This window comes from Delftia sp. DT-2 (genome assembly GCF_028401915.1).
Classification (GTDB): Bacteria; Pseudomonadota; Gammaproteobacteria; order Burkholderiales; family Burkholderiaceae_C; genus Comamonas; species Comamonas tsuruhatensis.
On sequence record NZ_JAQOTI010000007.1, the window covers coordinates 1 to 56,771 of the forward strand.

Annotated in this window: 52 protein-coding genes (1 of these 52 running past the window's edge); 33 read left to right on the top strand and 19 right to left on the bottom strand. The window is 63.9% G+C overall.

Going from position 1 to position 56,771, the window contains the following annotated elements:
• A partial coding sequence (locus PO605_RS13400; protein ID WP_272206544.1) for a helix-turn-helix domain-containing protein occupies positions 1–204 on the bottom strand: 204 nt, incomplete at its 3' end.
• Between the two features lie 131 nt (positions 205–335).
• Here PO605_RS13400 and PO605_RS13405 point away from each other — a divergent pair.
• The gene (locus PO605_RS13405; protein WP_012207434.1) at positions 336–749 is read left to right on the top strand and encodes a VOC family protein; all 414 of its coding nucleotides are present in this window, start codon (positions 336–338) and stop codon (positions 747–749) included.
• Entirely contained in the window at positions 746–1,717 is a 972-nt protein-coding gene (locus PO605_RS13410; protein ID WP_272206545.1) for a 2-hydroxyacid dehydrogenase, read from the top strand. The genes PO605_RS13405 and PO605_RS13410 overlap by 4 nt, the downstream gene beginning before the upstream one ends.
• 17 nt (positions 1,718–1,734) lie before the next feature.
• Here the strand turns inward: PO605_RS13410 and PO605_RS13415 are convergent, their stop codons facing one another.
• Positions 1,735–2,625 (bottom strand): LysR substrate-binding domain-containing protein, encoded by an 891-nt coding sequence (locus PO605_RS13415; RefSeq protein WP_272206546.1) that lies wholly within the window; start codon positions 2,623–2,625, stop codon positions 1,735–1,737.
• A gap of 156 nt (positions 2,626–2,781) precedes the next feature.
• Between PO605_RS13415 and PO605_RS13420 the strand changes: the two genes are divergently transcribed.
• On the top strand, positions 2,782–3,177 hold the full coding sequence (locus PO605_RS13420) for a RidA family protein (RefSeq protein ID WP_047473364.1): 396 nt from the start codon (positions 2,782–2,784) through the stop codon (positions 3,175–3,177).
• Between the two features lie 86 nt (positions 3,178–3,263).
• On the opposite strand, the gene PO605_RS13425 is transcribed toward PO605_RS13420, so the two are convergent.
• Positions 3,264–4,208 (bottom strand): LysR family transcriptional regulator, encoded by a 945-nt coding sequence (locus PO605_RS13425; RefSeq protein WP_209799794.1) that lies wholly within the window; start codon positions 4,206–4,208, stop codon positions 3,264–3,266.
• 155 nt (positions 4,209–4,363) lie between these two features.
• Between PO605_RS13425 and PO605_RS13430 the strand changes: the two genes are divergently transcribed.
• From PO605_RS13430 to PO605_RS13480, 11 genes are all read left to right on the top strand, one after another.
• A complete protein-coding gene (locus tag PO605_RS13430; protein ID WP_047474119.1) occupies positions 4,364–5,224 on the top strand; it encodes a fumarylacetoacetate hydrolase family protein in 861 nt (286 codons plus the stop codon).
• Between the two features lie 14 nt (positions 5,225–5,238).
• Entirely contained in the window at positions 5,239–7,335 is a 2,097-nt protein-coding gene (locus PO605_RS13435; RefSeq protein ID WP_047474118.1) for a hydantoinase/oxoprolinase family protein, read from the top strand.
• Entirely contained in the window at positions 7,332–9,122 is a 1,791-nt protein-coding gene (locus PO605_RS13440) for a hydantoinase B/oxoprolinase family protein (RefSeq protein ID WP_047474117.1), read from the top strand. Before PO605_RS13435 ends, PO605_RS13440 begins: the two co-directional genes overlap by 4 nt.
• Positions 9,123–9,130: 8 nt before the next feature.
• Complete coding sequence (locus tag PO605_RS13445; protein ID WP_272206547.1) at positions 9,131–9,496, top strand: hypothetical protein; 366 nt, start codon at positions 9,131–9,133, stop codon at positions 9,494–9,496.
• Entirely contained in the window at positions 9,493–10,578 is a 1,086-nt protein-coding gene (locus PO605_RS13450; RefSeq protein ID WP_047468442.1) for a CobW family GTP-binding protein, read from the top strand. The genes PO605_RS13445 and PO605_RS13450 overlap by 4 nt, the downstream gene beginning before the upstream one ends.
• Positions 10,579–10,624: 46 nt before the next feature.
• Positions 10,625–11,623 carry a Bug family tripartite tricarboxylate transporter substrate binding protein gene (locus tag PO605_RS13455; RefSeq protein ID WP_047468439.1) on the top strand — a complete coding sequence of 333 codons (999 nt, stop codon included), beginning with the start codon at positions 10,625–10,627 and terminating at the stop codon, positions 11,621–11,623.
• A 71-nt stretch (positions 11,624–11,694) separates the two neighbouring features.
• A complete protein-coding gene (locus PO605_RS13460; RefSeq protein WP_047468437.1) occupies positions 11,695–12,813 on the top strand; it encodes a porin in 1,119 nt (372 codons plus the stop codon).
• A 131-nt stretch (positions 12,814–12,944) separates the two neighbouring features.
• Positions 12,945–13,925: a quinone oxidoreductase family protein gene (locus PO605_RS13465; protein ID WP_047468435.1), complete on the top strand. Its 981-nt coding sequence runs from the start codon at positions 12,945–12,947 to the stop codon at positions 13,923–13,925.
• Complete coding sequence (locus tag PO605_RS13470) at positions 13,922–14,917, top strand: LysR family transcriptional regulator (protein WP_043822138.1); 996 nt, start codon at positions 13,922–13,924, stop codon at positions 14,915–14,917. The genes PO605_RS13465 and PO605_RS13470 overlap by 4 nt, the downstream gene beginning before the upstream one ends.
• Positions 14,914–15,804, top strand: coding sequence for a DMT family transporter (locus PO605_RS13475; protein WP_047217154.1), 891 nt, complete (start codon positions 14,914–14,916; stop codon positions 15,802–15,804). Before PO605_RS13470 ends, PO605_RS13475 begins: the two co-directional genes overlap by 4 nt.
• Positions 15,805–15,888: 84 nt before the next feature.
• Positions 15,889–16,860 (top strand): LysR family transcriptional regulator, encoded by a 972-nt coding sequence (locus PO605_RS13480; RefSeq protein WP_016445491.1) that lies wholly within the window; start codon positions 15,889–15,891, stop codon positions 16,858–16,860.
• Positions 16,861–16,908: 48 nt separating this feature from the next.
• Here the strand turns inward: PO605_RS13480 and PO605_RS13485 are convergent, their stop codons facing one another.
• Positions 16,909–19,176: a xanthine dehydrogenase family protein molybdopterin-binding subunit gene (locus PO605_RS13485; RefSeq protein ID WP_047474783.1), complete on the bottom strand. Its 2,268-nt coding sequence runs from the start codon at positions 19,174–19,176 to the stop codon at positions 16,909–16,911.
• Between the two features lie 14 nt (positions 19,177–19,190).
• Complete coding sequence (locus PO605_RS13490) at positions 19,191–19,664, bottom strand: (2Fe-2S)-binding protein (RefSeq protein ID WP_012207419.1); 474 nt, start codon at positions 19,662–19,664, stop codon at positions 19,191–19,193.
• A 252-nt stretch (positions 19,665–19,916) separates the two neighbouring features.
• Between PO605_RS13490 and PO605_RS13495 the strand changes: the two genes are divergently transcribed.
• Together PO605_RS13495 and PO605_RS13500 are read left to right on the top strand one after the other, a co-directional pair.
• Positions 19,917–20,198 (top strand): hypothetical protein, encoded by a 282-nt coding sequence (locus tag PO605_RS13495; protein WP_016445493.1) that lies wholly within the window; start codon positions 19,917–19,919, stop codon positions 20,196–20,198.
• Entirely contained in the window at positions 20,195–20,476 is a 282-nt protein-coding gene (locus PO605_RS13500; protein ID WP_034364513.1) for a type II toxin-antitoxin system RelE/ParE family toxin, read from the top strand. The genes PO605_RS13495 and PO605_RS13500 overlap by 4 nt, the downstream gene beginning before the upstream one ends.
• 45 nt (positions 20,477–20,521) lie before the next feature.
• Here the strand turns inward: PO605_RS13500 and PO605_RS13505 are convergent, their stop codons facing one another.
• Genes PO605_RS13505 through PO605_RS13520 form a run of 4 tightly spaced genes read right to left on the bottom strand, consistent with a single transcriptional unit; the run spans position 20,522 to position 24,698 of the window.
• Positions 20,522–21,712 (bottom strand): c-type cytochrome, encoded by a 1,191-nt coding sequence (locus PO605_RS13505; protein ID WP_016450922.1) that lies wholly within the window; start codon positions 21,710–21,712, stop codon positions 20,522–20,524.
• A 12-nt stretch (positions 21,713–21,724) separates the two neighbouring features.
• The gene (locus PO605_RS13510) at positions 21,725–22,546 is read right to left on the bottom strand and encodes an ABC transporter ATP-binding protein (protein ID WP_272206548.1); all 822 of its coding nucleotides are present in this window, start codon (positions 22,544–22,546) and stop codon (positions 21,725–21,727) included.
• The gene (locus tag PO605_RS13515) at positions 22,540–23,595 is read right to left on the bottom strand and encodes an ABC transporter permease (protein WP_047474781.1); all 1,056 of its coding nucleotides are present in this window, start codon (positions 23,593–23,595) and stop codon (positions 22,540–22,542) included. The genes PO605_RS13510 and PO605_RS13515 overlap by 7 nt, the downstream gene beginning before the upstream one ends.
• A complete protein-coding gene (locus PO605_RS13520; RefSeq protein WP_013800720.1) occupies positions 23,592–24,698 on the bottom strand; it encodes an ABC transporter substrate-binding protein in 1,107 nt (368 codons plus the stop codon). The genes PO605_RS13515 and PO605_RS13520 overlap by 4 nt, the downstream gene beginning before the upstream one ends.
• A gap of 218 nt (positions 24,699–24,916) precedes the next feature.
• Here PO605_RS13520 and PO605_RS13525 point away from each other — a divergent pair, with 218 nt between their 5' ends.
• The 7 genes from PO605_RS13525 (at position 24,917) to PO605_RS13555 (ending at position 31,734) form a co-directional block, all read left to right on the top strand.
• On the top strand, positions 24,917–26,332 hold the full coding sequence (locus PO605_RS13525; protein ID WP_151019266.1) for an O-acetylhomoserine aminocarboxypropyltransferase/cysteine synthase family protein: 1,416 nt from the start codon (positions 24,917–24,919) through the stop codon (positions 26,330–26,332).
• A 35-nt stretch (positions 26,333–26,367) separates the two neighbouring features.
• Positions 26,368–27,471 carry an isopenicillin N synthase family dioxygenase gene (locus tag PO605_RS13530; protein WP_043790067.1) on the top strand — a complete coding sequence of 368 codons (1,104 nt, stop codon included), beginning with the start codon at positions 26,368–26,370 and terminating at the stop codon, positions 27,469–27,471.
• A gap of 19 nt (positions 27,472–27,490) precedes the next feature.
• Positions 27,491–28,303 carry a MetQ/NlpA family ABC transporter substrate-binding protein gene (locus tag PO605_RS13535; RefSeq protein ID WP_012207412.1) on the top strand — a complete coding sequence of 271 codons (813 nt, stop codon included), beginning with the start codon at positions 27,491–27,493 and terminating at the stop codon, positions 28,301–28,303.
• A 13-nt stretch (positions 28,304–28,316) separates the two neighbouring features.
• Positions 28,317–29,465 carry a methionine ABC transporter ATP-binding protein gene (locus PO605_RS13540; protein ID WP_047473524.1) on the top strand — a complete coding sequence of 383 codons (1,149 nt, stop codon included), beginning with the start codon at positions 28,317–28,319 and terminating at the stop codon, positions 29,463–29,465.
• On the top strand, positions 29,443–30,108 hold the full coding sequence (locus tag PO605_RS13545) for a methionine ABC transporter permease (protein WP_013800725.1): 666 nt from the start codon (positions 29,443–29,445) through the stop codon (positions 30,106–30,108). The genes PO605_RS13540 and PO605_RS13545 overlap by 23 nt, the downstream gene beginning before the upstream one ends.
• A 111-nt stretch (positions 30,109–30,219) precedes the next feature.
• Positions 30,220–30,708 (top strand): VOC family protein, encoded by a 489-nt coding sequence (locus PO605_RS13550; protein ID WP_012207409.1) that lies wholly within the window; start codon positions 30,220–30,222, stop codon positions 30,706–30,708.
• 87 nt (positions 30,709–30,795) lie between these two features.
• Positions 30,796–31,734 carry a CysB family HTH-type transcriptional regulator gene (locus tag PO605_RS13555; protein WP_013800726.1) on the top strand — a complete coding sequence of 313 codons (939 nt, stop codon included), beginning with the start codon at positions 30,796–30,798 and terminating at the stop codon, positions 31,732–31,734.
• A gap of 20 nt (positions 31,735–31,754) precedes the next feature.
• Here PO605_RS13555 and PO605_RS13560 read toward each other — a convergent pair whose 3' ends face one another.
• The 5 genes from PO605_RS13560 to PO605_RS13580 all read right to left on the bottom strand — a co-directional run bounded on the left by PO605_RS13560 (position 31,755) and on the right by PO605_RS13580 (position 37,312).
• A complete protein-coding gene (locus tag PO605_RS13560) occupies positions 31,755–32,246 on the bottom strand; it encodes a GNAT family N-acetyltransferase (protein WP_034397032.1) in 492 nt (163 codons plus the stop codon).
• Positions 32,247–32,318: 72 nt separating this feature from the next.
• Positions 32,319–33,437, bottom strand: coding sequence for a bifunctional nicotinamide-nucleotide adenylyltransferase/Nudix hydroxylase (locus PO605_RS13565; RefSeq protein WP_034399635.1), 1,119 nt, complete (start codon positions 33,435–33,437; stop codon positions 32,319–32,321).
• A gap of 46 nt (positions 33,438–33,483) precedes the next feature.
• Positions 33,484–35,184, bottom strand: coding sequence for an NAD+ synthase (locus tag PO605_RS13570; RefSeq protein WP_047473527.1), 1,701 nt, complete (start codon positions 35,182–35,184; stop codon positions 33,484–33,486).
• A 39-nt stretch (positions 35,185–35,223) separates the two neighbouring features.
• On the bottom strand, positions 35,224–36,423 hold the full coding sequence (gene pncB, locus PO605_RS13575) for a nicotinate phosphoribosyltransferase (protein ID WP_047473529.1): 1,200 nt from the start codon (positions 36,421–36,423) through the stop codon (positions 35,224–35,226).
• Between the two features lie 55 nt (positions 36,424–36,478).
• Positions 36,479–37,312, bottom strand: a complete 834-nt coding sequence (locus PO605_RS13580) for a cysteine hydrolase (protein WP_047473530.1) — start codon at positions 37,310–37,312, stop codon at positions 36,479–36,481.
• A gap of 319 nt (positions 37,313–37,631) precedes the next feature.
• On the opposite strand from PO605_RS13580, the gene PO605_RS13585 reads away from it, so the two are divergent.
• The 8 genes from PO605_RS13585 to PO605_RS13620 all read left to right on the top strand — a co-directional run bounded on the left by PO605_RS13585 (position 37,632) and on the right by PO605_RS13620 (position 48,407).
• Entirely contained in the window at positions 37,632–38,000 is a 369-nt protein-coding gene (locus tag PO605_RS13585) for a DUF2304 domain-containing protein (RefSeq protein ID WP_047473532.1), read from the top strand.
• Positions 37,997–39,430 carry a mannose-1-phosphate guanylyltransferase/mannose-6-phosphate isomerase gene (locus PO605_RS13590; protein WP_047473533.1) on the top strand — a complete coding sequence of 478 codons (1,434 nt, stop codon included), beginning with the start codon at positions 37,997–37,999 and terminating at the stop codon, positions 39,428–39,430. The genes PO605_RS13585 and PO605_RS13590 overlap by 4 nt, the downstream gene beginning before the upstream one ends.
• Positions 39,431–39,459: 29 nt before the next feature.
• Positions 39,460–40,278, top strand: a complete 819-nt coding sequence (locus PO605_RS13595; protein ID WP_082001595.1) for an ABC transporter permease — start codon at positions 39,460–39,462, stop codon at positions 40,276–40,278.
• A complete protein-coding gene (locus PO605_RS13600; RefSeq protein WP_272206549.1) occupies positions 40,268–41,599 on the top strand; it encodes an ABC transporter ATP-binding protein in 1,332 nt (443 codons plus the stop codon). The genes PO605_RS13595 and PO605_RS13600 overlap by 11 nt, the downstream gene beginning before the upstream one ends.
• Positions 41,596–44,790, top strand: a complete 3,195-nt coding sequence (locus tag PO605_RS13605) for a glycosyltransferase (protein WP_156136109.1) — start codon at positions 41,596–41,598, stop codon at positions 44,788–44,790. The genes PO605_RS13600 and PO605_RS13605 overlap by 4 nt, the downstream gene beginning before the upstream one ends.
• Before the next feature lie 2 nt (positions 44,791–44,792).
• Positions 44,793–45,908: a non-hydrolyzing UDP-N-acetylglucosamine 2-epimerase gene (gene wecB / locus PO605_RS13610; RefSeq protein ID WP_047473535.1), complete on the top strand. Its 1,116-nt coding sequence runs from the start codon at positions 44,793–44,795 to the stop codon at positions 45,906–45,908.
• Positions 45,908–47,167 carry a glycosyltransferase gene (locus PO605_RS13615; protein WP_082001597.1) on the top strand — a complete coding sequence of 420 codons (1,260 nt, stop codon included), beginning with the start codon at positions 45,908–45,910 and terminating at the stop codon, positions 47,165–47,167. Before wecB ends, PO605_RS13615 begins: the two co-directional genes overlap by 1 nt.
• Before the next feature lie 61 nt (positions 47,168–47,228).
• The gene (locus tag PO605_RS13620; RefSeq protein WP_047473536.1) at positions 47,229–48,407 is read left to right on the top strand and encodes a glycosyltransferase family 4 protein; all 1,179 of its coding nucleotides are present in this window, start codon (positions 47,229–47,231) and stop codon (positions 48,405–48,407) included.
• A gap of 1 nt (position 48,408) precedes the next feature.
• On the opposite strand, the gene PO605_RS13625 is transcribed toward PO605_RS13620, so the two are convergent.
• From PO605_RS13625 to metK, 3 genes are all read right to left on the bottom strand, one after another.
• Positions 48,409–50,262 carry a glycosyltransferase gene (locus PO605_RS13625; protein ID WP_047473537.1) on the bottom strand — a complete coding sequence of 618 codons (1,854 nt, stop codon included), beginning with the start codon at positions 50,260–50,262 and terminating at the stop codon, positions 48,409–48,411.
• 12 nt (positions 50,263–50,274) lie between these two features.
• Entirely contained in the window at positions 50,275–52,281 is a 2,007-nt protein-coding gene (locus PO605_RS13630) for a tetratricopeptide repeat protein (RefSeq protein WP_047473538.1), read from the bottom strand.
• A gap of 235 nt (positions 52,282–52,516) precedes the next feature.
• The gene (gene metK, locus PO605_RS13635) at positions 52,517–53,698 is read right to left on the bottom strand and encodes a methionine adenosyltransferase (protein ID WP_017403953.1); all 1,182 of its coding nucleotides are present in this window, start codon (positions 53,696–53,698) and stop codon (positions 52,517–52,519) included.
• 135 nt (positions 53,699–53,833) lie between these two features.
• On the opposite strand from metK, the gene PO605_RS13640 reads away from it, so the two are divergent.
• Together PO605_RS13640 and PO605_RS13645 are read left to right on the top strand one after the other, a co-directional pair.
• The gene (locus PO605_RS13640; protein ID WP_047473540.1) at positions 53,834–54,685 is read left to right on the top strand and encodes a lysophospholipid acyltransferase family protein; all 852 of its coding nucleotides are present in this window, start codon (positions 53,834–53,836) and stop codon (positions 54,683–54,685) included.
• On the top strand, positions 54,682–55,548 hold the full coding sequence (locus PO605_RS13645; protein ID WP_047473546.1) for a lysophospholipid acyltransferase family protein: 867 nt from the start codon (positions 54,682–54,684) through the stop codon (positions 55,546–55,548). The genes PO605_RS13640 and PO605_RS13645 overlap by 4 nt, the downstream gene beginning before the upstream one ends.
• Here the strand turns inward: PO605_RS13645 and PO605_RS13650 are convergent.
• Complete coding sequence (locus PO605_RS13650; RefSeq protein ID WP_047473548.1) at positions 55,542–56,453, bottom strand: alpha/beta fold hydrolase; 912 nt, start codon at positions 56,451–56,453, stop codon at positions 55,542–55,544. The genes PO605_RS13645 and PO605_RS13650 overlap by 7 nt on opposite strands.
• Before the next feature lie 45 nt (positions 56,454–56,498).
• On the bottom strand, positions 56,499–56,771 hold the 3' end of the coding sequence (gene yihA / locus PO605_RS13655; RefSeq protein ID WP_047473552.1) for a ribosome biogenesis GTP-binding protein YihA/YsxC. The gene runs 498 nt beyond the window's last position; the window shows 273 of its 771 coding nt (coding positions 499–771); the start codon falls outside the window, past its right edge; it ends in the stop codon at positions 56,499–56,501.

Here is a 56,771-nt window from a genome sequence, read left to right on the forward strand (position 1 = left end):
CGCGCGCGGCAGCAGGGCCAGGCAGGCCTGGGTGGGGCGGGCCGCATGGCCGCTGCGCGAAAGCAGGGCAAAGCCCAGCTCGCGCTCCAGCGCCTGCACGCGCTGGCCCACGGCGGCGGCGGTCAGGTGCTCGGCGCGCGCCGCATCGGCGATGGAGCCGCTGTCCACCACGGCGATCAGGCTCTTGAGATAGCGGGTATCCAAAAGATTTCCTTGGGGATTGCAAAGAAATCAACGCTATCACTTTTGAAAAGCCTCTGCTAGGCTCGCGCCACCCACGGCAGGCCACGGCCTGCGAACCTGCCTGCACCACAAGCACAACCAAAGGATCAGCCATGCGCACCAGCTTCCACCTTGCCTACCATGTCCGCGATCTGGACGAAGCGCGCGCCTTCTACGGCACGCTGCTCGGCTGCCAGGAAGGCCGCAGCACCGAGACCTGGGTGGACTTCGACTTCTTCGGCCACCAGATCTCGCTGCACCTGGGCGAGCCCTTCCCGGTCACGAACACCGGCCGCGTGGGCGACCACATGGTGCCCATGCCCCACCTGGGCCTGGTGATGGCCATGGACGACTGGAAGGCCCTGGCCGCGCGGCTGTCCGGCGGCGTGGTGGACTTCGTGCTGCAGCCCGGCATCCGCTTCGAGGGCGAGCCCGGCGAGCAGGCCACCATGTTCTTCCGCGACCCCAGCGGCAATCCCATCGAGGTCAAGGGCTTCGCCGACCTGGACAAGGTCTTCGCCAAATGAGCGGCTCGCTGTCTCCTCGCGCCTCGCTCCCCCCGCTTCCTTTCGTCTGCGCACCCGGCTATCCGGCCGCCCAGGCCTGGCTGCAGGCCCTGCAGGCGGCCCTGCCCGAGGAGCGCGTGGTGGCGCTCGATACGCTGGATGCCGACCAGCGCGCGGCCTGCGAGGTCGCCATCGTCGCCAACCCCCAGCCCGCTGACCTGCGCACGCTGCCGCGCCTGCAATGGGTGCACAGCGTCTGGGCCGGCGTGGAGCGCCTGGTGGCCGACCTGGGCGATACCGACCTGCGCATCGTCCGCCTGGTGGACCCGCAACTGGCCGCCACCATGGCCGAGGCCGTGCTGGCCTGGACCCTGTACCTGCACCGCGACATGCCGCGCTATGCCCGGCAGCAGGCCGCGCGCCAATGGCTGGCGCATGACGGCGTGCGCGCGCAGGACAGGACGGTATCGCTGCTGGGCCTGGGCGCACTGGGCAAGGCCGCCGCGCAGCGGCTGCTGTCGGCCGGCTTCCAGGTGCGCGGCTGGAGCCGCACGCCCAGGCAGATGGACGGCGTGCAATGCCATGCGGGTGATGCCGAGCTGCCCGCCATGCTGGCGCAGACCGACATCCTCGTATGCCTGCTGCCGCTCACGCCGCAGACGCGCGGCATCGTCGGCGCGCAGGCGCTGGCCGCGCTGCCTGCCCATGCCTCGCTGATCAACTTTGCGCGCGGCCCCATCGTGGACGATGCCGCGCTGCGCACCGCCCTGGACGGCGGCCGTCTGGCCCATGCCGTGCTGGACGTGTTCGACCAGGAGCCCCTGCCAGAATCGTCCTGGCAATGGGCGCACCCTGCCGTGACCGTTCTGCCCCACATCTCGGCACCCACGGACCGCGCGACGGCATCGGCCATCGTGGCGGGTAACATCCGGCGCTGGCGCGCCAGCGGCGAGCTGCCGCAGGCGGTGGACGCGGCACGGGGCTACTGAGGGCGGCTGCGGTTCGGCTACGGCAAGGCCATGGACTGGCTTCTGAGCCAGTCCATGACGGCGCGCACATGGGGACCCGGCTTCCGTTGCTCGCCCACGGCCAGATGGTAGGTATGGCCGGTGATCGAGGGGCCGAAGGGCTGCAGCAGGTGGCCGGCCGCAATGTCTTCGGCCACCAGGGCCAGGCTCACCAGGGCAATGCCATGACCGGCAATGGCCGCCTGGATGGCATGGCCCTCGTCGGAAAAGCGCAGTTGCCCCGCCGGTGAATTCCAGACCAGGCCTGCCTCGTCAAACCAGCGCTCCCAGGTGGGATTGCTGACGTGCGCCGTCTTCCAGTCAAAGCGGATCAGCGGCAGGCGGGCCAGGTCGGCCGGACCCAGCACGCCCAGCCGGGGATTGGCCACGGGCGCAAAGCGGTCGCTGAACAGGGGCTCGGCCACCAGGCCCGGATAGGGGCCGCGCCCGTAGCGCACGGCGATATCGACGGCATGGGAGCGCAGGTCCACCATATCGTCCGAGGCCTGCAGTTGCAGGTCCACCTCCGGGTGCATCGCGCGGAAGCTGGCCATGCGCGGCACCAGCCATTTCACGGTGAACGCATTGGTGGCCGAGATGCTGACCTGGGCGCGCAGGCGCTTTTGCAGCAGGCGCTCCAGCGTGGCGGCAAAGGCGTCGAAACCGTCGCGCAGCACCGGATAGAGCTGGGCGCCCGCTTCGGTCAGCACCACCTTGCGTACCTGGCGATCGAACAGCGCCAGGCCCAGCTGTTCCTCCAGCGCGCGGATCTGGTGGCTGATGGCCGTGGGGGTCACGGCCAGGTCGTCGGCGGCCTGCTTGAAGCTGCCCAGGCGGGCGGCGGCCTCGAAGGCGCGCAGTGCGGAAAGCGGCAGCTGGTTGCGTTGCATGAGGGCTGGAGGACGCAAGGGGCGGGTGAGGAATGGGGTGAGGAAAACTCATCTTATGCCTGACAAATGAACCTTTGTCGCAATCATCCGGCTTGCCTATCGTCCACCCATTCCCCAAGCGCGATCCTGCCGGGGATGGATGAAGGAAATGAAACCATGCTGCACCGTGTCACCACACAACCCGACCCCTACGAGCCGTTTTTGCTGTCGCAAGGCATTCGCTTTGGCGAGCTGCTGTTCATCTCCGGCCAGGCCGGCGCCGGAGACGATGGCCGCATCGTGCCGGGCGGCTTCCTGGCCCAGGGCCGGCAGGCGTTTGCCAATCTGCGCCGCGCGCTGGAGGCGGGCGGCTCCAGCCTGAAGGACGTGATCAAGGTCACCATCTTCGTCACCGACATGGGCCACTTCGACGAGGTGGTCGCCCTGCGCCGCGAGTTCTTCGGCGCCCCCTATCCGGCCGACACGATTGCCCAGATCCAGGCGCTGTACGACCCGGCGGCCCTGATCGAGATCGAAGCCATTGCAGCCGTGCGTGATGGGCAGGCCCGCTGACATGGTTGCGGCCGTTCTGTTCCGATGGCCTGGCCACGGCGTGCATGGCCGACGACTGGAGCCGATGGGGCCGATATCTGATCCCTTCAACCGCCGAGCAGTCCCGAGGTGCTCAGCGGCCCCGGCGACAGCTGCTGTCCCCATGCCTGCGTCAATGCCTCGATGGCATCGCCCACCACGCGGCAGGCCTGGGTGAGCTTGCCGTGCCGGGGCAGGGCCAGCGTCACATGGCGCACCAGGCCGGGGTTGACCAGGCGGCTGGCCTGCAGCCGGCCCTGGCGCAGCTCGGCATCGATGGAGTACGGGCCGATCACCGAGTAGAGGCCGGCCGCATGGGCCACGAGTTCCTTTTGCACGGTCAGCGAGTCGGCCTCGGCGGCCGCGGCGAGCCGAAAGCCGTGGCTGTGCGCGGCCTCATCGAGCGCGTCGCGCCAATGGCTGGGGCGGCGCGGCAGCACCAGTTGCAGGCCGTCGAGCGCGGCGAACTCCGTGGTGGGCGCCAGGGTCAAGGGATCGCCAGGGCGCGACACCAGATAGCTGTGCGCGGTGCTCAGCAGCCGCTCGTCGCCGCCGGCCGGGCGCGCGAAGCGAAAGAGGATGGCCAGGTCCACGGCGCCGCTGTCCAGCAGCGCGTCGAGCTCCGTGCCCTGGGCCTCGGTGATGTTCAGGCGTATGCCGGGGTGCTCGCGCTGCAGCCAGTCGAACACATGCGTCATCAGCGGGTGCGCGGCCGAGGGCACGATGCCCAGCCGCACCTCGCCCCATAGCTGGCCTGCGTCCGCACGCAGCGTTTCCTGCAATTGCTCGGTTTCCTGCAGCCAGCTGCGCAGCCGCAGCGCGGCCCGCGCGCCCAGCGGCGTCAGCGTGACGCCCCGGCCCGTGCGCCGCAGCAAGGGGCCGCCCAGCGACGCTTCGAATTCGCTGATCTGCCGGCTGATGTGCGACTGCACGGTGTGCCGCCGTGCCGCGACCTTGCTGATGCTGCCGGCTTCGGAGACCTCGAGGAAGAGCTTGACGCTGGGCAGGTGCATGGTGGTTACCCGGTTGAGGTATGCCTGATGAGGCAATTCTGAAAGCCTGAAATTCTATCTATCCAGATATCAACGGGATTTCTACAGTGCAGTCATGCCTTGCCAGCGGCCTTGCCGTGGCAGGTTTTCCAGACACCGAACCTAAGGAAAATCCGTTGAAACTCGCCAGCTTCATCCATGCCGGACAGCCCCGCTACGGGCAGGTTCTGGCCGAGCGCTTCCTGCTGCCGCCCGCCGACTTTCTCGCCCGCCATCCCGACCTGCTGTCCGTGCTGCGCGCACAGGCGCTGGGCGAGCTGGAGCAGGCCCTGCAGGCCGGCGCCGTGCCCGTCGATGCGGCGCAGACCCAGGCGCTGCCCGTCATCCCCAACCCCGGCAAGCTCCTCTGCGTGGGCCTGAACTACAAGACCCATGTGGCCGAGACGCGGCGCGCCGACAGCGAGCACCCGTCGCTGTTCCTGCGCTTCAACGACAGTCTGGCCGCCGATGGCGACGAGCTGCTGCGCCCGGCCTTCTCGGAGCGTTTCGACTGGGAGGGCGAGCTGGCCTTCGTCATCGGCCGGGGCGGGCGCCACATTGCAAAGGAAGATGCCTTCGACCACATCGCCGGCTATGCCTGCTTCAACGATGTGAGCGTGCGCGACTGGCAGCGCCATACGCACCAGTTCACGCCCGGCAAGAACTTTCCCGGCACGGCGCCCTTCGGCCCCTGGCTGGTCACGCGCGACGAGGTGGCCGACGTGCGCAGCCTGGCGCTGCAGACGCGCCTGAACGGCAGCGTGATGCAGCAGGCCAGCCTGGGCGACCTGATCTTCGACATCCCCACCATCGTGGCCTATGTGTCGCGCTTCACGCCGCTGTCGCCCGGCGACGTGATCGCCACGGGCACGCCGGGCGGCGTGGGCGACCGCCGCGAGCCGCCTCTGTACATGAAGCATGGCGATGTGGTCGAGGTCGAGATCACTGGGCTAGGCGTGCTGCGCAACCGCATCGGCACGGATACCGCTGCCGTCTGACTCCGGAGAAATTCATGGATAACCAACAAGCGATTTCGCAGCGGCCCCGGCTGCGCATTGCCGTCGATATCGGCGGCACCTTCACCGACATGGCGGCGTTCGACGAGGCCAGCGGCCGGCTGCTGTTCGGCAAGGCCCTGTCCACGCATGGCGAGCTGGTCAACGGCATCCAGGCCACGATAGACAGCGCGGGCATCGACTGGCGCGACGGCCATCTGTTCCTGCACGGCTCCACCATTGCCATCAACACGCTGCTGGAGCGCAATGGCGCCCACACCGCGCTGCTGATCACCGAGGGCTTTCGCGACATCTACGAGATCGGCCGCGTGAACCGGCCCGATGCCTACAACCTGTTCTTCAACAAGCACCAGCCGCTGGTGCGGCGCTCGCTGCGCCATGAGGTGTCCGAGCGCCTGCGCGCCGACGGCAGCCTGCACAAGCCGCTGGACGAGGCGGCCGTGCGCGAGCTGGCCCGCGAGCTGGCAGGGCAGGGCGTGGAGGCCGTGGCCGTGCTGCTGCTGCACTCCTACCGCAATCCGGCGCACGAGCAGCGCGTCAAGCAGATCCTGCAGGAAGAGATGCCGGGCGCCTTCGTCTGCGCCTCGCACGAGCTGTCGCAGGAGTACCGCGAGTTCGAGCGCGTGTCCACCGCCGTGGCCAATGCCTATGTGGGGCCGCGCGTGTCGCAGTACCTGGGCCAGCTGGAGAGCCACCTGGGCGGCAAGGGCTTCGAGGGCGATTTCTACATCGTGCAGTCCACGGGCGGCCTGTTCCCGGTCGAGCATGCCAAGGTGGGCTGCGTTCGCATGCTCGAATCGGGTCCGGCGGCCGGCGTGATCGGCGCCCAGGCCATCTGTGCGCAACTGGGCATGGGCGATGCCATCGCCTTCGACATGGGCGGCACCACGGCCAAGGCCGGCGTGATCAGCGAAGGCCGGCCGCTGACCACGGGCTCGGCGCTGATCGGCGGCTACGAGCAGGCCCTGCCGATACAGATCCCGATGATGGACATCCACGAAGTAGGCACGGGCGGCGGCTCCATCGCCCGCGTGGAGACGGGCAACGCGCTGCGCGTGGGCCCGCAGAGCGCCGGCTCCATCCCCGGCCCCGTGGCCTATGGCCGTGGCGGGCTGGAGCCCACGGTGACCGACGCCAACCTGGTGCTGGGCCGGCTGGACGCGGAGCATTTCCTGGGCGGCGAGCTGCAGCTGGACATGGACGCCTGCCAGCGCCAGATGGCCGAGCGCGTGGCGACCCCGCTGGGACTGGAGCCCACCGAGGCGGCCGACGGCATCCTGCGCATCGCCGTGACGCAGATGTCGCATGCCGTCAAGGCCGTGACCACCGAGCGCGGCCTGGATGCGGGCAGCTTCACCATGGTCGTCTACGGCGGCGCGGGGCCGCTGCACGCCTCGGCCATTGCGCGCGAGATCGGCATCCGCAAGGTGCTGATTCCCTATGCGCCCGGCTATTTCTCGGCCTACGGAATGCTGTTCTCCGACCTGCGCTACGACTATGTGCGCTCGGTGTTCCGCAAGCTGGGCGAGGTGTCCTTCGAGGAGATCGAGGCCGCCTACCAGAGCATGGAGGACGAGGGCCGCGCCGCGCTGGCGCAGTCCGGCATCGCGCCGGACGGCATCGTGATCGAGCGCGCCGCCGACATGCGCTACGTGGGCCAGGAGCATGCGGTGACCGTGGACCTGCCCATGGCCTTCTTCGAGGGCCGGGACCGCTCGGCCATCAAGCGCCAGTTCGACGAGCTGCACAAGGTGCGCTACGGCACCTCGGCCCCGCAGGAGCCGGCCGACCTCGTGAGCCTGCGCGTCACCGTGCTGGGCACGATGAAGAAACCGCCCCGGCACAGCGTGGAGCGCGGCAGTGCCGAGCCCGGCCGTGCCTCCGTGCGCACGGTCAAGCCCGTCTATTTCCGCTCCAGCGGCTGGGTGGACACGCCGGTGCATCTGCGCGAGCGCCTGCTGGCGGGCAACGAGATCGCGGGGCCCGCGCTGATCGAGGAACACGCATCCACCACCGTCGTGCAGCCCGGCGACCGGCTGCGCGTGGACGAACTGGGCAATCTGCAAATCGACATCGGGAGCGACCGCACATGAACCACCCCACTGACTCCAGGCCCGTCGATCCGGTCACCGTCGAGATCATCCGCAACGGCCTGTACGCCGTCACGGAGGAGATGAAGACCAACCTGACGCGCACGGCCTACAACCTCATCATCTACGAGGCGCTGGACTTCACGGTCGGCCTGTTCACGCGCGAGGGCGACACGGTGTCCATCGGCCTGGGCCTGCCCATGTTCATCCGCGGCATGTCGGAGACGGTCAAGGCCAAGATCCGCCATTTCGGCTACGAGAACATCCTGCCCGGCGACATCCTGGTCACCAACGATGCCTACACCACCGGCAGCCACCTGAACCACTTCACGTTCACCATGCCGGTGTTCCATGAGGGCCGTCTCGAAGGCTTCACCTGCTGCATGGCCCACTGGCTGGACGTGGGCGGCACGCTGGGCAACGTCACCACGGACATCTTCAGCGAGGGCATACAGATCCCCATCATGAAGTACCAGCGCCAGGGCGAGGTCAACCAGGACCTGATCGACATCATCGCGATGAACGTGCGCCTGGCCGAGCGTGCCCTGGGCGATCTGCGCGCGCAGATCACGGCCATCACCACGGGCGAGCGCCGCTATGTGGAACTGCTGCAGCGCTATGGCGTGGATGCGGTCAACGGCGCCATCGCGCAGATCATGGATTCCAGCGAGGCCGTGGCGCGCAAGAACACGCTGTCGATTCCCGATGGTGTGTACGAGGCCGAGTCCTTCATGGACGACGACGGGCTGGACATCGGCAAGCGCATTCCCATCCGCGTCAAGGTCACGGTGCAGGGCGACGAGATGACGGTGGACCTGTCGGATGTCTCCAAGCAGGTGCGCGGCTTCTACAACTCGGGCTTCACCACGGGCATCGCCTGCGCGCAGGTGGCCTACAAATGCCTCACCACGCCGACCGACTACCCGGTCAACGACGGGAGCTTCCGGCCGCTCAAGGTGATCATGCCCATGGGCACGGTGATCAGCGCCGAGAGGCCCTATCCCATGCGCGTGTGGATGACCTTCCCCATGACGGTGATCGACACCATCTTCAAGGCGCTGGCGCCCGCGATTCCCGACCGCTCCATCGCGGGCCACCATGCGGACCTGGTGTTTCCCAACATCCATGGCATCTTGCCCGAGGACGGGCGGCTGTTCATCGTCGGCATCGGCCCGCTGGGCGGCGGCTGGGGCGCCAAGAGCCGCGAGGACGGCGTGTCCGTCACCGTCTGCATCAATGACGGCGACACCCACAACAGCCCCACCGAGCAGCTCGAGGCCAAGTACCCGGTGCTGGTGGAGAAGTACGAGATCCGCCAGGACTCGGCCGGCGCGGGCCAGTACCGGGGCGGCCTGGGCGCGGAGATGGTGGTGCAGGCGCTGTCGCCCTTCACCGTCACCACGCGCATCGACCGCGTGCACTGCAAGCCCTGGGGCCTGGAGGGCGGCGGCGACGCAATGGGCAACGGCCTGGCCGTGCGCCACAAGGGCGAGTGGAAGACCGACCATGCCAACGCCAAGATCTTCAACGTGCGGCTGGAACGCGGCGATGCCTACCGCATGCTGTCGGGCGGCGGCGGAGGCTTTGGCGACCCGCTGGCGCGCGAACTGGACAAGGTGGCCGAGGACGTGCGCGAAGGCTATGTGAGCGCCCAGGTGGCCCGCGAGGTCTACCGCGTGGCGCTGGACAGCCAGGGGCAGGTGGACCACGAGGGCACGCAGGCGCTGCGCAGCGGCAGGTCTCCGTCGGCCGCAGCGGCAACCTCGGCCGTGGCCTGGGACGGGCAGTGAGCACGGCCATGGCCTCCGACCACGCCCTGCAGGCCGAGCGGCTCTGGGACCTGTGGTGCGCCCTGGCGCTGCGCCATGTCGCGCTGGGCGGTGCCTGCGCCTGCGGGGCGGGCGGCATCAGCCTGCGGCTGGAGGACTTCGAGCTGGACATCGTGGACTACCTGCAGGACGGGGGCGAGCGCTGCGAGCAGCCCGAGGTGGCGGCCTGGTTCCGTGCCCGGCCCGCAGCCGGGCAGGGCGCGCAGCCGCTGCGCGGCCTGCTCGATGCACTGGGCTCGGACGAGGTGCCGCAGGCCGTGGCGCAGTGGGCGCTGGCGCGGCTGGAGCGCACGCTGCGCTCGTTCGCCGAGGTGCATGGTGGGGTGGCGTCATGAGCGGGCATTTCTCCAGCCTGCTGGCCCTGCCCGAAGCGGCGGGCCAGCGCATTCCGGTCACCGTGCTCACGGGCTTTCTGGGCAGCGGCAAGACCACGCTGCTCAACCGGCTGCTGGCGCTGCCGGACCTGCACGGGACGGCCGTCATCGTCAACGAGTTCGGTGCGGTCGGCATCGACCAGGACCTGACCAGCCTGGCCTGCGAGGACACGGTGCTGCTGGCCAATGGCTGCCTGTGCTGCAGCGTGCGCGGCGATCTGGTGGAGGCGCTGGAGCGCCTGGCCCTGCGCGAACAGGGCGCGCCGCTCCGCGTGCTGATCGAAACCAGCGGCCTGGCGGACCCGGGGCCGATACTGCGCTCCTTCCTGGGCGAGCCCGCCGTGCGCGCGCGCTATGCGCTGGCCGGCGTGGCCTGCACGGTCGATGCCGTGCTGGGCAGCGCCACGCTGGCAGGCTATCCCGAAGCCGTGCGGCAGCTGGCCGTGGCTGATCTGGTGCTGCTGACCAAGACAGACTTGCTGGGCGGCGCACAGCCCGCTGCGCAACTGCTGGCCCAGGTGCAGGCCATCAACGGCGAGGCGCCGCAAGGCCTGGACCCCGCCCACCATGTGGCGCTGCTGCAGCGGCTGATGTCGGAAGGCGCGACGGGGCAGGAGGACGCCGCTGCGGGCATGCTCCAGGCACCCGGCTACCGGGCCATGGCTCCGGTGACAGCTCCGGTGACTGCGCCGGCAGGCACGCACCGCGACGGCATCTCGTCCTTTGTGCTGCAGCGCGACGAGCCCCTGCCCGCGCAGGCGTTCGGCGAATGGATGGACTGGGTCACGGCCATGCGCGGCGATGACCTGCTGCGCGTCAAAGGCATCGTGCACCTGCAGGAGCACCCGGACCAGCCCCTGGTCATCCATGGCGTGCAGCACCTGTTCGCCCCGCCGCAGACGCTGCCCCGCTGGCCGGGTGCCGACCGGCGCACGCGCATCGTCTTCATCACGCGGGGGCTGGATGCCCAGGCCCTGGACGACACGCTGAGCGTGCTGGTGCGCAGGCACAGGCGGCGCGCGCCGATTCAGGACCCGGGCTGAGCCACGCAACGGCCCGCCCATTTTCAAAAGAAACAGGAGACAAAGCATGAAAACTCTGAAACGGCTGAAGGGGCCGGTGCTGGGCGCCTTACTGGGTGCGCTGGCTGCCTTGCCCATCGCCTGCATGGCCTCGTCCAGTGCGCCCGCCGCCTTTCCCGAGCCGGGCAAGATGGTCAAGGTCATCGTCCCCTTCGTGGCGGGCGGCGGCGTGGACAGCGCCGCGCGCCTGTTCGCCGAGCAGTTGCGCAAGCAGCTGGGCACGACGGTCATCGTCGAGAACCGCGTGGGCGGCAGCGGCGTGGTGGGCGGCCGTGCGGTGCTGGCGGCTGCCCCCGATGGCTACACCCTGCTGTTCTCGGCCGCCACGCATGTGCTGGCCAAGCAGGTATTGGCCCATCCGCCCTATGACCCGCAGACCGACTTTGTCCCCGTGGCGCGCGTGGGCGAGGCGCCGCTGATGCTGGTGATCTCGCCGCAGCTGCCCCACAGCAAGCTGGGCGAGGTGCTGGCCGCAGGCGCCAAGAGCACGTGGACGGCGGCCATTCCCGCCGTGGGCGCACCCAGCCACCTGGCCACGCTGCTGCTGGCCCAGCAGGGCCGCATGCGCCTCGAGTACGTGCCCTACAAGGGCACGCAACCCGCGCTGGTGGATGTGGGCGGCGGCCATGTGGACCTGCTGCTCGACTCCATGGTCTCCGTGCTGCCGCTGGCCAAGGCCGGCAAGGTGCGGCCGATTGCCATCACCTCCGGCAAGCGCAGCCCGCTGGCGCCCGAGGTGCCCACCATGCAGGAAGGCGGCCTGCCGCGGTTTGCCTACACCTCCTGGTACGGACTGTGGGCGCCCAGGGACACGCCTGCCGACCGGGTGCAGCGGCTGAACCAGGCCTCCAACGCGGCGGTGGCCGAGCTGGCCAGGTCCGGCGCCTTCGCGAGCCTGGGCATCGACACGGTTTCGGAGAGCACCGAGCAGTTCAAGCGCTTCATCGCCGCCGATGTGGCGCAGAGCGCCGCGCTGCTCAAGGGCGCGGGCTTCAAGCCCGAGTAGCCGGGCAGACACCGGCACACGCCCGAGAAAGAGCAAAAGCAAAGCAAAGCAAAAAACCACAAGGAGACAACATGCAGGTATTCATACGCCAGGCCCTGGCCGCCTCGCTGGGGCTGGCCGCCGCGCATGCGGGCGCGCAGTCCTCGGTATCGATCTCGGGCACCGTCGATGTGAGCGTCAGGCAGGTGCGCAACCAGGGCCTGGGAACGGTCACCTCGCAGGCCAGCGGCGCCAACTCCACCAGCAAGCTGGTATTGCGGGGGCAGGAGGACCTGGGCGACGGCCTGAGCGCGGGCTTCTACCTGGACGGCAGCCTGCTGGCCGACACCGGCGCCATGGGCGCCAGCGGCCCGTTCTGGGACCGGCGCTCCACGGTCAGTCTGGCCTCGCGCCAATGGGGCGAGCTGCGGCTGGGGCGGGACTGGGTGCCCACGCACCTGGTGTGGAGCGGCTTCGATCCGTTTGCCACGCTGGGCATCGGCAGCGCCAATGGCTTTCGCTCATTCACGGCTTCCCGCGCGCTGGGCCAGGCCTTCGGCACGGCGCCGGAGTCGCAGGCTGCCAATCCCACGCTGCGCGTGAGCAATGCGGTGGAGTATTTCCTGCCGGCCGGCCTGGGCGGGCTGCAGGGCGTGTCCGGCAGCCTGATCGCCACCTTGGGCGAGAAGGGCGCCACGGCGGCAGGCCAGACGCGCGGCAACGGCGTTCGGCTGGGCTGGGCGGGCGCGGGCTGGAACGTGGCGGGCGCGCAGTTCACCACGCGCAACACCCTGAGCGGCATCCATTTCAAGGACCAGAGCTACGGCGTCTCCTACGACTTCGGCTGGCTCAAGGCCAGCCTGGCCCAGCGCCGCTGGGTGCACGGCGTGGACCGCACGGTCAACACCCTGGTGGGCATGAGCGTTCCCGTGGGCAGCGGCGTGGTCAAGCTCAGCTATGTCAAGGCCGACCAGAAGGGCGCGACGGCGGCGCAAAGCGCCAGCGATGCCGACCTGTGGGCGCTGGGCTATGTGCACTCGCTGTCGCGGCGCACGGCGCTGTACGCGCATGCGGCCCGCATGTCCAACCGCAATGGGGCGGCCTTCGCCATTGCCGGGGGTGCGGCTGTCAGCGGCAATCCGGCCGCGGTCAATTACTTTGGCGGGCGCGCCTCCACGGCCTTCGAGCTGGGCATCCGGCACGACTTCTGACGGGCAGCGTGGGCGGCGTGCGCGCTGGTTCGTGGTCATTGCTGCACCCCATGCAGCAGTGAACTGCACGCCGGCCTATTGCTGCCCTCAATCGCTTCTTCTACGCTGCACCCATTTCACGGAGCAGCGAGATGAACCCATTGATCAAGGTCCGCATGGACGCCGCAGGCACCCCCGACGCCATGCGCCTGGAGCCGGTCGAGGTGCAGGCGCCCGGCCCCGGCCAGGTCTGGCTGGAGCAGACGGCCATCGGCGTGAACCCGCTGGACGTGAGCCAGCGCAAGGGCGCTGTCGCCATCGCCTTTCCCTCGGGCCTGGGGCTGGAGGGCGCGGGGCGGGTGGCCGCCGTGGGCGAGGGCGTGACGAATGTGGCCGTGGGCGAGCGCGTGGGCTACGCCACGGGGCCGCTGGGCGCCTATGCCAGCGCCCGCCTGTATCCGGCCGAGCGCCTGGTGAAGCTGCCCGATGCGCTGCCTGACGACGCGGCGGCGGCCGTGCTGTTCAAGGGCATCACGGCGCAGTACCTGCTCAAGACCACCCATGCCGTGGGCCCCGGCAGCCGCATCGTGATCTATGGCGCCGCCGGTGCGCTGGGCCAGTTGATGTGCGCCTGGGCCAGGCACCTGGGCGCCCTGGTGATCGGCGTGGTGTCCAAGGCAGCCAGCGTGGAGCGCGCGCGGGCGGCCGGCTGCGACGAGGTCTTCGTGTTCGATGTGGCCACGCTGCCGGGCCAGGTGCTGCAGGCCACCGGGGGCCTGAAGGCCGACGTGGTCTACGACCCCATCGGCCGCACGACGCTGGGCGCCTCGCTGGACTGCCTGCGCCCGCGCGGCCTGCTGGTGTCCTTCGGCGCGACCTCCGGCCTGCCCGATCCCATCTCGGTGGCCACGCTCAATGCCAAGGGCTCGCTGTTCCTCACGCGCCCCTCGCTGGCCGCGCACACTGCCACGGCGGCCGAGTACCAGGAGCGCGCACGGGACGTGCTGGCCGCCGTGGCGGCCGGCATCATCGTGCCCGGCGTCTGGCGCCGGTATGCGCTGGCGGAGGTGGCGCAGGCGCATGGCGATCTGGAGCAGGGACGCTCCCAAGGTGCGATCATCCTGACCCCATGAACCTTCTGGACAGCCAGCACGCCGATGAACTGGCGGCCCTGGTGGCGCTGCATGAACAAGGCTCCTTCGCTGCGGCGGGGCGGGCCTTGCTGCGCCATCCGTCCGTGCTGTCCAAACGCCTGAACGCGCTGGAGACCCGGCTGGGCGTGCGGCTGGTGGAGCGCAGCACACGCCATCTGCACCTGACCGACGAGGGCCTGCGCCTGGTGGACAAGGTGCGCCAGGCGGCCGGCCTGATTGCCGATGCCCAGAAGGAGGCCGCCCAGGGCGCCTCGCAGGCCCGGGGCCGGCTGCGGCTGTCGCTGCCGGCCGCCATGGGACGGCGCTGGCTCAGCCCGCTGCTGGCCGAGTTTGCGCTGGCCCATCCGCAGATCGTGCTGGAGGTGGAGTATGCGGACCGCTTCGTGGACATCGTGGGCGAGCGCTTCGACGCGGCGGTGCGCATAGGCCGGCTGGCGGACAGCCGGCTCGTGGCGCTGCGGCTGGGCGGGCACCAGCGCATCCTGGGCGCCGCGCCCGCCTACCTGCAGGCCCACGGCACGCCGGTGCACCCCGAGGACCTGGCGGCGCACCGCTGCCTGGGCTTCACGGGGCTGCAGTCGTTTCCGCAATGGGAGCTGGTGCACGGTGGCGCATCGGGCGATGTACCGCAAGGCCAGGCCCGGCACACCGTGCTGGTGCGCGGCCCCATGGTCAGCAATGACAGCGAGGCCCTGCTCACGGCCGCCGTCATGGGCGTGGGCATTCTGGCCGGCGGCGACTGGCTGATGAGCGAGCACATGGCCGCAGGCCGGCTGGTGCGGGTGCTGCCGCAATGGCGCCTGGATGGCGCCTCGGGCATCTACTTCGTGCGGCCCTCGGCGGCGTTCAGCAGCGCGGCCATGACGGCGCTGCGCGACTGCCTGGTGCGGTGGTTTGCCACGCGCAGCCCCTGGCGCACGGGGCATGACACACTGGCGCCGCCCCTATCGTCTTGCGCATCCGCTCCATGACCCAAAAAACCTCGCCGCCCGCCTTGGCGGCCGCCTTGCTTCCCTGGCTGTTCGTGCTGCTGTGGAGCACGGGCTTCATCGGCGCCAAGTTCGGCCTGCCCTATGTGGAGCCGCTGACCTTTCTGACGCTGCGCTATGCCATCGTCCTGGTGCTGATGGCGGCGGTAGCCCTGGTGCTGCGCGCGCCCTGGCCGCGGTCGGCACGGCAGTGGCTGCACATTGGCGTGTCAGGGCTGTTCGTGCATGGCGTGTACCTGGCCGGCGTGTTCACGGCCATCGCCCACGGCCTGCCTTCGGGCGTGACGGCCCTGGTGGTGGGGCTGCAGCCGCTGATCACGGCCCTGGTGGCCGGCACCTTGCTGGGCGAGTCCGTGCGGCCCCGGCAGTGGGCCGGGCTGGCGCTGGGCTTCACGGGCGTGGCCCTGGTGGTGGCGGGCAAGATCGCCTCGGTGCCGGTCCATGCCCTGCTGGCCATGCTGGTGCCGGCCGTGGTGGCGCTGGCCGGCATCACGGCCGGCACGCTGTACCAGAAGCGGTTCTGTCCCTCGTTTGATCTGCGCACGGGCTCGGTCATCCAGTACCTGCCCTGCCTGGTGGCGACGGGGGCGCTGGCCCTGGCCACGGAAACCATGCAGGTGCGCTGGAGCGGCGAGTTCCTGTTTGCGCTGGGCTGGCTGGTGCTGGTGCTGTCCGTGGGCGCGGTCAGCCTGCTCAACCTGCTGATACGCCGCGGCGGCGCCGTGCACGTGGCCAGCCTGTTCTACCTGACGCCGCCGGCCACGGCCCTGATCGCCTGGGCCATGTTCGGCGAGACGCTGGGCGGCCTGGCGCTGGCGGGCATGGCCTTGACGGCAGCCGGCGTATGGCTGGCGCGCCAGGGGCGCTAGCTTGCCCCGCAAGCCGCGGGCAGGGCATGCGCAAAGGCGGGATACTGCGGCACTGTCAGCCCACGAATACCGGATTTCCGCACCATGCCCATCAATGAACTGCGCGCCATCGCCACCTTTGCCAAGGCGGTCGAGCTGGGCAGCCTGCGCCAGGCGGCGCTGTCCCAGGGCGTGAGCCCCCAGGCCGCCAGCCAGGCGGTGGCCCATCTGGAGCAGCACCTGGGCGTGCGCCTGCTGCACCGGACCACGCGCAGCCTGGCGCTGACCGAGGAGGGCCAGCGTTTCCTGCAGGACACCCAGCCGGCGCTGGCCGCGCTGGACCGCGCACTGAACCTGGCACGCGACAGCCGCGAGGGCATTGCGGGGCCGTTGCGCATCGTGGGCCCCAAGTCCTGCTTCGCGCCCGTGCTGATGCCGCTGCTCGATGAGTTCTGCCGCCTGCACCCGGGCATCGTCCCCGATGTGCGGCTGGACGACGGCATAGGCAACTGGGTGCTGGACCGGGTCGATGCGGGGTTTCGCATCGGCGCCTCGCCCGATGAAAGCGTGATCGGGCGGCGGCTGTTTCCCGTGCAGCTCATCGTCTGCGCGGCGCCGCAGTACCTGCAGCGCCATGGCGTGCCCCGGTCGCTGGACGAGCTGGCCGCGCACCGCTGCAGCATGTTCCGCCATGCGGCCACGGACACGGTGATGCCCTGGTACCTGCCGGTCGATGGCGAGCTCACGCACCGCTACCTGCAGCCGGCCCTGTCCACCAACGATGCCGAGCTGGAGCTGCATGCCGTGCTGGCCGGCCAGGTGCTGGGCCAGCTGTCCAACATCTGCGCGGCCGCGCACATCCGCGCGGGGCGCCTGGTGCCCGTGCTGCTGGAGCATGTCAGCGAGCACATCGGCCTGCATGTCTACTACGGCAGCCGCGACGCGCTGCCCCGGCGCGTGCGTGCCTTCATCGACCTGGCCGTGCAGCGGCTGCAGGACTGCCCGGACTATCTGCTGACCATGGAAGAACTGGAAAGGGCGGCGGCCGCAGGTGCCGCCGCCCTTTCCGGGGGCTGACCGGGATCAGGTCCGGCCGTTCAGGCCAGATCGATCACGCCAGCTCGATCACGCCAGGTCGAACGGCAGCTTGCGCACGGGCTTGCCCGTGAGCTGCGCCACGGCGTTGGCGAAGGCCGGTGCCAGCGGCGGCAGGCCGGGCTCGCCCATGCCCGTCGGCGGCTCGGCGCTGGGCACGACGTGGACGGCGATCTCGGGCATGTCGGTGATGCGCGGCACGGCGAAGTCGCCGAAGTTGCTCTGCTCCACCACGCCGTCCTTGAGCGTGATCGCCGCGCCGGGCAGGCACATGGACAGGCCCATCAGCGCTGCGCCCTGCACCTGCGCCTCGATGGTGCGCGGGTTCACGGCCAGGTTGCAGTGCACGCCGGCCGTGGCCTTGTGCAGCACCGGGCGGCCGTCCTTGACCGAGGCCTCCACCACATAGGCCACCACCGTGTCGAAGGACTCGTGCACGGCCACGCCCCAGGCGCGGCCCGCGCGCAGCTGGCGCTTGCCGTAGCCGCTCTTGTCCACGGCCAGCTGCAGGGCCAGGCGATGGCGCGGGTGCTTGTCGCCGAACATCTGCATGCGGTAGGCCACGGGGTCCTGGCGGCTGCTGCGCGCGATCTCGTCGATCAGCGTTTCCATGACGAAGGCCGTGTGGGTCGATCCCACGCTGCGCCACCACAGCACGGGCACGTTGACCTTGGGGTGGTGCACGGTCAGGCGCATGGGCAGCGGATAGGGCTCGCGCATGCCCTCCACGGCCGTGGCGTCGATGCCGTTCTTGATCATGCCGCCCTCGAACATGGTGCCCGCCGTGATGGACTGGCCCACGATGGCGTGGTCCCAGGCCAGCACCTTACCGCGTTCGTCGAAGCCGATCCTGGCGCGGTGCAGGTGCATGGGGCGGTAGTAGCCGCCCTTGATGTCGTCCTCGCGGCTCCAGACCATGCGCACGGGGGCGCTCAGGCCGGCGCGGCGCGCGGCCAGCGCCACCTGGCAGGCCTCGACCACATAGTCGCTGGTGCCCACGCCCCGGCGGCCAAAGCCGCCGCCGGCCATCTGCACGTGCACGCGCACCTGCTCGGGCTTGAGGCCCAGCACGCGCGCGGCGGCCATGCCGTCCACGCCCGCGAACTGCGTGCCCAGGTAGAGGTCGGCACCTGCCTCGCCGGTCTCGCCCATCTGCACCGTGCAGTTGAGCGGCTCCATGGGCGCATGGGCCAGGTAGGGGAAGCTGAACTCGGCTTCGATATGGCGCGGCGCCTTGTCCAGCGCCGAGATATCGGCGTCGAAGTGGCGCGCGCCGGGCTGCGCGGCCAGCTCGCGGTACTGGGCCAGCTGGCGTTCGCTGTCCACCTTCTCCACGGCGTCGGTGTTCCATTGCGCCTTCAGCGCCTCGCGGCCCTTGCGCGCAGGCCAGTAGCCGGTGGCGATCACGGCCACGCCTTCGCCGCCGCCGTCCACGGGCACGCGCAGCACGGCCTTGACGCCGGGCACGGCACGCGCCGCAGCGTCGTCCAGCGAGGCCAGCTGTGCCTTGAACACGGGCGGGTGTGCAATCACCGCCGTCAGCTGGCCCGGCAGGTGCATGTCGATGCCGAAGCTCTGCTGGCCGCTGCTCTTGGCCCGGGCGTCGATGCGGCCCGTGGGCTTGCCGATCAGGCGGAAGTCCTTGGGATTCTTCAGCACGACGGTGGCCGGCACGGGCTGGGCCATGGCGGCCTGGGCCAGCTCGCCATACGACAGCTTCTTGCCATTGGGGCCGAGCACGAAGCCCTCGCGCGTGCGCAGCGTGGCGGCGTCCACCTTCCACTGCGCGGCGGCGGCGGCCACCAGCATGGCGCGCGCACGGGCGCCCAGCTCGCGGTACTGGGTGTAGCTGTGCTTGAGGGCGGTGGAGCCGCCCGTCATCTGGATGCCGTAGCGCGGATCGGCATAGGCCGCATCGTTGCCGCCCAGGCGGGCGCGGACCTTGCTCCAGTCGGCGTCCAGCTCCTCGGCCAGCACCAGGGGCAGGGCGGTGTGCACGCCCTGGCCGAATTCCAGGCGGTTGATGGCCACGGTGACTTCGCCATTGGGCGAGATCTCCACGAAGGAGGCGGGCTGCTCGGTGGGCTTGAGGCCGGCGGCCTCGCCCTTGCCCGGCGCCTGCGCCATGGCGGGAAACACGCCCAGGGCCAGCGAACCGGCACCGGCGATCTTGAGGAAGCTGCGGCGGGGGATCTGTGCAAGGGTAGGCGCGTCGGCGATGGCGGCAGTGGCCTCGTCACGGTCCAGGATGTGCTGCAGGGCGCGCGGCAGTTCGGCGGGGTTGAAGGTGGTCAGCATGCGGCGTTCTCCGTTCAGCCCAGGGTGCGCGCGGCATCGGCCACGGCCGTGCGGATGCGTGCATAGGTTCCACAGCGGCAGATGTTGCCGGCCATGGCCGCGTCTATCTCCTCGCCGCTGGGCTTCTTGCCCTTGGGCAGCGACTTGAGGAAGGCCGTGGCGCTCATGATCTGCCCGCTCTGGCAGTAGCCGCACTGGGCCACGTCGTGGCGCACCCAGGCATCGCGCACGGCGGTGCCCACGCGGTCGGAGCCCGAGGTCATGGCCTCGATGGTGGTGATCTTCTGGCCCGCGGCCGCCGAGATCGGCGTCACGCAGGAACGTATGGCCTGGCCATTCATGTGCACCGTGCAGGCGCCGCACAGCGCCGCGCCGCAGCCGAACTTGGTGCCGGTCATCTCCAGCGTGTCGCGCAGGGCCCACAGAATGGGCGTCTCGGGGTCCAGGTCCATGGAAACGGTCTTGCCGTTGATGGTGAGATCGGTCATCGCAGTCTCTCCTTGTTGTGGGTCAGTCAGGCAGGGGTGGGGTCCCCGCAGTAGTGTCGTGCGCAGCTGCGGCCCATGGAAGCCGGGCGCCGTCGAGGCGCGAATATAGAAAGAGGCCTTGCTTGCAACTAGTCCTGATTTGATTGATGCATTGGCAAGTGCAAGTTGCGAATGGGGCGGAGCGGTTGAGTTTCTGAAGTGTTTGGTACTGACGTTGTATATACTTTGTTGGTATCTTCACAGGAGTGGATCATGCCCAAGGAAGCCGTTTTCACCATGAAACTGGAAGCCGAGCTGCGCGAAGACTTCATGGCCGAAGCCGCAGGCGAGGACCGGCCCGCATCTCAGGTCATGCGGGAGTTGATGCGCGGCTACATTGAGCAGCGCCGCAAGGCCCGCGAATATGACGGCTATCTTCAGCGCAAGGTCGAGGAGGGACGTGCCTCCATGCGCGCTGGACTTGGCCGCTCGAATGAGGAAGTCGAGGCCGAGTTCGCTGCCCGGCGCCGTCAGGTTGCGGCAGACCGTGCGTGAAAGTCATCTGGACGCCGCAGGCGCAGCAGGATCGCGCCGATATCTGGGACTACATCGCAGCTGACAATCCTCGCGCAGCCTTGCGCATGGACCTGCTTTTCAGCGACGCAGCGGCCCGGTTGGCCGCGTATCCCAAGATGGGCAAAACGGGCAGGATTGCCGGCACGCGCGAGCTGATTCCCCATGGAAGCTACCGCCTTGTCTATGAGATCAATGGCACGACGGTCTGGGTGCTGGCTCTGGTGCACACCGCGCGCCAGTGGCCGCCAGCGCGGTGACGATAACTGCATGCCAGGCCGGGATGGCCCTGATCAATGCACAACTCAATGCACAAACCCACCCTTGATGAACCGCACGGGCTCGGCGTCCATGCGTGCAATCAGCGCGCTCAGGCCATCGGCCACTGCGCCAGCGCCGGAGGTGGCCTCGGCCACCGTGTCCGTGCGGCAGACCAGGTCGTCCTCCGACCAGCCCTGGGCGCCCGGACGCGATAGCGCGCGCAGCCAGCCGCTGCGGTCGCCCAGCCATTGCATGCCCTGCAGCTGCTCCGAGCCGCTGAGCAGGGCCATGGCCTGCCAGGCGCGCGGGTCGTTGACGGTGCAGTCCAGGGCGCTGGCGGCGCGGTTGCCGCCATCGGGTGACAGCTGCAGGCTGACCAGGCGCGGGTCTTCCTGCACCGGGCCGCTGCCTGCCACCACCCTCAGCCGCTGCTGGCGGCTTTGCCAGGTGCTCAGGCGGCGTGCGGGCTGGCCTGCGCACTGCACGGCCATGTCGGGAAGTCCCACGGGATAGGGCCAGCTGCCGGCGATCTGCAGCATCTGGCCTGCGGCGCGAGCCTTCATGAAGTCGATCAGGGCCCAGGCGTCGTCGCTGGACAGCCGGTCGGCCTGGCCGTGTGCCCGTGCGCCGTCGCCAGACTCCACGGGGCGGCGGTCATGAAGGATGGCCCAGAGCAATTCCCCATCTGCGCGGCGCCACAGCAGCGGGCTGGTGAAGTTGGGGGGCCAGACCGGCTGGCTGGCGGCCAGCGGGCCGTGGCCCCGGCCATCGGCACCGTGGCAGGCCGTGCAGTGCTGGGCATAGACCGCGCTGCCGCGCGCAATGCTCTCCACGCTGAAGCCCGTGGGCGAGGCATGGAAGCTGGTGGCATGCGCGGGCACCAGGATCAGGTCGGCACGCGGCCAGGGGGCCAGCAGCAGGGCGAGCGCGGCCAGCGCGGTCAGCACCAGGGCCGGCAGGCGGATGCGGCGCAGCACCAGGACCAGCGCCAGGGCCAGCACCAGCAAAACGATGGCGGTGACCACGGCCGCCAGCGACCACAGCAGGCCCCGGGCCTGGCCCAGGTCGATCACCAGGTTTTCGCCGGACAGGCGCAGGGCCCAGGGCCAGGCGGGCTGCCCATCCACCGTGCCGGCCAGGCCCAGGCCGTGCAGCAGCTGCAGCAGGCCGACCTGGGCCTGCTGCATGGCGCCGATCAAGGGGTTGAGCCAGTCGGGGGAGTCGCTGCGTTGCATCGGAGGCGGGCGCTACCAGGTCTGGTCCAGGCCCAGGTGGCGCAGGGCCTCGTGGCGCAGCTCGGACAGGCGGGCGTGGCCGCGCTGGCGCGGGTAGGGCAGGTCCACATCGATCTCGGCCACGATGCGGGCGGGCCGCTGGCTGAAGACCAGCACGCGGTGGGCCAGGAAGAGGGCCTCTTCCACATCGTGGGTGACCAGCAGCACGGAAAAGCCTGCGCGCTGCCAGATCTTGAGGATCTCGCTTTGCATGGCCAGCCGTGTCAGCGAGTCGAGCTTGCCCAGCGGCTCGTCCAGGATCAGCAGGCGCGGGTCGTTGACCAGGGCGCGCGCCAGGGCCGCGCGCTGGGCCATGCCGCCCGACAGCTGGTGGGGATGGCTGTCCGCGAAATCCTCCAGTCCCACCAGGCGCAGGGCCTCGTCGATGCGGTGGGACTGGCTGTCCAGCAGGCCGCGTGCCTGCAGGCCCAGGGCCACGTTGCCGCGCACCGTGCGCCAGGGAAACAGCGTGGGGTCCTGGAAGACGACGATGCGTGAGGGATCGGGCTCGGTGATGGCCGTGCCGTCCTGCGCCACGGCGCCGGCCGTGGGCGCGTCCAGCCCGGCCACCAGGCGCAGCAGCGTGGACTTGCCGCAGCCGCTGGGGCCCAGCAGGGCGACGAACTCGCCGGGCCGCACCTGCAGGCTGACCTCGTCGAGCACCTGCAGCGCGCCCTGCCCCTGGCCGAACCAGTGGCTGACGGCCTGCACATCGATGGCCGCGCCGGCTAGGGCCGCCCCGGCGATGGCGGGCGTGGCTGCGGCGTTGGCGGCGTGTTCTGCGGCAATCACCATTTGACGGTTCCCTTCTGCCACGACAGCGTGCGGTCGCGCACGGTGAACAGCAGCGTGATCAGGCCCGAGCACAGCACGGCCATGACCAGCAGCGCCGTGTACATGTTGGCGTAGGCTGCCCAGCCCTGGGCCCACTGCAGATACCAGCCCAGGCCGGCCTTGACGCCCATCATCTCGGCCGTGATCAGCACCGAGAACGAGGCGCCCAGCCCCATGAACAGGCCCACGAAGACCTGGGGCAGGGCGGCCGGGATGGCCACGCGCAGCACCAGGAACCAGGGCGATGCGCCCAGCGTGCGCGCCACGTCGTAGTAGCTCTTGCTGACCGATGCCACGCCCGACCAGGTCAGCACGGCCACCGGGAAGAACGTGGCCAGCGCCACCAGGAACACGGCTGCCGAGTAGCTCGACGGCGCGAAGAAAAAGGCCAGCGGCAGCAGGGCCGAGGCCGGCACCGGCCCCAGGAAGCGCAGCAGCGGATGCACCCAGTAGCCCGCGATGCGCGACCAGCCTATCCACACGCCCGTGAGAAACCCGATCACCGCGCCGAACATGATGCCGTTGAGCAGCAGCCGCAGCGAATACAGCGTGGACAGGCCCAGGCGCTGCCAGTCCTCATGGACCACGTCGATCAGGCTTTGCGGCGGTGCGAAGAACGGCGGCGGCAGCGCGCCGAGCTTGGCCGTCAGCGTCTCCCACAGCGCCAGCAGCAGCGGCGCGGCCACCAGCCAGGCACCGGCCGGGCGCAGCCAGCGGTCGATGCGCCGTACGCGCCGTGCGCCTCGTACAGGCAGCACGGCCGATGCCAGCAGCAACAGGGCCACGGCCAGGGCGGCAATGCCGAATTCCTGCGTGAATGCCCATTCGCTGAAGCCGATCTCCTTGTTGGGCCACAGCAGGGTCAGCATGCCCAGGCCGGCCCAGGCGGCGGCGGCCAGCAGGCCGGTGCGCCAGGGGCCTGCCTTGCGCGAGTCCTGCGCCTGTTCCCGTTCCAGGCCGGGTGCAGCATCCGTGGCGCCCAGGCGCCAGCGTGGTCTTGCGGTGCTCATGCGAGGACGTCCAGCGTGATGTGGCTGGCAAAGCGGCCAGGGTCGGTCTGCTTCTTGAGCACGCCGGCCGTGCGGAAGTCGGCCGCAAAGGCCTGGACCTCGTCGCGCAGCGGCTTGCCGTGCGGATGGTGCTTGAAGGTCAGCTCGGCCAGCAGGCGCTGCAGGTCCTCGACGGGCACCTTGGGCGAGTACTTGGCAAAGATCTTCGCCGTTTCGTTGGGGTTCTCGGCGATGTAGTCCGAGGCCTGGGTGAGCGCGCGCACCACGCTGGCCGCTGCGGGCTTGTTGGCCCGGGCGAACTTTGCGCCTGCGCCGATCACGCAGCAAATGCTTTCGGCGTATTCGTTCTTGGCGCTGTTGCCCAGTTCGAGGAAGGTGCCGGGGTTGCGTTTCTCGATCAGGTAGAGATTGGGGTCGCCGTCGGCAATGGCCTGGATCTCGCCCTTCTTGGCGGCCACATCCAGCAGGTCGGCCGGGTAGACGCGCCATTCGATGTCCTTGTCCACATCCAGGCCGCGCTTGGCCAGGTGGATGGAATAGAACTGCTTGGCCGGGCTGTTGAGATCGGCCACGCCGATGGTCTTGCCCTTGAGCGTGCTGGGGTCCAGCGTGACGCCGGCCGACTTCAGGCCCACCAGGCGCAGGCAGCCGCCGTGCACGCTGCCGATGAGCTTGACATCCAGCCCCGCCTCCAGCGGCTTGATCCAGCGATGGATCAGGCCCGCGCCCGCATCGGCCTTGCCCGTGGCCAGCGCCTCCAGCAACTGGTCGGCTGAGCCGCCCCAGTTCAGCAGTTCCACGTCCAGGCCGTTGCGCTCGAAAAAGCCGCGCTCCAGCGCCACGGGAATGGGCGAATGGCAGAAGCTGGCCTGGCTCCAGGCAAAGGTGATCTTCTGGCGCGGCTGCGCCCCGGCGCGGCCGCTGAACCAGGCGGCCGATCCCAGCGCGCCGGCTGCGGCGCCGGCGCGGATCAGGGTGCGGCGCGAGAGCGAGGGCTCGGTCGCCTCGGGAGCATCGAGCGCCCCGAAAGCACCGCAATCTGCGCCATGGGCGCAGCGGCTGTCCTGGGTCCTGTCGATCTCGGTCTGGGTCTTGCGGGTCATGGAACTCCCTCCAAAGCAGTTTCGGGACTGCCGATGCTGTCCGCTGGGTGCCGTGTTTCCAACGACGCAAAACGCGCATCCATATGTGCGTGACAACTAGGAAGGGCGCGGCCCGGCGACATGCGCAAACCGAATAAGCGAACGCGTTTTTCTTCGTAGTGCGCAGGGCGCGGGCTTCGAATAATGGGCTGCATCGACCACTCATACGGAGTCCATGCATGACCTCAGCGACCGGCACCGAGTCCGCCCCGCACGACGCAGCCAGCGATGCGCTTTGGCAGCAGGACACCCAGGCCCTGCACGCCGGCTACCGGGGGCGAGAGCAGCAGCGCAGCGCGGCCGTGCCCATCTACCAGAGCACCTCCTTCGTGTTCGACAGCGCCCAGCACGGCGCCAACCTGTTCGGCCTGGTGGAGGAGGGCGATGTGTACTCGCGCACGGCCAACCCCACGCTGGCGGTGCTGGAGCAGCGCATTGCGGCTCTCGAAGGCGGCGTGGCCGCGCTGGCCCTGGCCTCGGGCATGGCCGCCATCGACGTGGCACTGGCCACGCTGGCCAGTGCGGGCGACCATGTGGTCGTGGCCTCGCAGCTGTATGGCGGCACGCACAACTTCATCGCCCATGTGCTGGCCTCGCGCGGCGTGCAGAGCACGGCCGTGGCCAAGGATGATTTCCAGGCGTTGCGCCGGGCGATAGGGCCGCGCACCAAGGCCGTGTTCGTGGAGTCCGTGGGCAATCCATCGGGCGGCATTGCCGACCTGCGCCAGCTGGCCGATATCAGCCATGCGGCCGGCGTGGCCCTGGTGGTGGACAACACCGTGGCTTCGCCGCTGCTGCTGCGGCCCTTCGACTGGGGCGCCGACATCGTCGTGCATTCGGCCACCAAGGCCATTGGCGGACACGGCAATGTGCTGGGCGGGCTGATTGTGGACAGCGGCCGCTTCGACTGGGTGGCGCACGCGGGGCGCTACCCGCAGTTCAGCGCGCCCGAGCCGGCCTACCAGGGCTTTGTCTTCACCGAGAAATTTCCCGACCGCGCCTTCATCGCGCGGGCCCGTGCCGTGCTGCTGCGCAACTGCGGCGCGGCGCTGGCGCCGCACAGCGCCTTCCTGCTGCTGCAGGGCCTGGAGACACTGGGCCTGCGCCAGGAGCGCGCCAGCCGCAACACGCTGGCCGTGATCGATTTCCTGCAGCGCCATCCGCTGGTGGAGCGCATACACCACGCCAGCCAGAGCGGCCACGCCGACCACGCGCTGGCCCTGCGCCAACTGCGCGGCGGGCATGTGCCGGCGCTGCTGGGCTTCGAGCTGCGCGGCGGCCGGCCGGCGGCGCGCGCCTTCTATGACGCGCTGCGCCTGTTCCTGCGCCTGGTCAACATCGGCGACAGCAAGTCGCTGGCCGCCATTCCTGCCGAGACCACGCACAGCCTGCTCAGCGACGAGGAGCTGGCGCGCGTGGGCATTGCGCCCGGGCTGGTGCGCCTGTCCATCGGCATAGAGCACCCGCAGGACCTGCTGGCCGACCTGGAGCAGGCGCTGGAGCAGGCGCAGGGCCATGCGGTGTTGGCTGCCGAACGCGGACAAGACCGCGAACAAGACCACGAGCAAGACCGCGATCAGCGCCTGGCGGCCTGAGCGCCCCTTCCTTCCCACTTCCCTGGCAGCACAGCATGAGCACCTTGACAGCATCCACCCTCGAAGCGCCCGCCGCCACGGCGGCAACCCCGGCCCTGCCCGTCATCGACCTGCAGGCCCTGCGCGACCCGGCCACGCAGGCCCAGGCGCTGCGCCAGCTGGCGCGCACGGCACGCGACACCGGCTTCTTCTACCTGGAAGGGCACGGCATAGGCCGGGACGCATGGCAGGGCATACAGCGGCGCGCGCGCGAATTCTTTGCGCTGCCGCTGGCGGACAAGCAGGCGCTGGCCATTGCCAACACGCGGCACTTCCGGGGCTATACGGCCGTGGGCATGGAGATCACGCGCCAGCGGCCCGACCAGCGCGAGCAGATCGACCTGGGCGAGGAGTCGCCCGAGATTCCCGCAGGCCCCGGCGTGCCGGACTGGAAGGGGCTGCAAGGCCCCAACCAGTGGCCGCAGGCCCTGCCCGGGTTCCGCGAGGAGGTGCTGGCCTGGCAGGCGGCAGCGCATGGCGTGGCGCTGGAGCTGCTGCGCCACTTCGTGGCCGCGCTGCAGCTGCCCGAGGGCGCGTTGGACGCCCTGGTCAGCGGCCTGCCTGCGCACCGCATCAAGATCATCCACTACCCGGGCAGCGAGCTGGGCGCAGCAGGCCAGGGCGTGGGCGCACACAAGGACGGCGGCCTGCTGACCCTGCTGCTGCAGGACGAGGTGGGCGGGCTGCAGGTGGAGACGCCGGCCGGCTGGGTCGATGTGCCGCCGCGCGACGGGGCCTTCGTCATCAACATCGGCGAGATGCTGGAGCTGGCCACCAACGGCTATCTGCGCGCCAACGTGCATCGCGTGCTGGTGCCGCGCGCGGGCGTGCAGCGCTACTCCATCGCCTACTTCCTGGCGCCGCGCCTGGACCTGGGCCAGGTGCCGCTGCTGACCCTGCCGCCCGAGCTGGCCGTGCTGGCCACGGGGCCGCAGAGCGATCCGGACAACCCGCTGTTCAGCCATGTGGGCGAGAACGCGCTCAAGGGCCGCGTGCGCTCCCACCTGGATGTGGCCCAGCGCTTCTATCCCGAGCATTTCGCCCGCCTGCAGGCCCAGGCCCGCGCGGCCGGCCGTGAGCTGCACCCTGGTGCCTATTGATTCTTGAAAGGACTGTGCGATGGACAAGCGAGTATTTCTGCGGGGACTGGCGGCGGGGGCCTCGGTGGCGGCGATGTCAGGCGCCATCCGGGCCGCGCAGGCCGGCCCGCTGCGCGTGGGCGTGCGCGGCGGCGTGGACGAGGAAATCTGGGAAGTGGTGACCCGCGTGGCACGCGAGCAGGGTCTGCAGGTCAAGCCCGTGGTCATCAGCGGCGCGGCCAGCCCCAACGAGGCGCTGAACAACGGCGACATCGAGGCCAACTCCTTCCAGCATGTGCCGTTCCTGCGCGACCAGAACCAGCAGCGCGGCTACCGGCTGGTGGCGGCGGGCGACACCTACATCTCGCCCATCGCCTTCTATTCGAAAAAGCACAAACGCCTGGCCGACCTGCCCGCTGGCGCGCGCCTGGGCATTCCCAACGATCCCAGCAACCAGACGCGCGCGCTGGTGGTGCTGCAGGACCAGGGCATCCTGAAGCTGCGCGAGGGCTTCGACCCCTTCAAGGGCACGGCGGGCCTGGCCGACATCGCCAGCTACCAGAAGAAGGTGCAGCTGGTGGAGGCGGCCTCGGTGGTGCTGGCGCGCTCGCTGGACGATCTCGATGCCTCGGCCATCGTCAACAGCTTTGCCTACCAGGCGGGGCTGATCGCCACGCGCGATGGCATTGCCGTCGAAAGGCGCGAGCGCAATCCCTACGTGAACATCATTGCCGTGCACGAGCGCGACCGCGCTGCACCCTGGGTCGCGGCCCTGCTGCGCGCCTACCAGTCCGAGCCCGTGCGCCAGTTCATCGTGAGCAGGTACCAGGGCTCGGTGCTGCCGGCCTTCTGAGGCGTGTAAGGCAATGAAGGTGGAACAGGCGGCGGCCGGCGAGCCCCATGCAATCGATGCGCTGCAGCGGCCGCACATCGTCTTCGAGGGCGTGCGCAAGCACTACCCGGGAACGGGCAGGGGCGCGGGAAGGAGCGCGGGCGAGCCCGTGCACGCACTGCAGGCGCTGAGCTTCGAGGTGGCGCGTGCCGAGGTGTTCGGCATCATCGGCCGCAGCGGCGCCGGCAAATCCACGCTGCTGCGCACCATCAATGCGCTGGAGCGGCCCAGCAGCGGCCGCGTGCTGGTGGACGGCACCGATGTCGCCACGCTGGACGAGGACGCGCTGGTGGCGCTGCGCCGGCGCATCGGCATGATCTTCCAGCACTTCAACCTCCTGTCCTCGCGCACGGTGTACGAGAACGTGGCCCTGCCGCTGCAGGCCGCAGGCTGGCGGCCCGCGCTCGTGCGCGCACGGGTGGACGAGCTGCTGGCCCTGGTGGGGCTGGCGGACAAGAGCGGCGCCTATCCGGCCCAGCTCTCGGGCGGGCAAAAGCAGCGCGTGGGCATTGCGCGCGCGCTGGTGCACGAGCCCGAAATCCTGCTGTGCGACGAGGCCACCTCGGCCCTGGACCCCGAAACCACGCAGTCCATCCTGGAGCTGCTGCGCGAGATCAACCGCAAGCTGCGGCTGACCATCGTGCTCATCACGCACGACATGGCCGTGATCCGCGAGGTCTGCGACCGCGTGCTGGTGCTGGACCAGGGCCGGCTGCAGGAGATCGGCGAGGTCTGGCAGCTGTTTGCGGCACCGCGCTCGGAAGCAGCGCGTGCGCTGCTGCGGCCGCTGCGGCAGGCCTTGGCGGCGGACCTGGAACTGGTGGCAGCGGCCGATGGCCCGGAGGCCGTCGCCGTGCTGGCCATCGGATGGGCCGACGGCGGCAGCCAGCAGGGCCTGCCGCTGGCGCAGCTTCAGGTGCTGGGCCCGCGTGCCCGTTTGTTGCAGGGTGGCCTGGACTGCATGCGCGGGCGTTCGCAGGGCCGCCTGCTGGTGGGCGTGCCGGTGCAGGATCTGCCCTCGTCGCTCTCCCCGCTCTCGCCGGCCGCGCTGTCTTCCCTTCAACAGGCGCTGGGCGCCGATTCACTGCAACTGCTTGGCCATGTCCCTGCCCCCGCTCGATAAATACCTGCAGGCCTTTCTGGAAACCCTGCTGATGGCGGGCGCGTCCTCGCTGATCGCCATCGTTGCCGGGCTGGCGCTGGCCATCGTGCTGCACACCACGGCGCCGGGCGGGCTCTATGCCAGGCCGCGGCTGTACCGGGGGCTGTCGGCGGCGGTGAACATCGGCCGGGCCATTCCCTTCATCATCCTGCTGGTGGCCCTGCTGCCGGTGACGCGCGCCATCGTGGGCACCACGCTGGGCACCTGGGCGGCGGTGGTGCCGCTGTCGGCCAACCTGATTCCGTTCTTTGCGCGCATCGCCCAGGTGAGCCTGGGCGAAGTGGACGGCGGCCTGGTGGAGGCGGCGCGCGCCATGGGCCTGCGCCGCCCGCAGATCGTGCGCCAGGTGCTGCTGCCCGAGGCGCTGCCGGGCCTGATCGGCGGCATGACCGTGAGTGTGATCGCCATGGTCAATGCCTCGGCCATGGCGGGCGCCGTGGGGGCGGGCGGCCTGGGCGACCTGGCCATCCGCTACGGCTACGAGCGCTATGAGACGCGCGTGATGTTCGAGGTCATCGTCATCCTGGTGGCCCTGGTGTCGGTACTGCAGTTCGGCGGCGAATGGCTGGCACGCCGTGCCGACCACCGGCGTTCGATCTCTTGAGATGATTTGGAAATAATAGACTGAATTTTTATTATTTTTGGTTTTTTCGACTTGTCTCGACAATGGCCTGCAGCAGCATTCGGGCTGCTGATTCTTTTCCGAGATGCTTCGATGACCCACACCACACGCCCCGCCTGGCCTTCCCCTCTTGCCGGCCGCACTGCCATGAAGCCTGGCGTGGCCATCGTCTGTGGCGTCCACCATGTCCAGCTGTCCTTTCCGGCGCGCGCCCAGGCGGCCATGGAGCGCTTTTATGGCGAAGTGCTGGGCCTGTCTGCCCTGACCGTTGCCGGGCGTCCGGGCCTGAGCTTTCTGGCCGGCGGGCAGCGCATCGATCTCGTGCCCTACAAGGGGCAGTCCGGCGGCACCGAGCGCGCGGCGGGCAACCTGGTGCACCTGGCGCTGACGGTCAGCGACGTGGATGCGCTGCGCCAGCAGTTGCTGGTGCACGGCGGCCTGGCGCTGGAGGTGGCGCCCGTGAGCGAGGGCCGGCGCTGCTATGCGCGAGACCCCGCAGGCAATCTGATCGAGCTGCTGGAGCTGCCCCGCGAGGCAGCGGCCGATGCTCCGGATGAGCCGGCCGTGGCCTGTTCGGCCTGAAGCCTCTCGCCGTCCCCCTCTCTCTTCCCTTTCTGCTTTTGCCTTCCACAGGCCCGGGCCGCACCGGCCCCGGGCGGAGCCTTGCCCATGAACTTCCAGCAACTGCGCTATGTGCGCGAAACCGTGCGCCGCGGCTACAGCCTGACCGAGGTGGCCCACACGCTGCACACCTCCCAGCCTGGCGTGAGCCGTCAGATCCGCGAGCTGGAGGAAGAGCTGGGCGTGGAGATCTTCATCCGCGCAGGCAAGCGGCTGACCGGGCTGACGCCGCCCGGCGAGGCGCTGCTGCCCATCGTCGAGCGCCTGATGCTGGAGGCCGACAACCTGCGCCGCGTGGGCGCCGACTTCAGCGCCAGCGAGCAGGGGCGGCTGTCGATTGCCGCCACCCACTCGCAGGCCCGTTATGCGCTGCCCCATGTGGTGCGCGACTTCCGCCAGCGCTATCCGCAGGTGCGCCTGCACCTGCACCAGGGCTCGCCCGAGCAGGTGGCGCAGATGCTGCGCAGCGGCGAGGCCGACATCGGCGTGGCCACCGAGGCGCTGGCCGGCTATGAAGGCCTGGTCGCGCTGCCCTGCTACCGCTGGACGCACGGCGTGGTCGTGCCGCCCGGCCACCCGCTGCTGCAGTCGCAGCAGGCGCTGACGCTGGAGGCGCTGTCGCGCTTTCCCATCATCACCTACGAGCAGGGCTATACGGGCCGCGCCCACATCGACGAGGCCTTTGCGCGCGAGGGCCTGGAGCCCGACGTGGTGCTCACGGCCATGGACGCCGACGTGATCAAGACCTATGTGGAGCTGGACATGGGCGTGGGCATCGTCGCCTCGGTGGCGCTGGATGCCGAGCGCGACCAGGGCCTGCGCACGCTGGACGCCGGCCACCTGTTCGAGGTCAACACCACGCGGCTGGGCCTGCGCAAGGGCGCCTGGCTGCGCGGCTATGCCTATGCCTTCATCGAGACCTTCGTGCCCACGCTGACGCGCGAGGTGGTCGAGCAGGCCGTGCGCCAGGGCGTGGAGCCCGAGTAGGCAGACGAAGGGGGCCGGCCTCAGGCCGGCTCGCGCGCCATCTCCAGCAGGGTGTCGCCCGTCACGCGGTAGCGGATCCACTCGGTCTGGGGCAGGGCGCCCAGGCGGTCGTAGAACTCGATGGAGGGCAGGTTCCAGTCGAGCACGCTCCACTCGAAGCGGCCGCAGTCCTTCTCGACGGCGATCTGCGCCAGGCGGCGCAGCAGCGCCGTGCCCGCGCCCAGGCCGCGCGCCTCGGGCGTGACGTAGAGGTCTTCGAGGTACAGGCCGTGGCGGCCCTGCCAGGTCGAGTAGTTGAAGAAGTAGACCGCAAAGCCCACGGGCTGGTCGCCATGCAGGCAGATCAGGCCAAAGACGGCGGGGTTGTCGGCAAACAGGGTGCGCTTCACATGCTCTGGCGTGGCCAGGACTTCATGCTCGGCTTTTTCATAGACGGCGAGTTCGCGCACGAAGCGGACGATGAGCTCGGCGTCATCGGGGGTGGCGGGTCGGATCTGTAGGGTGGTAGTCATTCAAACGCGGGGGGACACGGGGAGCCCGGAAAAACGGTATTGCGACGCAAGATGGCGCCGCAATCTCCGGTTTTAGCCGATTTTCACGGCCGTGTCCGCCAGGGGCTGTTGCACCGGAAGGGGCAGGAACTGGCGCAGGATCTGGAAATGGTCCTCGAAGAACGCGCTTTCCATGGCGGGCAGGTCGCAGACGGCCACCCAGCGCGCCAGTGCCGCATCGTCGCCGCCCTGCACGGGCGGCAGCGAGGGCAGCACGCCCAGGTCCAGATAGTGCACATGGGTGATGGTGCGTCCGCGCAGGCTGCGGTCGGGATGGTCGAAGACCTGCACGGACTGCAGGGCCGCCTGCAGGTCGGCCTCGCTGAGCGTGGAGCAGGTCTCCTCGCGCAGCTCGCGCAGGCAGGACTGCCACAGCGTGTCGCGCGGCTCCAGGAAGCCGCCCGGCAGCGCCCACAGGCCCAGGCCCGGGGCATGGGCGCGGCGTATCAGCAGGATGTGGTCCTGTTGCGCGCCTTCGTGCGGCACGCGGCAGCGCAGCAGTGCGTCCACGGTCACGAAGACGGGCGGGTAGGGCGCCGCAGCCCAGGCCTGGCGGTACCGGGCCAGCATGCGCCATTCCTCGCACATCTGCGCATGGACGGGCGTGGTGGCCCATTGGCGCAGGAACTGCAGGGTGGCGGGCGGCACCTGGGCGGCCAGGGCCTCGAAGTCCACGCCGGATTCGCCGAAGTAGATGTCGCGCAGCGGCGTGGCGTCGAACTGGCCCAGGCGCGGCAGGCTGATCAGTTGCCAGCGCGGAAAGCGCGCCAGGTAGCCGCTGGTCGCGTCCTTGAAATGGCCGACCAGGGCCACGCTGGCGCCTTCGGGCACGCAGGACTGCACGGCCTGCTGCACGGCCTGTACCCACAGCGGTTCGTTGTAATAGTCGCGCACGGGCACGCAGTGCAGGCGGGCCGCGTCCGCGGGCGGCAGCGCCTCGCGCAGCATCTGCGCGCGTTCCTGCCAGCTGAAGGGATTCTTGGGATTGGGCGCCTGCCAGGCGCTGCCCAGCACGACGACGATCTGCTCGGCACGCTCCAGCGCCGCGCGCAGCAGGGCCATGTGGCCGTTGTGCAGCGGCTGGAAGCGCCCGATCAGCACGGCGGTGTGCACGCGCTCGCTGGTGGCCGGGGTTTCGGTGGGGGCGTCCATGGCGGCAGTCTCTTGCATAAACAGGCTCGGTGGCTTCACTCTGGCTTCATTCGTAGTGGGCGGCAATGGGCATCTGGCGGCCCGTGCCGAAGGCGCGCGGGCGCACGCGCAGTATGGGCGGGGCCTGCCGGCGCTTGTACTCGCTGCGGAAGATCATGCGCTTGACGCGGTCAACCAGCTCGGCACCGCCGGGTTGGCCCAGCAGCTGGGTCACAAAGCGCTCGGCCGTGCCGTATTCGGCGGTGGACAGGTGCCGGCCTTCGATGGCGTATTTGAGGATTTCGTCCAGCACCGCATAGGGCGGCAGGCTGTCCTCGTCCTTCTGGTCGGGCGCCAGCTCGGCCGAGGGCGGCTTGTCGATGATGGCCTGGGGAATCAGCTCTCGGCCCGCACTGTGGTTGATGTGGCGCGACAGCTCGAAGACCTCGGTCTTGTACAGATCGCCCAGCAGGCCCAGGCCGCCGTTGGTGTCGCCATACAGCGTGCAGTAGCCCACCGAGATCTCGGACTTGTTGCCCGTGGTCAGCAGCAGGTGGCCGAAGGCGTTGGAGTACTCCATCAGCGTGGTGCCGCGGATGCGTGCCTGCAGGTTCTCCAGCGGCAGGCCTCGCAGCGGCTGGCCGAAGCTGGCCTCGAACTGGCGCGCATAGCCGTCAACCAGCTCGCGTATCGGGTGCTCATGCAGCGTGATGCCCAGGTTGCGGCACAGGATCACCGAGTCATCGACCGAGCCGCTCGACGAAAAGCGCGAGGGCATGGTGACGGCCACCACGTTGTCCGCGCCCAGGGCCTCGGCGGCCAGGGCCAGGGTCAGCGCGCTGTCTATGCCGCCCGAGCTGCCGACGACGGCGCGCGTGAAGCCGCAGCGGCGCGCATAGTCGCGCAGGCCCAGCACGATCTGGCGGCGGTAGAACTCCATGGTGGGCAGGCCTTCGGCCGTCACGCTCATGCAGGGCTGGCCGGCCGCGTCGAGGAAGCGCCCGTCGTCGAACTGCAGCGTGCGCAGGTCCTCCACGAAGCGCTCGGCCTCGAAGACCACGCCGCGCCCGGGCTCCACCGCGAACGAGGCGCCATCGAACACGATCTGGTCCTGGCCGCCGATCTGGTTCACGTAGAGGATGGGCAGGCCGTGGCGCGTGGCCGCCTGGCCGAAGATCTCGTGGCGCTGCTCGCGCTTGCCCAGGTGGCTGGGGCTGGCGTTGATGCTGACCACCAGGTCGGGCGCGGCGTCGGCCATGCGCGCGAAAGGGTTGGTGGCGTAGTCGGCACCGGCGTCGTTCCAGCCGTCCTCGCACACCAGAAAGCCCACCTGGGCCTGGCCTATGCGCAGCACCTTGGCCGCGTCGGGGCCGGGCTCGAAGTGGCGGCGCTCGTCGAAGATGTTGTAGGTGGGCAGCAGCTGCTTGTCGTAGCGCAGGCGCACGGCGCCGTCCTTGAGCACCAGCAGGCTGTTGTGCAGCGGCTTGCCGGGCCCGCTGGCGCGCGTGGGCGCGCCGATGACCCAGTGCAATTGCGGCCACTGGCGCGTGGCCTGCAGCAGCTGCTGCAAGCCTTGCTCCAGGCGCTCGCGAAAGGCGGGCTCGTCCAGCAGGTCGCCAGGGTAGTAGCCGCACAGCGACAGCTCGGGAAAGACCAGCAGGTCGGCCCGCTCGTGCGCGGCGCGGGCAGCGGCCTCGGCCATGCGGGCCACGTTGCCGGCGATGTCGCCGACGGTGGGGTTGAGTTGGGCAATGGTGATGCGCAGCATGAATGGAGCCTTGGCGGTGTCAGGCGGTGTCAGGCGGTGTCAGACGGCGACAGGCTGGGCCAGGCCGAAGACCTGGCGCAGATAGGCCAGATAGGTTTCGTCGTTGCACAGCGTCTTGCCCGGCGAGTCCGAGATCTTGGCCACGGGCTGGCCGTTGGCATGGGTGAGCTTCATCACGATGTTGATGGTCTCCAGCCCCATGTCGTTGGTCAGCCGCGTGCCGATGCCGAAGCCCAGCTGTATGCGGTCGGCAAAGCGCTGGTACAGGGCCAGGGCCGTGTCCAGGTCCAGCCCGTCGGAGAACACCAGGCGCTTGGCCTGCGGGTCTATGCGCAGCTTCTGGTAGTGGGCGATGGCCTTCTCGCCCCAGGCATACGGGTCGCCCGAGTCGTGCCGCAGCCCGTCGAAGAGCTTGGCGAAGTACATGTCGAAATCGGCCAGGAAGGCATCCATGCCCACGGTGTCGGTCAGGGCCACGCCCAGGTCGCCCCGGTACTCCTGCACCCAGGCCTCCAGCGCGGCGATCTGGAAGTCGCGCAGGCGCACGCCCTGGGCCTGGTAGCTCTGCAGGTACTCATGGGCCATGGTGCCTATGGGCACGATGCCGAAGTCGCGCGCCAGCAGCACGTTGGACGTGCCCTTGAACCACTGCGCCGTCTGCGTGGCAAAGGCCTGGACCACCTCGCGCTGCCAGGCGCCCGAGAAGCGCCGGCGCACGCCGAAGTCGAACAGCTCGAACGGGTTGCGCAGCCTGGCCTCGCAGGCCAGGTGGCGCAGGCGCTCGATCTTGCCGGCCAGGCGCCTGCGGCCTTCGGCCAGCGCCGCCTCGGCGTCGAAGCGCCGGAAATACAGCTCGTTGACGATGGCCAGCACATAGATCTCGAAGCCCATCACATGGACCTGGGGGCCCTTGGCCTCGATGTGCAGGGTGTCGCCATCGGCCCAGGCACGGATGAAGGCGCGCTGGAACTGGAAGATGCGCAGAAAGTCGATGAAGTCGCTCTTCATGAAGCGCAGCCCGCCCAGGTAGGCCAGGTCTTCGGGCGTGAAGCGCAGCGCGCACAGCGCGTCCAGCTCGCGCTCCACCTCGGGCAGCAGCTCGGCCAGCGGGAAGGCGGTCTTCGTGCGGCAGACGAATTCGTATTCGGCCTCGGTCTGGGGATTGCGGTGCAGCATGGCCTGCCACATCGTGAATTTGTAGAGATCGGTGTCGAGCAGGCTGGTGATGATGGGAGCCATGGTGCGATGCTGGGGAAACAGGAAAGGGGGCTACGCGCGTGAAGGCGGTCCGCCCCTACAGGTGGAGTTCTTGGCTGGAGGCCAGCCGCAATCCGCGGGCCTGCATGGCTGCAAGGAAATCATGGTGCGCGGACTCGAAGCCCGGCACCGGGCTCATGGCGTCGTGCATCAGCACGATGCGCTCAGGATGGGGAAGGTGCTCGACCAGATGCTCGACCGTGGAGCGCACGCAGTGACTGCTCGCCTCGCCCGCGACCACCAGCATGTCTGCCTGGGCCAGCCGCTCCAGCAAGGCCGTATTCAGCAAGGTCGCCGGATCGGCCGGGTCGGGGACCTCGGCCAGCAGCGCGCTGTAGTGCTCGGTCCAGGGATTGAGCCCCTTGAAAACGTTGTACACGGCGCGCTGGCGCTGCTGCTGCCAGTCGCCGCAGGCCGCCAGCACATCGGCATGGATACCGTGGCCCCAGCTGCCCACTTCGCAGTGCACGGGCCAGACCATCAGCATGTAGCGGCTGTTGGCTTCGAGTGCATCCAGATATTCCAGGCTGCGCTGCAGCGCCTCGGCGTTGCGCGGCCGGAACACCCCCGCCCGCACCTGCGCCGCCGTGATCGCGGTGAACGGCACCACATCGCCGCTGTCGTCGCCATTGCCCTGTTGCCAGAAAGCCGGATGGGCGATGTCGTAGCGCTGGTGCGAGTCCAGCGTCACCGTGATGGCGTCCACCTTCGCCCCCTCGCGCCGTATCCAACCGGCAAGCCGCTGCATGTCGGCATGAGCGCCCGCCACGGGAAGGCTGGGACGTTGCCGGCCAGGACACCAGTCCTCAGGCAGATCGCAGAAGTCGTTCTGGGGGTCTATGACCAGGAGCTGGGTGGTGGAAGATGGCATATATGAAGGTGCACGCAAGCAACAGTGCGTGGTCGGTGCATCAGGTCAATGCTTCAGTGTAGTGCTGCAGGAGCGTCGCCTGTCACCAAGGCTTGATCCTTCCGCTTCTGCAGGGGCTGTGAAATACGGCGCCACATCCCTGTCAAGGCCAGGGCGAAACGAGAGGGGGAAGCGACTTCGGAACATGATGCGGAACCTACAATGGGAGGTTTTACGTATTTCGTTGGCGGCTTGGCCTGTTTCAGACCGCCATTGCGCTGTTTTCAGGCGTGCCCTGCATCAACCGAATGGGTTCATTCGGTAGCTTTTGATTATCAATATGGCATCCCTTCAGGTAACAACGACTTTCATGGGTGTAGGGTTGGCCGCGCTGATTCTGTACCTGATCCGGCGCGACCATCTCTACCTCATGCACGGCCTGTTCTGGGTGGTCGTTGCCGTTGCCGCCGTCGTGCTGGGCGTCTGGCCCGGGATGATCAACCGCCTGGCAGCGGTGCTGGGCATCAGCTATCCACCGGCCATGCTGCTGCTGCTGGCCAGCATCGTCCTGCTCATCAAGGCCTTGCATGCCGACATGGTCAACACCCGCATCGAGCGTGATGTGCGGCGGTTGAATCAGCGGTTGGCGATGCTGGAGGCGGATGCTGAGGATTTGCGTCTGCCTCTTTCTAACAAGACCCCGTCATGAGCACCCCCTTGCTTCCCGTCATCTTTTGCGGCGGCTCTGGAACCCGCCTGTGGCCGCTTTCCCGTGAGAGCTACCCAAAGCAATTTTTGGCGCTTCACGGGGACGGTATCTCCATGTTGCAGAAAACTGTCGAGCGCTTAGACGGTATGGCCGAACATATACCGAAGGCTGCTCCCGTCGTGATCTGCAATAACGAGCACCGTTTTTTGGCCGCGCAACAACTGCAGGAGACTGGAATAGAGGGCGCCAGGCTGGTGTTGGAGCCTGTTGGTCGAAACACGGCTCCGGCTTTGACCCTGGCGGCCCTGATTGCAGAGCCCGGCACCGTCATGCTGGCCATGCCTGCAGATCATGTCATGACCAAGCTTTCGGACTTTCACGATGCCGTGTCTGTGGCTTGGCAACTTGCAAAGGAAGGCTCTATGGTGACGTTTGGCATTGTGCCCAGCCGTCCCGAGACTGGTTTTGGCTACATAGAGAAGGCTGAAGCTATCGATTGCGGTGCATTCGCGATAAGCAGCTTTACTGAGAAGCCGAGTCAGGAACTGGCAGAAAGCTATGTGAGAAGCGGCAATTATCTCTGGAACAGCGGTCTTTTTATGGTGCGAGCAGACGTGTGGCTTAAGGCTATCGCAGAGCTGCAACCGCAGATTCTGCACGCTTGTCGAGCCTCGATAATTCAAAGCAGCCAAGATATGGACTTCATCCGTCCCCATGGCGAGCTCTTCGCTGGATGCCCTTCAAACTCGATCGACTACGCAGTAATGGAGCATTTGCCAGGTAACAAAGATCTGGGAATACCTGCATCGGTAGTGCCGCTGGACGCGGGCTGGTCGGACCTAGGGGCTTGGGACTCTCTGTGGGACGTGTTGCCACGAGATTCATGTGGCAACGCCCACGTGGGCCACACGCTGGCTATTGACACTCAAAACAGCCTTCTCTTCTCGGAGAGTTGCCTAGTGACTACCGTTGGAGTAGACAACCTAATCATCGTGGAAACTCCAGACGCCGTCCTAGTGGCTGACAAGAGCAGGAGTCAGGATGTAAAAAAGATCGTCACCGAATTGAAGGCGCAAAATCGGCAGTTGGCAGCCTCGCATCGTAAGGTGCATCGCCCCTGGGGTTGGTACGACAGCATAGATCGCGGTGACCGCTTCCAAGTCAAGCGTATCGTTGTCAATCCGGGATCCAAGCTTAGTCTTCAGATGCATTATCACCGGGCTGAGCATTGGATCGTAGTGAAAGGAACTGCAGAAGTGACTAATGGCGATAGAACTTTCCTGCTTGGGGAAAACGAATCCACTTTCATCCCTGTCGGACATGTTCACCTTTTGTCAAATCCAGGAAAACTACCGCTTGAAATCATCGAAGTACAGTCGGGCGCGTATTTGGGCGAAGACGATATTGTTCGCATTCAGAGCGAATACTAGTTTTTTAAAAAAAATCAATTCATCAATATATGGCTTTAGACAGTGTAAATATATTTGCTCCTATAATAATATTTTTTAAATACAGAGGGCTTATTGCGGATTTGGCTAAGCGAGAAATTGTAAGCCGTTATAAAGGGTCGATTGCTGGATTGCTTTGGTCTTTTTTAAATCCATTGTTGATGCTGGCTGTTTATACCTTTGTGTTTAGTATAATATTTCAGTCTAAATGGTCGGGTGGTAATGGGTCGAGAACAGAGTTTGCATTGGTTTTATTTGCAGGATTAATAATATTTGGATTATTTTCGGAAGTGATCAGTCGTGCACCAGTGCTAATTATTGGTAATATTAACTATGTTAAGAAAATAATTTTTCCCATTGAGATATTGCCGTATATTGCATTGGCTTCGGCCTTTTTTCAATTTATGGTGAGTACTTTTGTTTGGATAATATTTTATATTATTTTCTTTGGCGTTCCGCATGCAAGTATTTTTTTGTTGCCAATTACTCTTTTGCCATTGATATTACTCACTTTGGGGATCTCGTGGATTCTTGCATCATTAGGTGTTTACATTCGAGATACGCCACAGTTTGTTGCAATCATAATCACAATACTTATGTTTCTATCTCCTATTTTCTATTCGACGACTTCAATTCCCGTTGAGTACAGAAAATTGCTAGAGATTAATCCGCTGACCTTTTCAATAGAAACTGCTCGCGACGTGATGCTGTGGGGGAAGTCTATTAATTGGAAGGCATGGTTTCAGCAAGCTGTCGTGTCAGCATCTGTCTTTTGGATAGGGTTTGCTTGGTTTCAAAAAACCAAGGGGGGGTTCTCTGATGTCCTTTAAATCTATCATTGAAGTCGAAAATATAAGTAAGTGCTACGAGATTTACAAAAAGCCGCTTGACCGTCTGAAGCAATATGCCACTCAGGGAGTGGGGGCTATTAGTCAAAGCCCGAAAAAAAAATATTATCGTGAGTTCTGGGCATTGAAAGATGTTTCTTTTAAGATTGGCAAAGGGGAAACGGTTGGTATTATTGGGCAAAATGGCAGTGGCAAATCTACGTTACTACAACTTATTTGCGGCACATTAAAGCCAACTAGTGGTCGTGTCAAAGTTCATGGCCGTATTGCTGCGCTGTTAGAATTGGGTGCTGGATTTAACCCTGAATTCACTGGACGCGAGAATGCATATCTCAATGCGGCAATTTTAGGTATTCCTCGTGAGGCTATGCAATCACGAATGCAAGATGTTCTGGAATTTTCCGAACTAGGGGATTTCCTTGAGCAACCAGTTAAAACCTATTCCAGCGGCATGTACGCACGCTTAGCGTTCGCTGTTGCTATCCATGTGGATCCGGAAATCTTGATTGTTGACGAGGCACTGGCTGTCGGGGATGCTCGCTTCATTGCTAAATGTATGCGTCGGATAAAGGATATACAAGCACAAGGTACATCTATCTTATTCGTAAGCCACGATGTTGGATCTGTTCGAACCTTGTGTCAGCGAGCTATTTGGATTAATCAAGGTAAACTGATTGATGATGGAGATGTTTTTCCCGTTACTGGCCAATATATGGCGTATATGTTTCGCGATGAGGTGGTTGAAGAACAAAAAAGAATGCAGGATGAAGATGTTTCTACAAGTATGCCTGCCTTGTCGGATCGAATAGATTGTCCAGCATTGGAAAATACTAAAGATGATTCTCTCAAGCCAATCAACCATTGGGGTTCTGAGGTTGGTATTGTTAAAGTCGCAGAGCTTTTGGATGCAAGTCAAGTCAGGAAAAATGTATATGCTTGGGGCGAGTCACTTAAAGTTGTTATAGAAGTGGCACTGCCTTCTCATTTGCCTAAAGAGAATATCAGCTTGGCATTTTCTATCAAGGATCTGAAAGGAACAGATCTTATCGTGTCGACTACGCATGATTTCACCAAGCTTGATTTCTCAAAGGGAGAGTGCTTTAAAGTATCTTTTGGCTTTACTAACTATCTTACAGCGGGAAAATATCTTTTGGTTGTAGCTGTGGAGAATAGAAAAAATAAAGATATCCACTACTATGAATATATAGAGGGAGTTCAGTATTTTGCCTCCGAATCGGAGCATCGCCTGTTTGGCGTATTCCAGCCTTCTGTCACACAATCATCCATTCAGCTAGTGCCATGACTACCGATAAAAAAATCAATTCTCAACCCTACTGGGATATGCGTTTTGTCACTGACTGGGAAAAAATGAGTGGTCCTGCTCAATCAAGAGAATTTTCTTGGCTTGCTGTGAATCAATTACCTGAGTGGATTTTTCGAGCCCTGCAGCGAGATGCTCTGACATTAGTGGATTGGGGTTGCGCGCAAGGAGATGGTACGGATGTGTGGGCTAGTCAAATGCCAGTCGCAAATATTTGCGGGGTGGATTTTTCTGCTCCCGCGATAGAACAGGCATCTAAGAGATATCCTGCCATAAATTTCAAATGCCAGAATTGGCTCAACCCGATTCAAGATACTTTAGATGAGTATGATATCGTTTTCTCATCGAACACACTGGAGCATTTTTCTAATCCATATGAAGTATTGCGACGCATAACTGAGCATGCTAGAAAAGCCATAGTGCTGCTACTGCCTTATCAAGAGTTCCAGAGGATTGATGAGCACGAGTTTACTTTTCTTGCGAAAAATATTCCTACTAAACTGGATAACGGTTTTTCTTTAGTGTGGAGTAAGGTTTCTGGACCACATAAATTTTGGGCAGGGGAGCAAATACTCTTGATTTATGGCAAAGATCAATGGATTGCTGAGCAGAAACTGACGTTAAACGATGTTTTTATAGATAAAAATAATATAAATAGTCAGAGCCATGAATTGCATCGCCAACATGAGGAAATTGCTGAACTGAACCAGCGCCTAAAAGGTCTTAAGGACAATAGCCAAAGCGCACAAGCTGAATTTGAAAAGCGGTTAGCTGATGTCATCCACACAAGTCAAGAAGCACAAGCTGGATTGGAGAAACGGTTAGCTGATGTCATCAACACCAGGCAAGGGGCAGAAGCTGAACTTGAGCGGCGGTTAACGGATGCGATCCATGCCAGTAAAAGCGCACAAGCTAAGGTCGAAATACTTGAAAATTCCATTGCTGAACATTCAAGACAATCTGAAAGAAATCTGAAAAAAATCGAGAATCATGAGATTGAGCTAAACTCTGCTGCCTTGGTTGCAGAGGAGATGCATCAAGCCAATGCCGAATTGCAAAACATCCTTGTTTCGCGTAATGCAGAAATTGAGAAACTGCAAAAAGAACTACAGAATTTCAGGACATCTGCCTCTTGGCGGATCACCCGGCCGTTGCGCGCTACTTATTCACACATAAGTAGACTAGGAACGCCTGTTTTTCTTAAGCTACCGCCACACATCAGGCGCAATATATTGCATAAGATCAATCCAACAATACATCCGATTGATCTACAGCAGGTGTCCTTGCCAACGGTGACTCATCCAGTTCTTTCGGAATATCCGAATCAGCACCATAAAGGTATATATATAGCAGATCAAGCTCTTTTGGATGACGATTTAGTTATCATTGCCGGGGTGCCTTTTGATGATATCGGTGGCGGGCAGCGCTCTGCACAACTGGCTCGCTGTGCTTTGAAAACTGGGCGGCGAGTTACCTATATACATATCTATAAGAAGTTTGATTTTGAAGTCAATGATTATGTTGACTCTAATGTCTCCCTCTATGGATTGAATCATGTGCATATAGACTCCATTTCTCCGGACGCACTGCTTAAAAAGATTTCAAGTAATGCAACTCTGTTAGTAGAGTTGCCTCACCAAGCTGCGTTGGAGTATCTGAATAAATTCAGCATTTGCGGTATGCGTACCGTATTTGAATTGATAGATGATTGGGAAACAAGCCTTGGCGGTGATTGGTTTAATCGGGATGTTTATTGCGAAATTGTAAAAAAATCTCAAATTGTGGTTGGTACAGCAAAGCTTCTAGTTCATCGCCTTAATAATTTGGGGCGTGACGATGCTTTATATCTACCTAATGCTGCGAATGAGTATATTTTCGATAAGTATAAAAGTTATACACGCCCTGATGATCTCCCGAGAAATGGGGGGATCGGCCTGTATTTTGGTTCGCTTTATGGTGAGTGGTTTGCTTGGGATTTCCTTGAAGAGGCGGCACGCAAAAACCCTAGTATTAACTTCGTGCTGATCGGTGATCGCCCGCAAAGAGAGAATCTTCCAAAAAATATTTATCTTTTGGGTTCTAAGCGCATTGAGGATTTGCCCGCCTACTTGGCGTACTCGGATTTCTGCTTGCTTCCATTTTCCCCTGGGAAGATCTCTGATGCTGTATCTCCCATTAAGGTCTTTGAATATTTGTTTGCCGGTAAACCTGTCGTCTCCACTGATTTGCCAGAAATAAATGGATACCCTGGCTTGATGATTGAGAAAAATCCAGAAGATTTTGCCCAGGCTTGCGCTAGGGTCATACATAGAGATAACAGTAGCATCAAGGAATATGGTGATCAGTTTATTTGGGAGAATTCATGGTTTTCTCGGCTTGATGTCATCACTGCAAAGCCGGAAGTAACAAATTTTCGAAATTCAGTTAGTGTTGTAATTCTTATACATAACAATCGAAAAATCATTGAGCGTACGCTAGCCTCTTTGTTGCACCATTGCTCCGTATATATAAAAGAATTGATTGTTGTAGATAATTGCAGTACTGACAATGGAGCTGAATTTGTCCAAGAAAATTTCCCTTTGGCACGAGTGATTCAGAACCCCGTGAATGGTTGCGCATCCGGGCGTAATTTAGGAATCGCAGCTGCTACTGGAAAATATATCTCCTTCTTTGATTCCGACCAATGGTTTACTTCATCAAGCTGTTTTGAAGAGGCTCTCTCTATTCTGAGTCGTGATGCCAATGTGGGTGCTGTTGGATGGGCTGCAGGTTGGTTCGATGCTGGTCGAACGGATTTTGGTGGAATGATCACGGACTATTGTCCTAATCGTGCCATGAATGCGAAGGCCATTCGTGAAGGCTATCGATCAGATATCGCATATTTGGGTACTGGTGGTTTTTTCACGCGAACGGCAGTGATCAATTCTACTCAGGGATTTGATACCGCTTATGACCCGACTTGCTTTGAAGATACAGATATTTCACTTCAGATAAAACAATTGGGTCTGGATATCTGTTATCGCGACTTGACGGGTATTCGCCATCAACCACATCAAACTACCAATGCCAGTGCTAGCTCTGATTCTTATGCAAATCTTTTTAAAAGAAATGCTGACTATTTCAGAGAGAAATGGAAGCATCGCAGCGATTTTTTTATTGATTACACTGAGTGAAAATGTCTAATATTCATACTTCAAAAAAGAATATTCTTTGTGTTGTAGGAACTCGCCCGGAAGCTATTAAGATGGCTCCGGTCATCATTGCTCTTAAAAAAGAGCCATGGGCACGGGTCCGCGTATTAGCTACGGCGCAGCATCGCCAGATGCTGGATCAGGTATTGGATTTTTTCGGAGTGAAGCCTGATATTGATTTGAACATAATGCGGCCAAATCAAGCACTGACAGAGCTTACGGGACGTTTGCTCTTGGAGTTGGATGCGGTGCTTAAAGAAGAGAAGCCAGACGTTGTATTAGTTCAAGGGGATACCACTACGGTAATGACTGTGGCTTTGGCTTGTTTTTATCATAGGGTTCCGATTGGTCATGTTGAAGCTGGTTTGCGTACATGGGATATGCAGAACCCCTTCCCAGAGGAAGCAAATCGTGTAATTGCTGGAAAACTTGCTCGTTGGCATTTCGCTCCAACAGAAGAATCAAGAAAGAATCTTCTTAGGGATGGGATTGTGGATAAGGATATTATCGTGACCGGCAATACGGTCATAGATGCACTGTTAGCAACTGCTGAAAAGAAATTTGAGCTAGATTTGCCGTTAGACCCTGAAAAACGTCTTGTGCTTGTTACTTCACATCGTAGAGAAAATTTTGGTGAACCATTTAGGAGTATTTGTCGTGCGTTGAAGGAATTGGCTCGGAAGAATCCTGAGATTCAATTTCTTTATCCTGTTCACCCAAATCCAAATGTAAAGAATGTGGCTTACGAGTTTTTGAGTCAAGAACCCAACTTCCTTCTTTGCGAGCCTTTGGATTACGCACCTTTTGTTGCAGCAATGAAGAGATCAGTCCTGATCTTGACCGATTCCGGAGGCGTTCAGGAAGAGGCTCCTGCACTTGGCAAGCCTGTACTTGTATTGCGCGAGGAAACAGAACGCCCTGAAGCAGTTGCTGAAGGAGTTGTGGAATTGGTGGGATCTGATAGTGAGCATATTGTTCAAAGAGTGCAGTGCTTGCTAGATGATGAAGCGGAATACAAGAAAATGGCACGAGGTGTTTCTCCATACGGAGATGGAAAGGCCGCTGAAAGAATAGTTGCCGTTCTGAGAGAGCAAGCTTAGTGAAAGTATTGCTTATTGCATATGAGTTTCCTCCAATATTGGCTGCCCAGGCATTGCGTTGGTTTTATTTATCCAATGAGCTGGCCGATATTGGTGTAGACATCCATGTCGTATGTCCAGATATTTCGACAGAAAACGCGTTTCCCATGGATATGGATGCGCGTATTACTATCCATCGAGTCTGGCCAGGGCCTTTTATCGGATTTAGCCAGAGATTGGCAGGAAATGTCTGGAGAAATAGTAAAGCTGAGAATGGCAGAAATGCGTCAAAGCCATCTCGGCTATTTCAGGCTTATCGAATAGTTCGATCGATTTTGAATGCTATTTTTTATCCGGATGTAAGGTCTGAATGGTATCCTTTCGCACTTCGAAAGATAAAGAAGTTGTTGAGGGATGAAAAATTCGATGCCGTAATAAGCTCACATGAGCCGGGTGTTGATATTTTTGTTGGAAATTATGCTCGTAAGTTGGGAATTCCTTGGGTTATTGACATGGGTGATCCATTGCTAACCCCATACTCGCCAAAATGGAGGCGCGGAATTGATCTGAAAGTGGAGCGAAAGGTTATTCACTCAGCCTCTTCCATCTGGGTAACGGCTGGCAGTGTGTTGGATTTGTTGATAAGTCGTCATGGTGCCAGTGTCGAGAGAAAAATATCAGTATTGCCTCAAGGTTTTTCGTATAGGCGAGTAGGTCGGAAAACTAAAGAAAGTGAACAACGCTTTCTTCTGGTGTTTACAGGAAATTTCTACAGAGATTTCAGGAATCCGATAGAGTTGGCAAAGGCACTTGTTGGATTGCAGGATCTAGAAATATCTTTTGTCATTGCTGGGGATAATTCTGAATTTGAGCCCATGTTTCAAGGGATTTTTGGTGTTGAGTTTGCTGGGAAAAAAAGTCATTTTGAGTGCCTTGAGTTGCAAAGAAAGGCAGATGTACTAGTGAATATTGGAAATGTCCAAAGCTACCAGATTCCAGGAAAAATATATGAATATCTTGGTGCTGAGAAGGCCATACTACACATAAAGACTGCTGAAGGTTTTGACCCAAGTGTCGAACTTTTGGAAGAGACAGGTTCAGGGATTGTTGTGAAAAATTGCAGCAGACAAATTGAGGCTGTGCTAAGAGATATGTATAGGCAATGGGCAGATAATCCAGAGCAACTGACTGATGGAAGAAAAGAGGATGTTATTAAGGCTCATTCTTGGAGTCATCGAGCTCGTACTTGTAAGGAGCTGTTGAAAGAAATATTGCATTGACACTGATCGCTCTGATAGGGTAATAGATTTTTAATATATTCTGGTGTCAGATAATGCTCTTATGAGACTTGATGTAATTTTTGCCGCTGATGCGCTTCGCCCACCACTGACTGGTATCGGGCGATATACCTATGAGCTGGCGAAGCGGCTGGGTTGTCATGAGCGTATTGATAGATTGCGGTATTTTTCTTCCGGGCGATGGGTTGATGATCCCATGGCTGCTTTGGAAACCACCGCCCCTTTGAAATTATCCGTAACTAAGACCAAAGCGGCTTTGCGGGATAGGGTTGCGGGGAGTAGATTGGCTGTTCGTTTATACAAAAGGATCACCCCTGCTCTTTTTGGATGGCGGCTGCGTGGAAATGACGGGTGTGTATATCATTCACCTAATTATATTGTTCCGAATTTCAGTGGTAGGACTGTAAGCACAATACACGATCTCTCTCATATCGTTTATCCGAATTTTCATCCCCAGGCCCGTGTTGAATATATGAATATGGCTTTGGGTGAAAGTTTGGCGAGGACAGATCATGTAATTACGGTATCCGAGACTGTTCGCCAGGAAGTGCTGGCTCATGGATTGATGTCGCCAGAACAAGTGACCGCTATACATTTGGCGGCGGGTAATGATTTCCGACCTCATACATCAGAGATGCTAGACTCTGTACTTAATGCTTTGGGGCTTAAGTCTGGGAGGTATAGCCTATTTGTCGGTACCATAGAGCCACGGAAAAATATCCAACGCCTTGTTGAGGCATATGGAATGCTACCCAAAGAGGTGCGGCACAATTGGCCTTTGGTGATTGCCGGGGGAAATGGCTGGAACTCTAGTGCGATTCACTTGTGCCTTGCAAAAGCACAAGCCCAAGGCTGGTTGCAATATATATCCTATGTCGACCAAAGCTGGCTTCCGGCATTGTATGCGGGGGCGCGGCTGATGGCCTATCCATCACTTTATGAAGGTTTTGGATTACCTATTGTAGAAGCAATGGCGAGTGGAACTCCTGTGCTCACATCCAACGTTTCCTGCATGCCAGAGATTGCCGGAGGTGCCGCTAGGCTGGTGAATCCCTTGAATCTGGAGGAAATCTCGTATGGCCTTCAGACCTGCCTGACTGATGAGCATTGGCAAAGGCAGGCGCGAACCTTAGGGTTGGTGCGATCTGGTCAAATGTCTTGGGATCAATGCTCCGAGCGAACAATAGAAATCTATGCCAAAGTAGCTCAATTGGTTCGATAAATCAGCGGGAGGTTTGAAGTGGATTTCGCCTATCTCTGCCATGTGCAATACTCAGTAATGAAGATACAGCTACATATCTCACTGCATTGCCCCATGATCTGAAGATTTTCGATCGATTGACTTTCGCAGTATGTAGTGGCAGAGCGATCTCTGTAACTTGTAGTCCCTGCCTGCGCATAAGCAGCAGCGTGCCGATGTCTTGATAGTCAAGCATTGTGGCCTCCGTAGAGGCTGCCACCTCCAATGCTTGGCGGTTGTACAACCGGAAACCGGACACAAAATCCCGCAGTCCAAACCCCGTCAACCAGCGAAACCACTGCCACGCGATGCGGCGCACCAGGCTGTTGCGCTCGGCGAAGTAGGCTACGACCATGTCCGCCTGCTGGCGTTGTGCCAGCAACGTGGGCAGCTCCTCCACCTCATAGCGACCTTCGGCGTCGATGGTGACGACGGTCTGGAATCCATGTGTCTGCGCGTAGCGCAGGCCCGTCTGCAGGCTGCCCCAGTTCGTCATGGCCAGCAAGGGGCGCAGCACTCGTGCGCCGCATTGCTCTGCTTCATGGCAGGTGGCGTCGGTACTGCGGTTGTCCACGACGAGCACGCTGGCCTCTACCAATGCATGCACGCGGCGTATCAGGTGCGCAATCTCGGCCTCGTTGTTGTGCGTGGAAATGACAACCAACAAGTCCTCGCGCGCTCTTGCAGGGCGGGTGTCAGGCGCGAGGCTGCGGTAGTGGCGCGCCACGCTGCGTTCACAAGGGCCGATGCTGAAAAACCGATGCAAGGCCTTGTGGCCCGATTGGCCCAGTCGTTGCCTGAGGGCCGTGTCGTGCTGCAGGCGAGCAATGCTGCTGCGCCAGGCATCAATGTCTTCAAACGGTACATGCAGGCCGGCGTGCGAGTGGGCTACCACCCAGGGCATGCCCGAACCGGGAAGGTCGGTGACCAGGCAGGGCCTGCCGTGCAGCATGGCCTCCAGCAATACTATGCCGAAAGCTTCCGTGCGTTCGCGCGAGGCAAGGCAGAAGATGTCGCACCCTGCGAACAAGGCATGTTTTTCCTCGTCCGAGACCGAGCCCACCAGTCGCACGCAGGCCTGTCTGCCCTCTGGAGTGCATTGGCGTATCAGCTCTTGCAGGGATGCTCGCAGCTCGCCTTCTCCCGCAATCAGCAACTCCACGCCAGGCATGGCCGAGACGGCTCGGATCAAGGTCTCGAAGCCTTTGTAGTAGGTCAATCGGCCGATGGACAACAGGCGCAGCCGGGTGTCGGGGCGCCAGCCTTGGCCGTGCTGCAGCGGTGCTGGTGCGGGAATGGTTTCGAGGTTCAGGCCCAGCGGAACGATCTCGCATTTGCTGCGCCAGGTACGCAGGGCATTGCTGGCCTCAAGATAGGGTGGCGACGTTGCGAATACCTGTTGGGCGCGTTCCAGCAAGGCCTGCTCGAACGGCCGGTACAGCATGTAGGCCAATGCCACGGACCACTTGATGTTGGACACCACCACATCGGAGTGCCAGTGGATGACCCAGGGCACGCGCCGCGCGATGGGCAGGGTCAGTGCCCAAAGCGCCGAGTTGTTGGGCAGATGCAGGTGCAGTACGTCGGGCTGAATGCGTTCGATGGCGCGGCCCAGTGCGCGCCGGAATCCCATGGCCATGGGGGCATAGACCAGATTGAATTGAACGGGCACGCGTTCCAGCCAGGCGGGATCATCTGGCTCCGGATCACCATGGACCAGGGCATGGGCATCGACACCCTGGCGTCGTTGCTCGTGTATCAGGTCGGCCAGAAAGACTTCCATGCCGCCCCGGTAGGGAGGGAAGAATTTACCGACGTGAAGTATGCGCAGGGCCATGGCGGACAGCGCCTACTTCGTCGTCTGAGGCTTTGCGGTAGCCGGGCTCAGCTGATTGCGGACCTGCCGGTACTGCGGATTCTGTGGCTCCAGGCGTATTGCCTGATCCAGACTCTTCAGTGCTTCCGGCAGGTTGCCCAGGCCGTGATAGGCCATTGCACGCCCGTAGAAAGCGGGCGCGCTGGGGCTGCGAGCAACCAGTGGTTCCAGCAGCTCTTTGGCTTGAGCGCTATCACCCTGGCCGACAAGGGCCAGCCCCAATCCGACGATCAGGCGAGGGGCGTTTGGCGAGGTCTGCAGCAGAGTTCGGAAGTCGTCGGCTGCAACTTTGTATTGCTGCGCACCTATGGCCGCCTCTGCGCGTTTCAGGCGCAGCGTCTGCTCCATTTGCTTGGCGTTGGCACTGTCTTCAGTGGGCTCGCCCAGGGCGCGCGAGTATTCCTCGAATGCTGCGCGCAACTGGCCTGTGGCCATCAACGCTTCGGCTTTCTGGTAGTACAGGGCTTGGCCATTGAAGCCTTTGGCCTGGGCTGCGGCAAAGGCATTGAGGGCTTCGGGGAATTTCTTTTGCTGGGACAGAACGGCACCCATATTGAACAGCGCATTACCGCCCAAGTCTCCAAGTGCGTTGGCCGTGGCGAAGTCTTGCAGCGCCTGGTCGAGCATGCCCTTGTCTGCGTGTGCTGTTCCTACGTTCAGGAAGGCACGGCCACGTCCCACGGCATTGGCGGGGGCTTTTTTGTCGATTTTTTCAGCGGCATCGGCCCAGGATGTGCCTGCATCCTGCAGAGAGAGCACGCGTTCGAAAGCGAGGGCTCCGAACACCACGCCGATGACGATGCCGACGATGTAGATGGTGCGTGGCTTGACCCCCGTCAGCGCAATGGCCGCCAATCCCGGGATGGCCACAGCCCACAGATAGCTGCGATACAGAACGAAGGGGTCCTGCAGCCAGACCGTGGCGAATTCGGTCGCATACCAGAGCAGGGGAAACAGGAGGCAGAGCGCGACCAAGCCAATGACACCGGGACGCCTAAGCACGGCCCAGATTGAGCAGGCCAGCAGGGCCAGGTAACCGAGCGCGCCGGCTAGGTGCCAGATCGAGCCGAAGCCGAGAGGAAATGCCGGTCTCAGGTCGATGGACATCCAGCCCACATAGGGAACGATCCACAGAAAGCCATAGGCAAAAAACAGGGCCGCTTCATTGAGGATGCTCAGGGGATAGATCTGTGAGGTGATCCCGGGCCGAAGGGCTTCCAATTGCCTTGCATAGCCTTGGGATTGCTCGTCGAAAATCTGGCCCACCAGACTGCCGAAGAAATGAAAGACTGCCGCCGAGGCAACGGCCAGCAGCAGCAAGGCCATTCCCACAATGACCATGGCAGCCTTCAGGCCGGGGCGCTGCACAAAGATATAGAGCGGCACCACCATGGCGACCGTCAGAAAGGCATGCTCCTTGGACAGGATGGCGAGCACATAGCAGATCAATGCCGCGATATGCCAGAGGGCTCGCCCGCCCTGAAGCCCGCGCACAAAGGCCCAGCATGCCATAACGGCAAAGAAGGTTGCCATGACGATGGATCGCTGCACCAGGTATCCAACGGCGTAGACCGCGACAGGGTTGAGCGCGAAAAGGACCAAGCCCAGTTGCAGGGCTGCATCGCGCGACGCGTGGAAGTGGGGTTGCTCCTCGATGTCGTGCGGAAAGCGCGTCTGTGTCAGCAGTGCCTTGAACAATGCATAGAGAGCCGCCACGGTCGCGAGATGCAAGGCGATATTGAAGACGCGCTGCTTCCACCAGCCGTCTCCGAAAATCTGTTCGATCCAGACGAAGCTGCCATACGACAGCGTGCGCTGCTTGAAGTCCAACAGGCTGCCATAGTTGCCGAAAATCGTTCCATCCGTCAGACGCATATCGTCGAACAGCAGCCCGTTGTTCAGGCCGGGCAGATACACCCCCAATATGGCCAGCAAAAGAAGGGCACTGAACCAGTAAATCGCTTTGGAGGGGGCAGCCATTGCTTCTTGTCTTGTCTCGGATGTGGCGGAACTTGGAATGGTGGGCCGGGAAATGGCCGCTCTTGGGAAGAGCGCAGGCAGTTTACCAGCCGAGCAACCCGCTACCGCAGCCTGCTGCGCCGGTTTGACGTGAGTGTTGTGAGAAGGACCGAGATGAAAAAAGCCCCATGCTGCGTCAGGCGCGGCATGGGGCCGGGAGGCCATCAGATGGGCGTGGACGCCCCTGGCATTTTGCTTACAGGCCAGCCGCAGCACGCAGCGCCGCTGCCTTGTCCGTCCGCTCCCAGGTGAACTCGGGCTCTTCACGGCCGAAGTGGCCATAGGCAGCGGTCTTGCTGTAGATGGGGCGCAGCAGGTCCAGCATCTGGATGATGCCCTTGGGACGCAGGTCGAAGTGGGCGGCCACCAGCTTGGCGATCTCGGCGTCGGGGATGACGCCCGTGCCTTCGGTGTAGACCGTGATGTTCATCGGGCGTGCCACGCCGATGGCGTAGGCCACCTGGATCTGGCACTGGCGCGCCAGGCCGGCGGCCACGATGTTCTTGGCCACGTAGCGCGCGGCGTAGGCGGCGCTACGGTCCACCTTGGTTGGGTCCTTGCCGCTGAAGGCGCCGCCGCCATGGGGGCAGGCACCGCCGTAGGTGTCGACGATGATCTTGCGGCCGGTCAGGCCGCAGTCACCCTGGGGGCCGCCCACGACGAAGCGGCCCGTGGGGTTGATCAGGTACTTGGTGTCCTGCAGCCACTCGGAGGGCAGCACGGGCTTGATGATTTCCTCGATGATGGCTTCGGTGAAGCTGGACTTCATCCTGGTGGCCGATTCCGACTGGTCGGGGCTGTGCTGGGTGGACAGCACCACGGTGTCGATGCTGTGGGGCTTGCCGTCCACGTAGCGCATGGTCACCTGGCTCTTGGCGTCAGGACGCAGGAAGGGCAGGCGGCCGTCCTTGCGCAGCTGGGCCTGGCGCTCGACGAGGCGGTGCGCGTAGTAGATGGGCGCGGGCATCAGCTCGGGTGTCTCGTCGCAGGCGTAGCCGAACATCAGGCCCTGGTCGCCGGCGCCGGTGTTGAGCTCGTCATCGCTGGCCTTGTCCACGCCCTGGGCGATGTCCTGGCTCTGCTTGTCGTAGGCCACGAGCACGGCGCAGCCCTTGTAATCGATGCCGTAGTCGGTGTTGTCGTAGCCGATGCGCTTGATGGTGTCGCGTGCGACCTGGATGTAGTCGACGTTGGCGCCCGTGGTGATCTCACCTGCCAAAACCACCAGGCCCGTGTTGGTCAGTGTCTCGGCCGCCACGCGGCTGTACGGGTCTTGGGCGAAAATGGCGTCCAGGATCGCGTCAGAGATCTGGTCGGCCACCTTGTCCGGATGGCCTTCAGAGACGGATTCCGAGGTGAAAAGAAAATCGTTCGCCATGTGAATAAACTCCTTGGTTGCAGCTTTTTTTGATGGGCGTTGCCCAAGCTGCAGGAGCCCTGGCGAACGCTTTAGCAGACTTGTTTTACGTCGCTCTGCAAGTTGCTCAGTTAACTCAGCGACCCGCACATTTTAATGCCTTCCTTGTTCCGACTGTTTGCTGCACTGCCTTTGTGGCTATTGCACCCCCTTGGCGCGCTCATCGGCTGGGTGGCTTTCGTGGCCTCCGGCACGTACCGGCGCCGCTTTCTGGCCAATGCCCGCCAGGCCGGCTACGGCTTCGTCGCCGTGGCGCCGGCCGTGGGGCACGCGGGGCGCATGGTGGCGGAACTGCCGCGCATGTGGATGGGCAGGCAGCCGAGCTGCCAGATGCACAACGAGGAATGCGTGCGCCGGGCCTACGCTGCCGGGCGCGGAATCATCTTTCTGACGCCCCACCTGGGCTGCTTCGAGCTGTCGGTGCAGCATGCGGCACGGCAATGGTCGGCCGAGCATGGCGAGATCACCATTCTTTACCGGCCCGCGCGCCAGCCCTGGCTGGCCCGCGTCATGGAGACGGCGCGCAACCGCCCCGGCGTGCAGGCCGTGCCGACCACGCTGGCTGGCGTGCGCCAGATGATCAAGGCGTTGCGCAAGGGCATGGCCGTGGGGCTGCTGCCCGACCAGGTTCCGCCCGAGGGGCAGGGCGTCTGGTTGCCGTTCTTCGGCCGTGATGCCTATACGATGACGCTGGCGGCGCGCCTGGCGTTGCAGACGGGGGCCGCGGTGATCGTGGCCCGTTGTGAGCGCTTGTCCTGGGGGCGGGGCTATGCGCTGTATCTTGAGGAGTTGCCCGTGCCCTTGTCCGAGAATCTGGAAGCTGCGGTGCAGCAGATCAACGAGGCGATGGAACACACCATCCGCCAATGCCCGCAGCAGTACCTGTGGGGCTATGCGCGCTACAAGCAGCCGCGCCGTGAAGCAGCTGCCGGCGAGGTGGGTGCATGAGCGGGCGCATCGGCGTGTGGCTGATGCGGTCGCTGGCGTGGATGCCGCTGCCGTGGCTGCGGGGGCTGGGTGCGTTTCTGGGGCGGCTGCTGTTCGTGCTGGCCGCGCCGCGCCGCAAGGTGGCGCTGCGCAATCTGGCGATGTGCTTTCCCGAGCTGACCGAGGCGCAGCGCGTGGATCTGGCGCGCCGCAACTTCATCGTCTTTTGCCAGACCTGGCTGGACCGCAGCTGGCTGTGGGCGGCGCCGCGCGAGGTGGTGGCCGAGCGCGTGAAGCTGCAGGGTGCCGTGCATGAGCTCGATGGCGACACCCCGACCATCCTGTTCGCGCCGCATTTCTACAGCATGGACGCGGGCGGGCTGGCCTTGCCGCTGCACACCACCCGGCCCTTCACCTCGATCTTCTCCACCCATCCGGACCCGGCGGTCGATGAGTGGTTCATGTCGGGGCGCCAGCGCTTTGGCGACGTGCGCATGCTCAACCGCGCCGACGGGGTCAAGCCCATCATCTCCAGCCTGCGCAAGGGCGGTTTGCTGTACCTTTTGCCCGACATGGACTTCGGTCGCAACGACTCGGTCTTCGTGCCTTTCTTCGGCGTGAACGCGGCCACCATTCCCTCGCTGTCGCGCTTCGCGCGCCTGGGCCGGGCCAAGGTGCTGGGCATGTACACGCGCATGACGCCCACGGGCTATGTGGCCGAGATCACGCCGGCCTGGACGGATTTCCCCACCGACGATGTCGAGGCCGATACGGCCCGCATGAACCGTGAGCTGGAGGCGGCCATCCGCACCATGCCCGACCAGTACTACTGGGTGCACAGGCGCTTCAAGACCCGGCCCGAAGGCGAGTCTTCGGTCTACTGAAGGGGGCGGGACAGGAACTGCTCCAGCGCTTGCCGCACCGCATCGGGCTGCTCGTGCACGACCCAGTGCGAGGTGCCGGCCAGGTGCTGCACCGTCAGGCGCGGCACCCACGGTTCCAGGCCTTCGACCAGGGCGGGCTGCAGCGCCGGGTCGCTGTCGCCCCAGAGCACATGCGTGGGCACGCCGATGTCCAGCATCTCGGGCGGCAGCCTCAGGTTGCGCAGTGCGTCGGCTGAGGCCGGATCTTCGGGCCGGGGCGGCACCAGGGGACTGGCGCCATAGTAGTGGCAGGAGCCTTGCACGCCCAGGTCCCAGTGCTCGCGGTAGCGCTGCTGCAACTGCGGCGTGAGCCATCCGGGCAACTCGCCCTGCGGCGTGCGGAAAAAGCCCAGCATGCGCTGCCAGTCGTTCGCGGCCAGCAGGGTGGGCGCATCAGGTCGGCGCAGAAAATGCATGTACTGGCTTGCGGCCTGCTGCACGGGATTGTGCAGCAGTTCGCGCAGAAAGGCGCCCGGATGCGGGGCGTTGAGGATCATCAGCCGCTGCATCAGCCCGGGATGGCGGTTGGCCAGACCCCAGGCCAGGGCACCGCCCCAGTCGTGGGCGATCACGCAGGCTGCGGGTGCGCCAGGGCTTTCGATGGCGATCAGCGCCGCCAGATCCTGCAGCAGGTGCTTGGCCTTGTACTGCTCCACACCGGCCGGCTGGCTGGAACGGCCAAAGCCCCGCAGATCGGGGGCGACGCAACGCCATTGCGTGCCGAACTGCTCCAGCATGCCTTCCCAGATGAAGCTGCCTTCAGGAAAGCCGTGCAGGAACAGCAGCAGTGGCTGGCCGGGTTCGCCGCTGACGCGGCAGTGCAGATGGATGCCGTGAGGCAGCTCGCGAATGCAGGTGGTCACCATGTTGCGCTCCTTGCGGGGCGCTGGCTACACGAGCGCCTCCAGGCGCTAATCTTGGGGGCTGTCGGTCGCGGCGGGCGTCGCAGTTGCGACGTTCGTGACGTTCGCGACGTCGGAGGGCCCGTCCGTGGCCGCCGGCGGATTCAGGCCTTCGGGATGGCTCCAGTGCCACAGCAGCTGGGCCACCTCGTCCACGCCCTGCTTCTTGAGCGCGGAGAACATGCGCACTTCGCCACCACCGGCGTTGAGCCGCGTGATGGACAGTACCTTGGCCTGCTCGGCGCGCGTGAGCTTGTCGGCCTTGGTCAGCAGCACGAGGAA

Coding starts and splice junctions, on each gene's coding strand:
- PO605_RS13405 (WP_012207434.1), top strand. CDS start 336: ATGCGCACCAGCTTCCACCTTGCCTACCATGTCCGCGATCTGGACGAA.
- PO605_RS13410 (WP_272206545.1), top strand. CDS start 746: ATGAGCGGCTCGCTGTCTCCTCGCGCCTCGCTCCCCCCGCTTCCTTTC.
- PO605_RS13415 (WP_272206546.1), bottom strand. CDS start 2,625: ATGCAACGCAACCAGCTGCCGCTTTCCGCACTGCGCGCCTTCGAGGCC.
- PO605_RS13420 (WP_047473364.1), top strand. CDS start 2,782: ATGCTGCACCGTGTCACCACACAACCCGACCCCTACGAGCCGTTTTTG.
- PO605_RS13425 (WP_209799794.1), bottom strand. CDS start 4,208: ATGCACCTGCCCAGCGTCAAGCTCTTCCTCGAGGTCTCCGAAGCCGGC.
- PO605_RS13435 (WP_047474118.1), top strand. CDS start 5,239: ATGGATAACCAACAAGCGATTTCGCAGCGGCCCCGGCTGCGCATTGCC.
- PO605_RS13440 (WP_047474117.1), top strand. CDS start 7,332: ATGAACCACCCCACTGACTCCAGGCCCGTCGATCCGGTCACCGTCGAG.
- PO605_RS13445 (WP_272206547.1), top strand. CDS start 9,131: ATGGCCTCCGACCACGCCCTGCAGGCCGAGCGGCTCTGGGACCTGTGG.
- PO605_RS13450 (WP_047468442.1), top strand. CDS start 9,493: ATGAGCGGGCATTTCTCCAGCCTGCTGGCCCTGCCCGAAGCGGCGGGC.
- PO605_RS13455 (WP_047468439.1), top strand. CDS start 10,625: ATGAAAACTCTGAAACGGCTGAAGGGGCCGGTGCTGGGCGCCTTACTG.
- PO605_RS13460 (WP_047468437.1), top strand. CDS start 11,695: ATGCAGGTATTCATACGCCAGGCCCTGGCCGCCTCGCTGGGGCTGGCC.
- PO605_RS13465 (WP_047468435.1), top strand. CDS start 12,945: ATGAACCCATTGATCAAGGTCCGCATGGACGCCGCAGGCACCCCCGAC.
- PO605_RS13470 (WP_043822138.1), top strand. CDS start 13,922: ATGAACCTTCTGGACAGCCAGCACGCCGATGAACTGGCGGCCCTGGTG.
- PO605_RS13475 (WP_047217154.1), top strand. CDS start 14,914: ATGACCCAAAAAACCTCGCCGCCCGCCTTGGCGGCCGCCTTGCTTCCC.
- PO605_RS13480 (WP_016445491.1), top strand. CDS start 15,889: ATGCCCATCAATGAACTGCGCGCCATCGCCACCTTTGCCAAGGCGGTC.
- PO605_RS13485 (WP_047474783.1), bottom strand. CDS start 19,176: ATGCTGACCACCTTCAACCCCGCCGAACTGCCGCGCGCCCTGCAGCAC.
- PO605_RS13490 (WP_012207419.1), bottom strand. CDS start 19,664: ATGACCGATCTCACCATCAACGGCAAGACCGTTTCCATGGACCTGGAC.
- PO605_RS13495 (WP_016445493.1), top strand. CDS start 19,917: ATGCCCAAGGAAGCCGTTTTCACCATGAAACTGGAAGCCGAGCTGCGC.
- PO605_RS13505 (WP_016450922.1), bottom strand. CDS start 21,712: ATGCAACGCAGCGACTCCCCCGACTGGCTCAACCCCTTGATCGGCGCC.
- PO605_RS13510 (WP_272206548.1), bottom strand. CDS start 22,546: ATGGTGATTGCCGCAGAACACGCCGCCAACGCCGCAGCCACGCCCGCC.
- PO605_RS13515 (WP_047474781.1), bottom strand. CDS start 23,595: ATGAGCACCGCAAGACCACGCTGGCGCCTGGGCGCCACGGATGCTGCA.
- PO605_RS13520 (WP_013800720.1), bottom strand. CDS start 24,698: ATGACCCGCAAGACCCAGACCGAGATCGACAGGACCCAGGACAGCCGC.
- PO605_RS13525 (WP_151019266.1), top strand. CDS start 24,917: ATGACCTCAGCGACCGGCACCGAGTCCGCCCCGCACGACGCAGCCAGC.
- PO605_RS13530 (WP_043790067.1), top strand. CDS start 26,368: ATGAGCACCTTGACAGCATCCACCCTCGAAGCGCCCGCCGCCACGGCG.
- PO605_RS13535 (WP_012207412.1), top strand. CDS start 27,491: ATGGACAAGCGAGTATTTCTGCGGGGACTGGCGGCGGGGGCCTCGGTG.
- PO605_RS13540 (WP_047473524.1), top strand. CDS start 28,317: ATGAAGGTGGAACAGGCGGCGGCCGGCGAGCCCCATGCAATCGATGCG.
- PO605_RS13545 (WP_013800725.1), top strand. CDS start 29,443: ATGTCCCTGCCCCCGCTCGATAAATACCTGCAGGCCTTTCTGGAAACC.
- PO605_RS13550 (WP_012207409.1), top strand. CDS start 30,220: ATGACCCACACCACACGCCCCGCCTGGCCTTCCCCTCTTGCCGGCCGC.
- PO605_RS13555 (WP_013800726.1), top strand. CDS start 30,796: ATGAACTTCCAGCAACTGCGCTATGTGCGCGAAACCGTGCGCCGCGGC.
- PO605_RS13560 (WP_034397032.1), bottom strand. CDS start 32,246: ATGACTACCACCCTACAGATCCGACCCGCCACCCCCGATGACGCCGAG.
- PO605_RS13565 (WP_034399635.1), bottom strand. CDS start 33,437: ATGGACGCCCCCACCGAAACCCCGGCCACCAGCGAGCGCGTGCACACC.
- PO605_RS13570 (WP_047473527.1), bottom strand. CDS start 35,184: ATGCTGCGCATCACCATTGCCCAACTCAACCCCACCGTCGGCGACATC.
- pncB (WP_047473529.1), bottom strand. CDS start 36,423: ATGGCTCCCATCATCACCAGCCTGCTCGACACCGATCTCTACAAATTC.
- PO605_RS13580 (WP_047473530.1), bottom strand. CDS start 37,312: ATGCCATCTTCCACCACCCAGCTCCTGGTCATAGACCCCCAGAACGAC.
- PO605_RS13585 (WP_047473532.1), top strand. CDS start 37,632: ATGGCATCCCTTCAGGTAACAACGACTTTCATGGGTGTAGGGTTGGCC.
- PO605_RS13590 (WP_047473533.1), top strand. CDS start 37,997: ATGAGCACCCCCTTGCTTCCCGTCATCTTTTGCGGCGGCTCTGGAACC.
- PO605_RS13595 (WP_082001595.1), top strand. CDS start 39,460: ATGGCTTTAGACAGTGTAAATATATTTGCTCCTATAATAATATTTTTT.
- PO605_RS13600 (WP_272206549.1), top strand. CDS start 40,268: ATGTCCTTTAAATCTATCATTGAAGTCGAAAATATAAGTAAGTGCTAC.
- PO605_RS13605 (WP_156136109.1), top strand. CDS start 41,596: ATGACTACCGATAAAAAAATCAATTCTCAACCCTACTGGGATATGCGT.
- wecB (WP_047473535.1), top strand. CDS start 44,793: ATGTCTAATATTCATACTTCAAAAAAGAATATTCTTTGTGTTGTAGGA.
- PO605_RS13620 (WP_047473536.1), top strand. CDS start 47,229: ATGAGACTTGATGTAATTTTTGCCGCTGATGCGCTTCGCCCACCACTG.
- PO605_RS13625 (WP_047473537.1), bottom strand. CDS start 50,262: ATGGCCCTGCGCATACTTCACGTCGGTAAATTCTTCCCTCCCTACCGG.
- PO605_RS13630 (WP_047473538.1), bottom strand. CDS start 52,281: ATGGCTGCCCCCTCCAAAGCGATTTACTGGTTCAGTGCCCTTCTTTTG.
- metK (WP_017403953.1), bottom strand. CDS start 53,698: ATGGCGAACGATTTTCTTTTCACCTCGGAATCCGTCTCTGAAGGCCAT.
- PO605_RS13640 (WP_047473540.1), top strand. CDS start 53,834: ATGCCTTCCTTGTTCCGACTGTTTGCTGCACTGCCTTTGTGGCTATTG.
- PO605_RS13645 (WP_047473546.1), top strand. CDS start 54,682: ATGAGCGGGCGCATCGGCGTGTGGCTGATGCGGTCGCTGGCGTGGATG.
- PO605_RS13650 (WP_047473548.1), bottom strand. CDS start 56,453: ATGGTGACCACCTGCATTCGCGAGCTGCCTCACGGCATCCATCTGCAC.